The following is a 57,671-nucleotide window of genomic DNA, read 5'->3' as shown; positions in this document are numbered from 1 at the left end:
TTTTCGGCGGTCGCGCGTGGGTGGAAGTTTTCCCTGCGGCGAAAGTGTCGGCGGGGATTCGCGGGGTTCCGCCCTGTCACAAGAGTTGACTGTCTTGTGGGCTTTTTTCTTTTTTGGGCGGTGTGGCGGAAGGAGTCCGGCCGCCCCGGCCTCCAGGGAGCGGCCCGCCTCCAGCATCCGGCCGATCAGCTCGTCCCTGGCCTCCCTGACGGCGCGCGCGTTCAGGGCCTCGCCGTGCAGCTGGTCGGCGTTGCCGCCGTCGGAGTCCACCTGGACGAGCAGCAGGTCGAGCTCACGCTGGCGCTCCTCGACCCTCTGGACCTGCTCCCACTCGGTGTGCGCGGACAGGGCCTCCTCGACGGCGGCGCCGTAGTCCCGGATCGCGTCCACCCGCGCCGCCAGCTCCCGGTACACGGCCTCGTGCCGCTCGTGCTGCTGGTCCAGCACGGCGCGCACCCGGTCGGAGACGGCGTCGAGGGAGTCCGCCACGTACTCCTCCCTGATCCGCTCGTGCCGGTGCAGCAGCGAGGCGATCCGCCACTCCTCGGCGCGCAGGACCGACAGGGGCTGGGCCGCGTCGAAGGAGTCGCCCAGCCGCAGGTGCGCCTCCTCGACGGTCCCGATCGTCCTCTGCACGTCCAGCAGCAGACGGGCGCCGTGCCGACCGAGGTTCGCGGGCACCAGGTAGCGGTCCGCGTGCGCCGCCGCCAGCCGGTCGCCCCGGGGCCACCACCACCCCGCCCACAGGGCGGCGGCCGCGTACACCGCGCCCGGCACGAACCAGTAGAGGTTGAAGGCCCACTCGGGCCCCGCCAGGGCGAGGAACCAGCTGGTCAGGGTCGCGGGCACGAAGGCCAGGGAGAACGCCTGCCAGGATCGGCGCCGCGAGGTCCGGGACAGCCACCGCGGCAGCAGGGACCGCGGGCGCACACGGGTGACGGCGAGCCCGGCGGCGCCCACGGCCGCGGCCTGTACCAGCAGGCCCAGGAAGTACAGGGTGACCGACCACACCAGGAGGGGACCGCTGACGAGCGCCCAGAGGAGGCTCAGCGCGGCCACCGCGGTCCCGCCCGCCGCCATGCGCGTCCGGTTCGGGAACCGCGGCTGCTTCGCCCAAGCCCGCTTCGAACGCAGGAAGGGCAGGTGCTTTCGGAGCCTTTCGGCGAGGCGGGGAGGGAGCGAGGGGTCCAGGACGGGGCGTGCGCCGTCACGCGTGCTGTCCGCGGCCTTCCACCGGCTGTCCGACACTGGTTCGGCTCCTCTCGCGTGCGGTTGCGCCGCGCTCGGCCCCTTCCGTTTCGGACACGCGTTTCGGACGCGCGGTTTCTCGGGAGGGTCCGCACCGCACGTTACCGTCCCGGCACGGAATCCGTACCGGGGCGGTGGTCACGAATCGCGCCTCAGCCCGCGACGGCCTCCTCCACGGCGGCCGCCCACAGCGACACCGCGCTGTCGACCTGGTCGCCGTCGACGATGAGCGGCGGGATCATCCGCACCACGTTCCCCTCGGGGGCGCAGGTGAGCAGCAGGAGCCCGTGCCTGGCCGCGGCTTGCTGGGCGCGCAGCGCGGTGGCGCCGTCCGGCGTCCCGTCGGCGGCGGTGAACTCGTTGCCGAGCATCAGTCCCCGGCCGCGCACGTCGCCGATGACCGCGTTGGCCTCCGCCACCTTCTCCAGGCCCAGACGCAGCCGCTCGCCCATGCGCGTGGAGTTCTCCACCAGGCCCTCCTCCTGGATCACGTCCAGGGTGGCCAGGGCGGCGGCGCAGGACACCGCGTTGCCGCCGTAGGTCCCGCCCTGGGAGCCCGGCCAGGCCTTCTCCATGATCGCGGCGGGGGCGGCGATCGCCGACAGCGGGAAGCCGCTGGCCAGTCCCTTGGCGGTGATGACCACGTCCGGCCGGATGCCCGAGGGCTCGTGGCCCCAGAACGTGCCCGTGCGCCCGAAGCCGGTCTGCACCTCGTCCGCGACCAGTAGGAACCCGTGCCGGTCGGCGCGCTCGCGCAGCCCCTGGAGGAAGGCCGCGGGCACCGGCACGTACCCGCCCTCGCCCAGCACCGGCTCGATGAACACGGCGGCCGTGTCCCTGGGCGAGGTCACCGTGGAGAAGAGGTAGTCCAACTCGCGCAGCGCGTACGCGACCGCGTCGGCCTCGGACACGCCCAGCCGGTAGGCGTACGGGAACGGCGAGACCACCACGCCGGGCATCAGCGGGCCGATGCCCGCGCGGATCTTGACCCCGGACGTGGTCAGCGACGCGGCGCCCATGGTGCGTCCGTGGAAGGACCCCTGGAACACGATGACGTTCTGCCGGCCGGTCGCCTGCCGGGCCAGCCGCAGGGCGGCCTCGACGGCCTCGCTGCCCGAGTTCACGTAGAACAGCCGGTCGAGCCCCGCGGGCAGCACCTCGCCCAGCCGCTCGGTGAGCCGCAGCAGCGGTCGGTGCATCACGGTGGTGTACTGACCGTGGACCAGGGTCCCCACCTGCTCCTGCGCGGCGGCCACGACACGGGGGTGGCAGTGGCCGGTGCTGGTGACGCCGATGCCGGCGGTGAAGTCGAGATAGCGGCGGTCGTCCTCGTCGTAGATGTAGGCGCCCTCGCCTCGGGCGGCGACGACCGGTGTCGCCTGCTTGAGGATCGGGGAGAGCTCCGCCATGCGTGGCCTCGATTCCGTGTCGCGTGTTCCGTAGGATTGTTGACAATCGACGCTGCTATGGAAACATCCGTGCGGCGACGGTGTCCAGTGGACGCACGTTGGGCAGTTCTGACCACAGGCCGATTCTCGACCGGGGAGTAGCGAACATGTCGGATCAGGAAGCACGGGTCGTCGCGCAGGTGGACAAGAGGCTGTTCATCGGCGGGACGTGGCGCGACGCCGCCTCCGGGGGCTCCTTCGAGGTGGAGGACCCCTCCACCCGCGAGGTGCTCTGCGAGGTCGCGGACGCGGGGAAGGAGGACGCGCTCGACGCCCTGGACGCGGCGCACCGGGCGCAGGCCGACTGGATGCGCACGGCGCCCAGGGACCGCGGCGAGATCCTGTACCGGGGCTACGAGCTGCTGATGGAGCGCCGGGAGGACCTGGCGGTCCTGATGACCCTGGAGATGGGCAAGCCCCTCGCCGAGGCGAAGGGGGAGATCGCCTACGCCGCCGAGTTCCTGCGCTGGTTCTCCGAGGAGGCCGTGCGCATCGAGGGGAGGTTCTCCACCTCTCCCGACGGCAAGTCCCGCTTCCTGGTCATGCGCCAGGCGGTCGGCCCCTGCATGCTCATCACCCCCTGGAACTTCCCCATGGCGATGGGCACCCGCAAGATCGGCCCCGCCATCGCCGCGGGGTGCACCATGATCCTCAAGCCCGCCCACCAGACACCCCTGTCCGCCCTCGCCCTCGCGGGCGTCCTCTCCGAGGCCGGGCTCCCCGAGGGCGTCCTCAGCGTCATCCCCACCACGGACCCGGGCTCGGTCACCGAGCCCCTGCTCAGCGACGGGCGCATCCGCAAGGTCTCCTTCACCGGCTCCACCGCGGTGGGCCGCAAACTCCTCGAACAGAGCGCCGGGCAGGTCCTGCGCACCTCCATGGAGCTGGGCGGCAACGCGCCCTTCCTGGTCTTCGACGACGCCGACATGGACGCCGCCGTGGACGGCGCGATGCTCGCCAAGATGCGCAACATCGGCGAGGCCTGCACGGCCGCCAACCGCATCTACGTCCAGGCGGGCGTCGCCGAGGAGTTCGCCGAGCGCCTCAGCCGCCGCATGGGCGCGCTGCGCCTGGGCCGCGGTGTGGACGAGGGCGTCGACGTGGGCCCGCTCATCGACGACAAGGCCCGCGACAAGGTGCAGGGCCTGGTGGATGACGCCGTCGGCAAGGGCGCCCGCGTGCTGGTCGGCGGCGGTCCCGGCGACGGTCCGGGCCACTTCTACCAGCCCACCGTGCTCGCCGACGTGCCCTTCGAGGCAGAGCTGTCCACCACCGAGATCTTCGGTCCGGTGGCCCCGGTGCTGCCCTTCGAAACCGAGGACGAGGTGCTGCGGGCCGCCAACGACACCGAGTACGGCCTGGTCAGCTACGTCTACACCCGCGACCTCAACCGGGCGCTGCGGGTCAGCGAGAACCTGGAGACCGGCATGGTCGGCCTCAACCAGGGCGTGGTCTCCAACCCGGCCGCGCCCTTCGGCGGGGTCAAGCACTCCGGCCTGGGCCGCGAGGGCGGCCGGGTCGGCATCGAGGAGTTCCTCGAAACCAAGTACGTCGGCATCGGCGGAATCTGACCGGATATCCGGGTAATCCGGGGGTTCGCCTGTGGCGCGGGCGCGGCACCGCCTACGCTCGCTCCATGGGCACACGGATTCCCGACGACGGCGACACCGCCGCCGCTCTGGCCTCCATCAGGGCGGCGGGCGGTGAACCGTCGCCGGAGGCGCGGGCGGACCTGGAGCGGGTCGCACGCGGTGAGATGAGCTTCGAGGAGGCCAGGGAGCGCATCCTGGCCAGGTACCAGCTGCGGGAGTGACCGGACCGGCGCGACCGGGGCCACACGGCGTCAGCCGTCGGAACGCGGCTCTGAGGCTTGGGCGACGCCGTTGACCAGGTTTGCCAGCGGCGCATACCCCGCCCTTCGGAACGGGATAGTCGCTCCGAAGGCGAAAGAGATGCGCTACTATGCGTGTTGATCCGATAACCAAGGGTCGCGCGGATGGACTAGCCCTGCGGGGTGAACCGTGCCAGCCTGCGGAGACCTCTGAGAAACCATGTCAGTGAAGCAGGAACCAGCTCGCGCCGCGAGGCGTGTAGCGTCACCAGGCCGCAAGGCCTAGTCGGAACCTCCCTCATTCACGAGGGAGGGGAAGTCAAGCGCTCGACCGTGTCCACCATGTGCGCCTCGATCAGGCGCAGCAGCTCCTCCTCGGCCCCGTCCACGATCGCGTCGAGGAGACGGCGGTGCTCGTCCAGGAGCTCCTCCGGCTCCGGGTACACGTCCTGCATCACCGTGAGGCACATCCGGGTCTCCACCAGCAGCGTCTGCGCCATGCGCTCCAGGCGGCTGTTGCCCGCGCAGCTGACGAGGGTCTGGTGGAAGGCCTGGTCGGCGTCGCTCATGGCGTTGCGGTCGCGGCCCGCCGCCGCGGCGGCGAGCCGCTCCACGGCCGGGGTGAGGCGGGCGACCGCCTCGCCCCGGTTGCCGCGCATGATGAGCTCGCACGCGGTCCGCTCGACGGCGAGCCGGGCCACGTAGACGTCGCGCACGTCCGCCGGGGAGAGCTCGCGCACGAACAGGCCCCTGTGCCGTTCGCTGCGCAGCAACCCCTCCTGCACCAGGCGCTGCATCGCCTCGCGCAGGGGGCCGCGGCTCACCCCGAGCTGACCGGCCAGCTCGGACTCGCCGAGCTGGTCCCCCGGCGCGAGTGAGCCGTACATGATCGCGGACCGCAGCTGGTCGGCGATCAGCTCGGCGGTGGACCGGCGGGGCACGGGTCTGAGCTGGCCTGGGACGGGCATGGCCGCCCTCCTCTCGGATCGGGGACGGGACGCGAAGCGGGCGCGTCGTCGAGGTTAACGGTGCGCCAGGACGCTGTTGACCGCGGCCGAACCCGAACGGAACAGCGTGCCCGGTCCGGAGCTCCGCCCCGCGGTCGCCCCCGCCAGGCGCAGGCCCTCCCACACGCTCACCTGGTTGGCGGTGAGCACGGTCTTGCCCAGCAGCGCCTCCAGGGGGTCGATGAGGTGGGCGCTGTGCAGGGCGGTGTCCGGCACCAGGACGGCCTCGGCGCGCTGGTGGTCGTTGGAGATGACGAAGTCCAGGACGTCGTCCGGGTCCAGGTCGCCGACCTCGGCGGCGGTGGCGATGCCGTGGCTGGCCAGCGAGAGCACGGTCACCCCCGCCTCGGTGAGGAACTCCACGAACCGCTGGGCGACGTCGTCGGGGTAGGTGGCGGCGATCGCCACCCGTGAGACGCGCAGCTGGCTCAGCGCGTGCACGAAGGCGAACGAGGTGCTCGACGACGGCGCCCCCGCGTGCTGGCGCACTCCCTCGACCTGTCTGCGGGCGCCCTCCCAACCGAACACGAAGCTGCCGCTGGTGCAGGCCCACACCGCGGCCTCCACCTCCATCATGGCCAGTTCCTGGGCGCCCTTGGCGAGTACGTCCTCGCCGCCGACGTCGAGCAGGGCGTCCACCCGGTGGGCGTCCTCGCGCATGAGCGTGTGCACCACGGGGAGCTCGACGCCCCCTCCGAGCAGGCCCTCGAAGGCCTTGTAGTCGTCCTCGGCGCTGAAGCCGGGGTAGAGGAATCCGACGCGGGTCATGTGGCTCTCCTTTGCGTCACGTTCCGCACGTCACGCGGCACTCGGTGCGGCGACGTCGATCAGGCTCTGTCCGTGGGCCACGGCCTGGCGGCCCGCGGCCCTCATCACGGCCCACATGGTCACCTGGTTGGCCGCGATCACCGGTTTGCCCAGCTCGCGTTCCAGGGGCGCGATGATGTCGTAGGTGAGCACGTTGGTGCAGCTGATGAACACGGCCTGGGCGTCGGGGCGGTCCACCGAGTGCACCGCCTCGGACACCTCGGCGTAGGTCACCCGCCAGATGTGGCTGAGCAGGCCCAGCCCCACGCTGGAGGTCACGGCGACGCGGTGCTCGGCGAGGTAGGCCAGGAGCCGGTCGGTCACGCTGTCCACGTAGGGCGTGACGACGGCGATCCGGTCGGCGCCGAGCGCGTCCAGGGCCTGGACCAGTGCCCCGGACGTGGTGACGGCGGCGGGCGCCCCGGCGTCCACCATGGCCTGGTGCAGGCGCCGCTCACCCCGGGCGCCGTGCACGAAGCTGCCCGAGGCGCACGCGTACCCGATGGCCAGGGGCTCGGGGGCGAGCAGCGCGCGGACCGCCGGGTCCACGTGCTCCTCCCGGCACAGGGCGGCGGCCTGGTCGACCGTCACCGGTACGTGTACGTACGGCAACCGCGTGACGTGCAGCGAGACGTCGTCGGGCGTCCAGCGCCAGAGTTCGCGGTCGAGCGCGAAGTCGTAGGGCGCGATGACGCCGACTCCCGCCTGCCACGGCGTCCGCGTGCTCGCGGCCAGTTCGACGACCTGCCGCTGCGCGTCGGTGCCGTTCGTGTGCTCTCCGTCGGTCCGCATCGGTCACTCACCTCCCGGGTATGTGTTGTCGTTGCCGCCCCCGCGGGGACGCGGGGACGCGGTCGCTCCGCGCCGGGGCCCGAGGGCCGCCCGTGGACGCGGACGCGGGGGCCCGCGAGCCGGTCAGCGCTCCAGGCGCTCGTACACCAGGCGCTCGCCGACGCTGCCCGAGCGCCAGACGTCGTCGCAGGCCTCGGCCATGGCGGGCAGGTTCTCGACGACGGTGGCGAACACGTTGCCGGGGACCCAGCCGACGTCGCCGTTGAGGAGCAGGTTGTTGCGCCCGTAGAAGAGGGCGAGGTCGATGACGCCGGGCAGGCGGCCGATCCCCTTGTCCTCCTTGAAGGCGCGGTCGAGCATGCCCCCGTCGAAGGAGAAGTAGACGACGTCGCCGGGGATCGGGGTGACGGTGGGGTTCTCCTGGCCGGGCTCGGCCTCGGCGAACCGCGGCACCATCGTGTAGACCTCGTTGCGCGCGTACTTGGCGTGCTGGACCGCGTCGCCCTGCGGCAGGGCGCTCCAGACCGCCTCACAGGTGCGGGGCGCGTCCTCGTCCAGGAGTTCGGCGACGCAGGAGACCCCGCGCCTGGGCAGGGTGATGGTCATGTACCGGGGCAATGGGTAGTCCCTTCGACGTCGGGTAGCGGGACCTGCGGGAACACCCCCGGCGTCGGGGCTGTTGATTGTTGACAATCCTAGGGTCCACAACCCGGATGCGGCAATAACCCCGATGTGAGTGGGTATCCCGGGCAGGTCAGAGGTGGTGTGAGAGGTACGGGTTTCGGGGGAGACAGCCGGTTTGTGGATTGTTGACAATCCTATGTCGGCTCCCTAGCGTTTCCCGTGCAGGGCGATCCGTCCCCGACGACCTCTCTGAACCACCGTCGCCAACCGGAGAGTGCACGCCCGTGAACAGCCTCACCCCGCCCGACCGCCCGAGACTCCTCGTCCTCCACGGCGACGACCTCCCGCCCGGCCGCGAGCGGATGGACGACCATCCCCGACTCGGCGAGGTCGTCTACGCCACCGCCGACGAACTCCCCGCCAGGCTGCCCGGGGCGCACGCGCTGCTGGTGTGGGACCTGTTCACCGAGGCGCTGGCCTCCGCCTGGCCCAAGGCCGACTCCCTGGCCTGGGTGCACGCCGCCACCGCCGGGGTGGACAACCTCATGTTCCCCGGCCTGGTGGAGAGCCCCGCCGTGGTCACCAACTCGCGCGGGGTCTTCGACGAGCCCATCGCCGAGTACGTGCTCGGCCAGGTCGTCGCCTTCGCCAAGGGCTTCCAGCAGACCTGGGAGCACCAGCGCGAACGCCGCTGGGAGCACCGGGAGACCGAGCGCGTGTCCGGCAGGCGGGTCCTCGTGGTCGGGACCGGGCCGATCGGCCGCCACATCGCCCGCAAGCTGACGGCCGTGGGCATGCGCGTGCGCGCCTCCGGCAGCCGCGCGCGCGGCGGCGATCCCGACTTCGGCACCGTGGTCGAGTCCAGCCTGGCCGAACGCGGCGCCGACGGCGCCCCGACCCTGGCCGGAGAGCTCCCCGAGGCTGACTACGTGGTGATCGCCGCCCCGCTCACCGACGCCACCCGGGGGCTGGTCGACCGCCGCTTCCTGGGGCTGATGAAACCCACCGCGCGGCTGGTCAACGTGGCGCGCGGACCCATCGTGGTCGAGGCCGACCTGGCCGCGGCCCTGGAGCACCGCCTCATCGCGGGCGCCGCACTGGACGTGTTCGAGGACGAGCCCCTCAAGGCGGTCTCCCCGCTGTGGGGGCTGCCCGGGTCGGTGGTCTCGCCGCACATGTCCGGCGACGTCGTCGGTTGGCGCGGTGACCTCATGGACCTGTTCCTCGACAACCTCGCCCGTTACCTGGACGGGCGGGAACTGCTCAACGTGGTCGACAAGAGCCGCGGCTACGTGCCCGGCTGACCCCTGATGGCGTGACATGGGAGGCTGAAGTGACGATCCGTTCCGACCGGGCCGGGACCGAGGACGCGAGCGCGGACGTCGGCACGGCCGGGGGCGCCCCGGGGGCGACCGCGGTTCCGCAGGCGCGCTCCGGCGGGCCCTCCGTACCGGCCGACCTGTCCGCCGAGCGGCTGCTCGCGGCCTACGCGGCAGGGGAGCTGTCCCCGGTGGAGGCCGTCGACTCCGTCCTGGAGCGCATCGAGCGGGACAACCCGGCGCTCAACGCGTTCTGCCTGGTGCGCCCGGACGAGGCCCGCGAGGCCGCCCGCGCCTCCGCCGAGCGGTGGCGGCGCGGCGAGCCCTCCGGGGCCCTGGACGGGGTGCCGGTCTCGGTCAAGGACATCCACCTCACCCGGGGGTGGCCCACCCTGAAGGGGTCGGTCACCAGTTCCCAGGAGGGCCCGTGGGAGGAGGACTCCCCGGTGGTGGCCCGGCTGCGGGAGAGCGGCGCGGTGTTCGTCGGCAAGACGACCACGCCCGAGCTGGCGTGGAAGGGCGTCACCGACGGTCCGCTCACCGGCGTCACCCGCAACCCGTGGGACCTGTCCACCACGCCGGGCGGCTCCAGCGGCGGGTCCGCGGCGGCCGTCGCGGCCGGGATGGCTCCGCTGTCCACCGGCACCGACGGGGGCGGCTCGATCCGCATCCCGGCCAGCTTCACCGGTGTCTGCGGGATCAAACCCACGTGGGGCCTGGTGCCGCACTACCCGGCCAGCCCCTTCGGGTCGCTCGCGCACACCGGGCCGCTGGCCCGCACGGTGGGCGACATGGCGCTGATGCTGGAGGTCATGGCCCAGCCCGACGCGCGCGACTGGGCCGCGCTGGCGCCGCCCGCGCCCGGCCTCGGCGACGTGCGCCTGCGCACCGACGCCGAACGGCTGGTGCGGGACATGCGGATCGCCTACAGCCCCACCCTGGGCGGTCTGGACGTGGACCCGGAGGTGGCCGCGGCGGTCGCCGACGCGGTGGCCGTGTTCGAGGCGCTGGGCGCCCGGGTGGAGGAGGCCGACCCCGACTTGCCCGACTCCCGGGAGGAGTTCCACGTGCTGTGGTACTCCGGTGCGGCCAAGGCCACGGACCGGCTCACGGACCGCCAGCGGGACCTGCTCGACCCCGGCCTGCGGGAGATCGTGGAGGAGGGGCTGACCTACTCGGCGCAGGACTACCTGACCGCGATGGCGCTGCGGATGGAGATGGGCGCCCGAATGGGCAGCTTCCACGGCGCCTACGACCTGCTGCTCACCCCGTCGATGCCGATCGCGGCCTTCGAGGCGGGACTGGAGTCGCCGCCGCGGCTGGCGGGGGAGCGGTGGACCTCGTGGGCGGGGTTCAGCTACCCGTTCAACATGACCCAGCAGCCCGCGGCGAGCGTGCCGTGCGGGTTCACGGCGGCGGGGCTGCCGGTGGGCCTCCAGGTGGTCGGGCCCCGGCACGCCGACGCCCGGGTGCTGGCGGCCTGCCGCGCGTTCGAGCTCGCCCGTCCCTGGGCGGACCGGAGGCCGTGAATTCTGATGTGTTTCGTGGCTTGTGGGAGCCACGTGCACACCCGCTGCTATCAGGCGCTTTGCTCCACGGATGAGGAGAATTGTCCGTTTGTGGGACCTTCGTCCGAGGAGTTCGGTGCCTAAGGGCCCGCGCGCGGGCCTCCGCACGTATTACCGTCTTCATCGGAGCGGTGTCTGATCGCGGTGACGCAGGGATGAGGATGGGCCGATGCCGGGTGGTGGAGCCGAGGGCGTTCGCAAGCAGATCAGGGTGTTCCTGGTGGACGACCACGAGGTGGTCCGCCGGGGCGTGGCCGCCCTGCTGGAGACCGAGGACGACATGACCGTCGTCGGCGAGGCCGGGACGGCCGAACAGGCGTTGTCGCGGATCCCCGTGGTGCTGCCCGACGTCGCGGTCCTGGACGTGCGGCTGCCGGGCGGGTCGGGCGTGCAGGTGTGCCGGGAGATCCGCTCGGACCACCCCGAGATCGCCTGCCTGATGCTGACCTCGTTCGCCGACGAGGACGCCCTGTACGACGCCGTCATGGCCGGAGCGGCCGGGTACGTGCTCAAGCAGATCCACGGCGCCGACCTGGTCGGGGCGGTGCGCACGGTGGCCTCGGGCGGTTCGCTGCTGGACTCGGGCAGCACCGGCGCGATGCTGGAGCGGCTGCGCGGCGCCCAGGCCGAGCCGGACCCGCTGGCCGAGCTGACCCCGCAGGAGCGGCAGATCCTCGACCTCATCGGCGAGGGGATGACCAACCGGCAGATCGGCGAGCGCCTGTACCTGGCGGAGAAGACCGTCAAGAACTACGTGTCCGCACTGCTGTCCAAGCTGGACCTCAAGCGCCGCACGCAGGCCGCTGTGCTCGTCGCCGAACTGCGCGGCCGCCGCTACTGACCCCGGCCGCCCGGCCCGCCTCAGCGGATCGGGCAGCCGGGTCGGTCACGGCGGTCCCTCGGGCCTCGACGGCTCCAGCAGTCCCACGGGCCCCAGCGGACGCGTGAGAGACCCGAGGCTGTCCAGAGGACCCCGGGCCGCGCGGAGGCTTCCCGAGCCCCGGAGAGGCCTCCGGGACCGCTTTCCCGGTTCTCTCAGAAGCTGTCCGGAGGCGGCACGGCGTCGTCGCGCAGGGGCACCCGCCACACCAGCACCGTGCCCCCGCCCTCGCTCCCGCGCGCGGTGAAACCGCCGCCCAGCGCCTGGGCCCGCTGCTCCAGGTTGCGCAGACCGCTGCGCCGCCCCTGCTCGGGCAGGCCCACGCCGTTGTCGGTCACCGTCAGGGCCAGGGTGGTCGGACGCCCGGTGACCGTGGTCTCCTCCACCGCCACCGACACGTGCACCTCCGTCGCGCGCGCGTGCCGCGCCACGTTGGTCAGCCCCTCGCCGAGCACCGCGAGCAGCTGCTCGCCGATGTCGTCGGGCACGGACGCGTCGATCGGCCCGTCCAGGCTCACCCCGGGATGGCACCCCAGGCTGTGCGCGGTGTTCTCGGCCAGTCTCAGGATGCGTCCGCGCAGCGACGTGTCCCTGCGGCTCGGCGGGTTCTGGAGCGCGAAGATCGTCGAGCGGATCTCGCGGATGGTGCCGTCGAGCTCGTCGATGGTCCGCTGCACCCGCTCCTCGGCCTCGGGCGAGGTGATCAGCCGCATCGTGCTCATCAGCGTCATCGCCGAGGCGAACAGGCGCTGGATCACCACGTCGTGCAGGTCCTTGGCGATCCGGTCGCGTTCCTCCAGCACCGCCAGGCGCTCGGTGTCGCGCCGCGCCTCGGCCAGTTCGAGGGCCACCGCGGCCTGCACCGAGAACCCGTGCAGCATGCGGCGTACCGCCGCGGTGAACGGGGCACGGTCGGACAGCTTGCCCAGGAGCAGCACCCCGCGCGTGTTCCCCGGGGTGCCCAGGGGTACCACCAGGCCCGAATCGTAGCCGCGGTGGGCGAGCATGGGGCAGTTCGCCCGGCTCAGGTCGGGGATGCTCAGGGCCTCTCCCGACTCGTACACCCACCCGCACGCGGAGTCGTGGATCTCCACCGGCGTCCCCAGGATCTCCTGGGCGATGGGCCCGTCCGCGATCTCCGCGAACAGGTGTCCCCGGGCGCGGGAGTCGGGGAGCATGATCACGGCCGTGTCCGCGCCGCCGATCTCCCGGGCCTGCGCGGCCATGTGGGCGAGCACCTCGGAGGTGTCGGCGCCCGACAACAGGCGGGTGGTGACCTCGGTGGACGCGGCCAGCCACCGCTCGCGCAGCCGCGCCTCCTCGTACAGGCGCGCGTTCTCGATGGCCACACCGGCGGCGGTGGCCAGCGCGGCCACCACCGCCTCGTCGTCCTCGTCGAACTCCGCGCCCCTGGCCTTCTCGGTGAGGTAGAGGTTGCCGAAGACCTCGTCGCGCACCTGGATGGGGACGCCGAGGAAGCTGCCCATGTGCGGGTGGCCCTCGGGGAAGCCCTCGAAGTCGGGGTGCTCGCGCAGGTCGGCCAGACGCAGTGACGCGCGCTCGTTCAGGGGCACGCCCAGGACGCCCTTGCCGTGGGGGAAGCCGCTGATGCGTCGGGCCTGCTCCTCGCTCATGCCCACGGGGATGAACTCGCTGAAGCCCCCGTCCTCGTCCATCACGCCCAGGCCCGCGTACCGGGCGCCGGTCAGCTGCGCCGCCGCCTCGGTCAGTCTGCGCAGCACGGTCGCCAGGTCGAGGTCACCGCCGATGGCCAGGACGGCCTGGAGCAGCGACTGCACCCGGCCGTGCGCGGACATGCGCGAGTCCAGTGAGTGCACCTCGTTCAGCAGTTCGTCCACGCTGTCGGGGGACAGGGAGGAGCTCTGGGGGATCTCAGTCATGTGTCTGTCAACCTCCGCAGAGCCGGTCGGCGTTGTGGCAATGCGCGTTTCCCTCGGGCGTAATAGTTGAATTGTCGTTGGTTTTTCCCCGGTTTGCCACATCTTGCTGTTCAGGGACCGGTTCCGGATGGGCGGGAATTCCTGTGGATTCGGGGTTCCGGTCATCTAATTCATGCTAACGTCGCGATCAGCGGACGCGAGGAGGCCCTTGTGACCTCCCGTCCCACGGCTGGAACGCGCCGCCCAGTGCGGAGCCACCGGCCCCGACCGCCCCCGCGTGTCGGTCCGCGCCCCACGGTGGAGAGGAACCCCCGGTGTCTGGAGTCCACGGTCTCACGAGCGCCCCCGGCGCCCGTTTCGCCGTGATCCCCGCGCCGGTGCGGCGGGCGCTGCTGCTCGCCGCCCTCGTCTCCGGCCTCCTGGTCGCCGTGTGGCTGACGGCCTCCGACCCCGTGCGGGCGCAGGAGGAGGGGGAGACCGCTCCCCTGACCCACCAGGCCGCGTCCGTCGCCGGAGCCGTGCATGCTTCCGCGACGCAGGCGGTCGCGAACCGGCCGGAGGCGGCGCGGGCCGCTCACGGTCACGAAGGATCGGACCAGGACGGTTCGGGGCCGAACGGCTCGGGCCGGAACGGTTCCGGGCAGGCCGACGCCGCGCCCGCGGACGCCGGGGCCTCCGTCCCGATGGCCGCCAGGATCAACGACCCGCTGGTCGGCGCCGTGTCCGCGGTCGGGGAGAACACCACGCGGATGGTCTTCGACGGACCCGCCGGGGTCTCCCGCGGCAACGTGCCCGAGGCCCCTGAGGTGGCCCGCCAGGTCCGCGACACCGTGCACGGGGTGACCGAGCCCGTCAAGGAGTACCTCGACGAGGACGACGCCTCCGACGGGAAACCCCCGACAGAGGACCCGTCCCGGGCCCCGGCCGACACGGACGGGCGGACCGGTGCCGAGAGCGGGGCAGCGGTGCCGTCCGCACCGGCCGACGCCGTCACGCACTTCGTCCCGACCGTCGCCGGGGCCGCCGCGGGCGCCGTTCAGCGCCACGCCGACCCGGTCGCGGAGAACGCCCCCGCACGGCTGGTCTCCGACCCCGTCGCCACGCCCTCCGGGCTGAACGGATCCAGTTCGGGTTCCGCCCAGGGCGCCCCCGGCGGCGTCCCCGCCGTCGCGGGCTACCTGACCACCACCGGCGCCCCGGCGCCGGCACCCGGCCAGCTCCAGGCCGCCCGGCACGTCCTGCTCGCGGTTCCCGCCGAGTCCGCGGACGAGCCGACCTTCTCGCCCGACTAGGGGCCTTCCTCCATCCGGTCGCCCAGCGACCCTTCCTGGCACGCCCCTTCCCAGACCCGGAACGCCCGCGGACGATCACGTTCGGTGAGGACCCGGACTCCTCTGGGGGTTGACGTGAGCCGCGCACCCCGACGGCGAGGTTCACGTCAGTCAGTGGCCAGCCAGGTCCACGACTGATGACCGGTAGAGCCGCACCGCTCCCTCCAGGCGCGGCGGGCTCTCCCACCGGAAAGCCCGGACCCGAACGGAACCCTCCTCCCGGCCAGGGGAGCGGAGCCGTCTGACGGCGGGAAGCACACCCGAACGCCGTCCACGCGAGAGCCAGAGACCACACTCCGGAAGGACACACGACATGTTCAACACCGCCCGCACCTCTGCCAGGACCCTGCTGGTGGCCGCCAGCACCGCGGGTTTCGTCGCCCTCGGCGCCGGGATCGCCGGGGCTGACGCCCTCGGCGGCGCCACGGACGGGCTCGCGCTGAACGACCTGGGCAGCCAGGTTCCGGCGCCGCTCACGGAGGGCGTCTCCACGCCCCTGGGCGAGCTGGTCAAGGTCGAGCCCGGCCAGATCTCCGCCCAGCCCGACGTGCGGCGGCAGTCCGCCCCGGAGCAGCCCCTCGGCCCGGTCGCCGGGAACGCCGTCTCCACCGACACCCCGATCCGGACGGGAGAGGAGAACGCCACCAACGTCGGACCGCTGGACCTGAACACCGTCAGCGAGACGCTGCCCCTGTCGGGTACCGCGAGCCCGGTGTCGGGCGACCCGCTGTCCGGTCTGCTGGGCGGGACCAAGCTGCTCGAAGGCGTGGGCCTGGACGCCGGCGGCAGCACCCTGCCGCTGAGCCACGCCTCCACGGAGCCGCTGGCCTCGGCTCCGGTGTCGGGTGACCCGCTGTCCGGTCTGCTGGGCGGTTCCTCCGGGCTGGGCGGTTCGGACATCCTGGGCGGTCTGCTCGGTGGCACGGGTGGCGGCACGCTGCCGCTGTCGCACCCGGAGTCGTCCCTGTCCCTCCAGGACACCAGGGAGACGGTCGGCACCGGCATCAACCAGCTGGGCTCGTCGGTCGAGCGGGGCACGCACGAGGTCGGCGGCGACCTGAACGGCCTCGACGCCACCCTGCCCGCGTCCGGGGACACCCTGCCCCTGGCCGCCGCTGACACCCCCACCGGCCCCATCAACGGCCAGAACACCGACCTGACCGGCGGCACCGCCGACCTGGTCTCCGACCTGGTGCTGTCCGACGACGTGACGCTGCCCATGTCCGCGAGCACCTCCTCGCTGCCCGAGACCGTCGCCGACGCCTCGGCCGACCTGCTGCCCGTGCCCGAGGGCACCCTGCCCATGGCCGCCGCTCCCGAGGTCTCGGACGTCACCGGCCTCGCCGTCGACGCCGTCCGCACGACGGAGCTCGACCCCTCCGGTGACTTCGTGGGCAACGACCTGGTGGGCGTGGACGGCATGCCCGACCTGGGCCAGCCCGAGGTGGACACCAGCCAGCTGAACCTGCTGCCCGACAGCATCGCCTGACCTCCCTGGAACGTGCACCCGCCGGTCGTGGCGGGCGCACGAGCCTCGGGCGGTGAGCGGGACCACCTCCGCTGAGGGGCGCCGAACGGAACTGTGGGGGTTCCAGGCGCGTACCGGCGGGGGGAGGAGTCTCCGCCGCCCGAGGCCCGACCGCGGTTCCGGACCGGGGGGACCGGAACCGCGGTTCTTTGTGCCCGGAGTCCCCGGGAAGGCACGGGAAGGTCCCAGAAAGCCGCAGAGGGCCCCAGGAGGCCCCGGAGACCCCAGAAGGGCTTCAGGGGTCTCCGGGGCTTCCTCGGGGCCCTACTCCATCTCGTCCCCGGTGCCGTAGCCCAGGCCGTCGGAGCACGGGTTGGAGGTGGCGTCGCGTCCCACGCCCGGACGGGCCGGGTCGTCCTCCGGGGAGGCGTCCGCGACGTCCTCGTCCACCGGCGAGGGCGAGGCGCCGGGCGGGTCCTGGGGAGCGGCGGCCTCGTCGGCCATCGTGAGGGGCAGGGGCCGGTCCTCGCGCACGGCGGTGAACAGCTCCTCGGCCTGGTCCTCGTACCACAGGACCCGGTTGGGGTTGGAGGGCGCCTGGTACCAGGGCACGGTGTGGAACTCGATGTCGGTCAGCTCCACGTCCGCCAGGGTCACGGCGATCGACAGCATTCGGTCGAACGTGAGGGCGCTGTCGGTGGCGCTGTGCTCTGCCACCGCGCGCAGGACGGCGTTGAGCCTGCCCGGGTCGGTGATCACGTCGTTGCTGGTCACCTGCTCGGCCAGGGCCGCGAGGAACATCTGCTGGCGGTCGATGCGGCCGATGTCGCCGCCGTCGCCGATCTCGTAGCGGGCACGGACGAACGACAGGGCCTCGTCGCCGTCGAGCGTCTGCTGGCCCGCGTCGAGGTCGAGCTTGGAGCGGCTGTCCTCCATCGGCTCGGGGATGCACATGTCCACGCCGCCGATGGCGTCCACCACGTCCCGGAAGCTCATGAAGCTGAGGTGCACGAAGTGGTCGATGCGGACGTCGCTGAGCGACTCGATGGTGCGGACCACGCAGGGCGGGCCGCCGTGGTACATCGCGGCGTTGATCATGCCGAAGTAGCCGGACGTGCCCTCGGTGTCGCCGTAGGGGTCGCACTCGGGCAGGGCCACCAGGGAGTCGCGGGGGAAGCTGATCACCGACACCCGGCTCTCGGGCGAGATGTGCGCCAGCATGATCGAGTCCGAACGCTCGCCCTCGAACTCGGTCGAGTAGGCGGTGCTGCCCTCCTCGTAGCCGTCGGTGCCCATGAAGAGGATGTTGACGGAGTCGTTGATCCTCTCGGGCCGGTCCTCCTCCTCGAGCAGTCCGTCGATGTCGTACTGGACCATGTCCGAGCGCAGCGAGCGGTAGTAGCCGTAGGCGGTGCCGACCCCGGCGGCCAGGACGAGGACCAGGCTCGCGGCGACCCACACCAGGATCCTGCCGGTCCGGCGCCGCTTCGTGCGGACGGGAGGAGCGGCGGCGGCCGCGGTGGCCTTCTCGCTCCCAGTGGCCTCCTCGGTCTCGGAGGACCCTTGGGCGCTGGTGAGCTTTTGAGCGTCACCAGCCTCGGTGGCTTCCTGGGTCTCCTGGGTGTCACCGGTGTCGGAGGTCACACCGGTTTCGGCGGCCTCTTCGGCCTTTCCGGCCTCCTCGGCCTCCTCAGCCCTTCCGGCTTCCTCCGTCTCCTCGGTCTTCTCCGTCTCCTCGGTCTCGTCCGGCTCGTGTGCCCGGTCGGTTCCGTCAGCCCCGGTCTCGGGCGCGGCGGTGTCCCCACCGGCCGCATCGTCGCCGGTGTTCGCGGTCCCGGGGCGGGGCGTTGAGTCGTCCTCGGTGTCGTCTGGTGTGTGGTCCTTGCCGGAGGCAGAGGGCTTCTCGTCAGCGGGCATCGTGCAATCTCGGTGAGTTCGGACGGCGGGACGTGCCAACGGTCGGACGCCGGGCCGGAGGGACACGCGTCCGCGTTCGGGGGAGGGCGGGGAACGCGCGGAACGTCAGCGGCGGGCGGTCACCGGATCCGGGGCCTCCTGGGGATTCGGGGGCGGCCCACGGGGCACAGGCAGCACCGGGAAGCGGGTGCGGCCGACGGCACGGAAAACGCGTGCGTGGCAGAGATCCTAGGTCAAGTTCTTCCCGCCCGCGCGCGCGGGTCGTCCCTGGGCGGGAGACCTGACCGCAATTGCGCCGCACAATTCCTCAGCCCCGTGGTCGTCTCCTGGAGTCCGTCCGCCTGACTTTCCCCGGCGTGTCCGCTTGAAACACCTCTGTCCGATCCCCGAAGGGGACGGACGCGGACCGCCCGCGCCCCTCGGAGCGGGGACAGCGGGCGGTCGGCGGGGCTGCGGGGGGCAGGTCAGTCGTCCCAGAAGGCGCTCTCCTTGGCGGGCTCCTCCGCGGTCGCGGAGGAGGAGCGCCCGCCCTTCGCCACGGGCTTGGCGGGGGTCTTGGCCGCGCTCTTGGCGGGCTTGCGGGCCGGGGCCGCGGGCTTGGCGCCGGTGTGCCGGGGGCGCGGGGTGACCGCGCTCTTGGTGATGGGCTCGGCGGGACGCGGCGTCTCGCCGGAGTGGATACTCAGCGCCTCCTCCTCCACGGACAGCATCTTGCGGACCGGGGCGGGCACCTCGGGCAGCTTCTCGGAGCGCAGGTGCGCGCCGAGCACCTCCAGGGCGTGGTCGCACAGCAGCTGGCGGGACCGCTCGGACCTGACCCCGCTGAGCTCCTCGACCTCCGGCAGGGACCGCTCGCGCAGCAGGCGGATGACGTCGCGCAGCCGGTCCCGCGTCTTGCGGTCGGTCATGGACATGACGGTCAGCTCCGCCTCGGCGAGGAAGCTGTCGCCGCTGTCGACCGAGTCGCGTTCGGCGATGAAGGTGCTGGTGAGGGTGCGCGCGGAGGCGCGGGAGGAGGTGCGGATGCCGTCGCGCCTGACCAGGCGGGCCTGGACGGCGGTGACGACGACGCTGGTGACCAGGCTGATTCCGGCACCCAACAGGATCAGCACGAGGGGGTTCTCTAGGAGCACGGCGGGGACCTTTCCGGGCGGGGGTCCGCACGGGCGCGGCCACGGGGGTGACGGAGGTGTGCGGGGCGGGTCGGTGCTCGGTGACTATTCGTCACGCCGAGGGCGGTTGTCAAGTGCGGGTGCGGGACACGTGCGCGCCGACGAACGCGTCGTCGCAGGTCGGTCGGGTGAGCGCGGGGGCACGGCTCGGTCGGGGGCGGAGTGGTCGCCGGAAGGGGCCGAAGTCCCTCCCGTGCGAGGATTCCCGGTCAGGCGAAGAGGTAACTTCCCCGTCCACAGCCTGTGGACGGGGAAGGGGCGACCGACCCCTCTCCCCCCGCCGCCAGGTCAGAACCCCTGCGCCACGCCAGCAACCCTTCCGGCAAGCCCACAGGTCGGTGTCGGGCACTCCGAGCTCACAGCGAACCCCTCAGCCCGCCAGGAGCTTGTTCACCGCTTCCGGCGACAGGATCTCCTCGGTCACCATGGCCGCGCAGCCGCGCACGCCCGCGTCGTCCCACAGGGAGCTGGCCACGACGCGCAGCTGCCGGGTGGCCAGGGCGGTGCACTGCTGGAACACCACCTCGCGCACGCCAGCCACCAGGTGGTCGTAGGCCTCGGCCAGGTCGCCGCCCAGCACGATCACCTCGGGGTTGAGCAGGTTCACCGCCCCCGCGAGCGCCTCACCCAGTTTCCGCCCGGCCTCCCGGACCAGGGTGACGGCCACCGGGTCGCCCCCCGAGGCCAGCGCCACCAGGTCCTTGAGCGTCTTCGCCTCGCGCCCCTGCTCGGCGGCGCTCTCCAGCAGCCGCCGCCCCCCGGCGACCGCCTCCAGGCAGTCGGTGTTGCCGCAGCGGCACGGGAGCCCCCCGGCGCCGCGCACCGGGATGTGCCCGATCTCCCCGGCGGCGCCCAGCGAACCGCGCAGCAGCCGTCCGCCGGACAGCAGACCCGCGCCGATCCCGGTGGAGGCCTTCACGAACACCATGTCGTCGGGGTGCCCGTGCCCGCCCGCGATGTGCTCGCCGAGCGCCATCACGTTCACGTCGTTGTCGACCATCACCGGCACCGGGAAGCGCTCGGCGACCAGCGGGGCCAGCGCCACGCCCGCCCACTTGCCGAGGAAGGGGCGGTCGTCGGCGCGGCCCGCGTGGAACTCGACGGTGCCGGGCAGACCGATGCCCACGCCGCGCACGTCATCGGGGTCGCGGCCGAGCGCGGCGATCTGCTCCGACCAGGTGTCCAGCAGCCAGGGCAGGGTGGCGTCGGGGCCCTGCTCCATCGCGGGCGAGCCCGGCGTCCGCACGAGGACCTCGCCGTCGAGGTCGCACACGGCGGCCTGGCTGCGGACCATGCCCAGGGCGCTGGTGAGGATGAGGCCGCCGGCGGCGTTGAACTCCAGCAGGGTGGGCGGCCGCCCACCGCTGGAGACCGCGCCCGAGCCCTCGGTGACGAGCCCGCCGCCGATCAGCTCGGTGACCCGCAGGGCGACGGAGGGACGGGACAGGCCCGTGACCCGGCCGATCTCGGAGCGGCTGGTCGCGGTTCCGGAGCGGATGAGGTCCAGGATGTGGCCGCTGGTGGCAGCAGAGGACAGACGTCCGGGGGTTCTGGCCATATCTCATTCAACCACGAGGTTACGACTGCAAGGCTGGGAGGTTATGTAAATAATTGTTCTCAAGTGTGCTTGGTTTTTTACCATAGTCGGGCTTAGGCTCAAAGAGCCGGACGTCCCGCGCGTCCGCGCCGCCTCCCCGCACCCCCCGCCTGCGCCACACTCCGCCCCCCGCTCCCCATCCCCTTCCCTCTCCGCTGGAGCAGACCGAAGATGCCGCAGCAGTCCGCGTCCCGTGCCACCGACCTGGTGGTCTTCGGGGGTACCGGCGACCTGTCCATGCGCAAACTCCTCCCCTCCCTGTACCTGCTGGACCGCGACGGCCACCTGGACGTGGGGACCCGCGTCGTCGCCGTCTCGCGCGACGGCCTCACCGACGCCGACCTCAGGGACAAGGCCGCCTCCGCGGTCCGCGGCCACCACGCCGTCCAGGTCGCCGAGCCCGACGTGCTCCACCGGTTCCTGGAACGCCTCTCCCACGTCACCGTGGACGTCGGCGGCGACCCCTCGGGCTGGGACGCCCTCACCGCCGCCCTCGCCCCCGACCGCGACCGCGTCTTCTACCTCGCCGTCCCGCCGATGATCTCCGGCGCGATCTGCCGCGGCCTGAGCGACGCCGGGCTCGTCACCCCCGACTCCCGCGTGGTCATGGAGAAGCCCCTGGGCCGCGACCTGGCCTCCTCCCGCGCCGTCAACGACGCGGTGGGATCGGTCTTCGACGAGTCGCGGATCTACCGCATCGACCACTACCTGGGCAAGGAGACGGTGCAGAACCTGCTGGTGCTGCGGTTCGCCAACGTCTTCCTCGAACCCCTCTGGAACTCCCGCTGGATCGACCACGTCCAGATCACCGCCGCTGAGACCGTCGGCGTCGGCGGGCGCCGGGGCTACTACGACACCTCCGGCGCCATGCGCGACATGGTCCAGAACCACCTGCTCCAGCTGCTGTGCCTGACCGCCATGGAGCCCCCGTCCAGCTACGACCGCGACTCCGTCCGCGACGAGAAGCTCAAGGTCCTCCAGTCGCTGCGCCCCCTCACCGGGGACCGCGTCGCCGAGGACACCGTGCGCGGCCAGTACGGGCGCGGCTCCGTCCAGGGCTCGGAGGTGCCCGGCTACCTCGACGAGCCCGGCGGGCCCGCTCTCAGCGACACCGAGACCTTCGTGGCCCTGCGCGCCGAGGTCGCCAACTGGCGCTGGGCGGGGGTGCCCTTCTACCTGCGCACCGGCAAGCGCATGTCGCACGACCGCTCGGAGATCGTCATCCGCTTCCGCGAGGTGCCGCACACGATCTTCCCCGGCACCAACCTCCCCGGAGCGGGCAGCCTCGTCATCCGGCTCCAGCCGGACGAGGGCATACACCTGACCATGCTGGCCAAGACGCCCGGCGCCGGAGCGCTGCGGCTGCGGCCCGCCCCCCTGGAGCTCAGCTTCGCCGACACCTTCGCCACCCGCTCGCCCGAGGCCTACGAGCGGTTGCTGACGGACGTCCTGGCCGGTGACTCCACCCTCTTCATGCGCCGCGACGAGGTCGAGGCCGCCTGGCGCTGGGTGGATCCCGTCATCGAGGCCTGGAACGGCCTGAGCACCACCCCCGAGACCTATCCAGCCGGAAGCGCCGGCCCCGCGGGCGCGCACCGGCTCATCGGCCGAACAGGCCGTACGTGGTACGAAGAGGAGCGACCCCGATGACCGCGCACAAGAACGACGACGCCGACACCACAGGGCACGGACCCGCCGTCCACCCCGTCGTCGCAGACGTCACCCGGCGCCTCGCCGAGCGCAGCGCCGACACCCGGTCCGCCTACCTGGCGCGGATCGACGAGGCGGCGGCCGAGGGCCCCGCCCGCTCCGCCCTGGGCTGCGCCAACCTCGCCCACGGGTTCGCGGCCTGCGGCGTCTCGGACAAGCTCAAGCTGTCCGGCGACGTCACGCCCAACCTGGCGATCGTCTCCGCCTACAACGACATGCTCTCCGCGCACCAGCCGCTGGAGTCCTACCCGGCCGTGATCAAGGCCGCCGTGGCCGAGGCGGGCGGCGTCGCCCAGTTCGCCGGGGGCGTGCCCGCCATGTGCGACGGCATCACGCAGGGCCGCGCGGGCATGGAGCTGTCCCTGTTCAGCCGGGACGTCATCGCGATGGCCACCGCCGTGGCCCTCTCCCACGACATGTTCGACGGCGCGCTGATGCTCGGCGTGTGCGACAAGATCGTGCCGGGCCTGCTGATCGGCGCCCTGTCCTTCGGCCACCTGCCGGTGGCGTTCGTGCCCGCCGGGCCCATGCCCTCGGGCCTGCCCAACAAGGACAAGGCCCGCGTGCGCCAGCGCTTCGCCGAAGGCCAGGTGGGCCGCCGCGAGCTGCTCCAGGCCGAGTCCGCCGCCTACCACTCGCCCGGCACCTGCACCTTCTACGGCACCGCCAACTCCAACCAGATGCTCATGGAGGTCATGGGCCTGCACCTGGCCGGGGCCAGCTTCGAGCAGCCGGGCACCCCGCTGCGCGAGGCCCTGACCGCCGAGGCCGGGCGCAGCGTGCTCGCCCGCACGGCCCTGGGCGACTCCTACAACCCCGTGGGCCGCCAGATCGACGAGCGGGCCGTCGTCAACGCCGTGGTCGCCCTGCTGGCCACCGGCGGCTCCAGCAACCACACCCTGCACCTGGTGGCCATCGCCCGCGCCGCCGGTATCGAGCTGACCTGGGACGACTTCGCCGACCTGTCCGAGGTCGTGCCGCTGCTCACCCGCATGTACCCCAACGGCGCCGCCGACGTGAACCAGTTCCACGAGGCGGGCGGCATGGCCCACCTGATCGGCTCCCTGCTGGACGCCGGGCTGCTCCACGAGGACGTGCGCACCCTGATGGGCGAGGGCCTGGGCCGCTACCGCCAGGTCCCGAACCTGGACGGGGGCGAGCTGACCTGGGTCGACGGTCCCAAGGAGAGCGGCGACACCTCCGTCCTGCGCGGCGCGGACGACCCCTTCGCCCCCGACGGCGGCCTGCGCATGCTCTCGGGCAACCTGGGCCGCGCCGTCATCAAGGTCTCCGCGGTCGCGCCGGAGCGGCACGTGGTGGAGGCCCCCGCCCGCGTCTTCGGCGACCAGGCCGAGCTCCAACAGGCGTTCGCCGCCGGGGAGCTGACCGGCGACTTCGTCGCGGTGGTCCGCTTCCAGGGGCCGCGCGCCAACGGCATGCCCGAGCTGCACAAGCTCACGCCGCCGCTGGCGGTGCTCCAGGACCGGGGCCAGAAGGTGGCGCTGGTGACCGACGGCCGCATGTCCGGCGCCTCGGGCAAGGTGCCCGCCGCCATCCACGTGTCCCCCGAGGCCGAGGCGGGCGGCGCGCTGGCCTACGTCCGCGACGGCGACCCCATCCGGCTCGACGCCACCACGGGCACACTGGAGGTGCTGGCCGACCTGACCGGCCGCGAGCCCGCCCGTCCCAGCGCGGACTCCGCCACCGGCACCGGCCGTGAGCTCTTCGCCGCCCTGCGCGGCGCGGTCGGCCCCGCCGAGAAGGGCGCCGGGGTCTTCGGACCCTGACCCGTTGACCCGTTGACCCGCTGACCCGGGCGCGCCGGGGGACCGGCCCCGGGGCGCGTGCGGCGGACATCCGCTCCACGCGCCCCCGCGGCCGCGGCGCGCCCACCCCAGACCTTCGACCGACCCTGGAGAGACACGACATGACGACGAACCCCCGTTCGGGCGCCGACATCCTCGACCTGGCCCCGGTGATGCCGGTGGTGGTCGTCTCGGAGGCCGAATCCGCCGTGCCGCTGGCTCGCGCACTGGTGGCGGGCGGCCTGCCGGGCATCGAGGTGACCCTGCGGACCCCGGCCGCGCTGGAGGCCATCGCGCGGATCGCCGCCGAGGTGCCCGAGGCCGTGGTCGGCGCGGGCACCGTGGTCACCCCCGAGCAGGCGGACGCGGCCGCCAGGGCGGGAGCGCGCTTCCTGGTCAGCCCGGGGTGCACCGACGGGCTGGCGTCGGCCATGGCCGACACGGGCCTGCCCTTCCTGCCCGGCGTGGGCACCGTCTCCGAGGCCCTGGCGCTCCTGGAGCGGGGGGTGTCGGAGATGAAGTTCTTCCCGGCCGAGGCCTCGGGAGGCGCGGCGTTCCTGAAGTCGCTGGCGGGCCCCCTGCCCCAGGTGCGGTTCTGCCCGACCGGCGGCATCACCGTCGCGTCGGCCCCCGCCTACCTCGCCCTGTCGAACGTGGGCTGTGTGGGCGGCAGCTGGCTGACCCCGGCCGACCTGGTGGCGGCGGGCGAATGGGAGCGGATCACCGGGCTGGCCCAGGAGGCCGCGGCTTTCTAGGGCTTTTCTCCCTTGCCCCGGCCGCCGTCTCGGCGGACGGGGTTTTTCCCTTTTTCGGGGCATTTTCCCGTCTTTCTGCTGTCATCCGGGGCTTCCGGCTCGGGTCGAGGCGTCTCCTCCCCGGGGCGGAGACACGGAGCGGACCGGCCCTGGTCACGGGTGGCCGCGCCGCGGTCGCCGTGTCGGGTGGGCCAGGAAGAAACGCAGGTGGAAGCGGGCCCGTTTTCCGGATCGCGGGTATTCGCCGCCCTCCTTCGGGCGGGCCCCTCCTTTGCGCGACCCCCACCCCCGGGGACGGGGACCCTCCTCATGGAAGGGTGCGGGTCCGTCCATAAGGAGGAGGGGAAAATGGTTCGCGTGAATGAAGACCGCGGCGCGTGCGGGGCCTAATGTGTATTTCACAACAGGCGTTACCGACAAAACGGTCGCCGTGTTCCGAGAAAGGCATTCCCCATGGCCGTTTCCGCCAGCAACCGCCCCGAGATCAACCTCGACGTCGACGCCGAGACCTTCGAGACCCCGGGGTCGGGCCAGTCCGTGGAGAACAGCGGCGCCGAGGTCCCCGGCCCGATCACCTTCGGCACCACCTGCTGGGGCACCCCCTGCCCGAGCGCCAACACCATCTCCTGCTAGGGGATCGGACCCGTAGTCCCCACAGAGGCCGTGGGCGGCACCGGCCGCCCGTAACGGTGGAACCCCGTCCCTGATCCACCGCGGCCCGGCACGACCAGACCCGGGGCGGCGGTCGCTCGGCGGCCGCCGCCCCGCGGCACACCCGCGGGTGTTTTCCGCACCCTTCCCCTTCCGCGAGCGCGGTGTCGCGGGCGCGGACCCGGCCGAGGAGGCAGCCCCCATGCACGACGACACAGCGCAGGACCGCGAGGAGACGCCGCTGGACGCCGCGCCGCCGCTGGGCCTGCTGGAGTACCTCGACCTGACCGAGGGCCGTCCCGTCCGGGACAAGCGCGACACCGCCTTCGCCTCGGCCCTGCTCGCCGAGCGGTTGGGCTACAGCCGCGTCTGGCTGCCCGAGCACCACGCCTCCGGCGTGCCCAGCACCAACCCGCTGCTGCTGGCCGCCGTCCTGGGCAGCCACACCCGGCGCGTGCGCGTGGGCACCGCCGTCACGCTGTCCAGGATCCGCGACCCCCACCTGACCGCCGAGGACGTCGCCGCCGCCGCGCACTTTTGCCCAGACCGCCTCGACGTCGGGTTCGGCCGCGGCGACGTGAGCGGGGGAGCGGCCGACGACCTCGCCCACCTGCGAGAACGCGGCGAGGACGTCGGCGCCGTCATCGACACGACCGTCGCCCTCCTGCGCGGGAGCGCGGAGTGGGTCGACCCGGTGGACACCGGGTTCCAGCTCTGGTCGCACGGCGCCGGGAACCGCTCCGCCGAGATCGCGGCCAGGACCGGCACCCACTACTGCCACGCCCTGTTCTTCAACACCGACGTGGACGCCTGCGTCAGCACGCTCAGGGCCTACCGCGCGGCGCACCCCGGCGGGCGCACGGCCGTGGCCCTGGCCCTGATCGCCAACGACGACGCCGCCACGGCGCGCGCCGACAGCCTGCGCCAGGGCGTGCGGGTCAACTGCGCGGGCACGGCCGACCAGTGCGCCGACGCCGTGCACCGCGTCCTGGCCATCACCGGTGCCGACGAGGCGGTCGTCACCGAGCTGTCCAGCGACCCCGAGGACCACCTGCGCGCCGTGGAGGAGGTCTTCGCCGCCGTGCGCCGCCGCGCCACCTTCCCCCTCGAAGCCGCGGCCTCCCCCGGTGGCGCCGTCCCCGCCGCCGCCACGGTGAGCGGTGCCCGGTGAGCGGGACAGACTTCGGCCTGGTCCGCGTTCCGCTGCTCAGCGTCGAGGAGTCCGCCCGCATGGTCGCCGCGGGCGACGTCCACGACCCCGTCGCCGCCATGGCCGTCGACCTGGCCGCCGACCCCCACCTGCGCGCCGCGTCCGCGTCCGAGGAGCGCGCCCGCGCCACCCTGCTGCGCTACCTCGCGCGCATGGGCGGGCGCGCCACCCCCTACGGGCTGTTCGCCGGAACCGCGCCCCTGTCCGTCGGGGACCGTCGCGACCTGGAGGTCGACCGGCGCGACCGGCACCGCGTGCGGGTGCGCGTGGACGTGCGCGCCCTGGAGGAGACGGTCGCCGACGCCCTCGCCGCCGCCGACCCCGACCACGTCCCCCTGCGGCTCAACCCCCTGGCCAGCGTCGGACCCTCCGCCGTGCGCTTCGCCGCTCCGGGCGACGCCACCGCCGCCGTGGTGAGCGTCCGGCGCACCGAGGCCATCGACACCGCCGTGGAGGTCCTCGGCGGCGCCGAGATGAGCGCCGCCGCCCTCGCCGACGCGCTCGCCGAGCGGCTGCCCGGCGTGGAACCCGACCGTCTGCGCGCCTTCGTGCGCGGACTGCGCGGCAGGGGCCTGCTCCAGCCCTCCGACGGCCTGATCGCCCCCGGCGCCGAGCCCGCCGACCGGGCCGTACGCCTCCTGGACGCCGTCGGCGACCGCGACCGGGCCGCCGCCGTGCGCGTCCTGCTGTCCGACGCCGCAGGGGAGCGCCCCTTCGAACCGGGGCTGCGCGACCGGCTCGACACCGCCTGGGGCCGCGCCGCCGACCACGCGCCCGCCCTGGCCCCGGCCAGGTACGCCGAACGCTTCGACCTGCACCCCGAACTCGCCATGCGCGCCGCACACCTGGACCGGCGCACCGTCGCCGACCTGCGCGCCGCCGTGCGCCGCCTCGCCGCCCTCGCCTCCCCCGGCGGCGGACCCGGCTTCGACATGGCGGCCTTCCGCGCCGCCTTCGCCCAGCGCTTCGAGGACGCCGAGGTGCCGCTGCTGAGCGCGCTGGACCTGGAGTCGGGCGTGCTCCGCCCCGCCCAGCGCGGCGCCTCCGCACTCGCCGCCAAGGCGGGCCTGCGCACCGGTCCCCTCCCCGCCGAACCCACCGTCGACCCCGAGCTGCTCGACCTGCTCGGGCGCTGGACCGCCGACGGCGGCCATCTCGACGGCGGCTCCGTGGACATCGCCCACCTGCCCGAGGCCGACACCGACGGCTCCCGCGCGCTGCTGGCCGTCCTGCTCGGCGACGCCGACCCCGCCTCCCACGACGGACCGCACAGCATGCTCGTCGGCGGGGTGGGCCGCGCCCCCCACGCCCTGGCGGCCCGGTTCGGCCTCCACCGCCCCGCCGTCGCCGACCGCATCCGGGAGCAGGTCGACCGCGCCCGCGAGCGATACCGCACAGCGGACCCGGCGGAGGACCCGCTGGAGGACCCCCTCCACGCCGAACTCGTCTACCACCCGGGCGGGCGCATCGGCAACGTCCTGGTGCGCCCCCGCGTGCTGGACGAGACCATCGCCCTGACCGGCGCCCACGCGGGCACCCTGCACCTGGACCGGCTGCTCCTTCGGCTGTGCCCGGACGGCTTCCGGCTGCGCGACGCCCGCACCGGCCGACCCGTCCTCGTGGAGCTCAACACCGCCCACAACGTCGACTTCCACGGCCTGGACCCGGTCTACGCGGTGCTGGGCCACCTGGCCACGTCCGGGGGAGCGGGCTGGTCGTGGGGGCCGCTGGCCCGTCTGCCCCACCTGCCGCGCGTCACCTGCGGCCGGGTCGTGGTCACCCCCGAGCGCTGGCTGCTGCGCCCCGGGGACGTCGCCGCGGTCCTGTCCGCGCCCTCCCCGGCCGCCGAACTGCGCGACCGCCTGCCCGGCCTGGGCGGGCGCACCTGGGTGGGCACCGGCGAGTACGACCACGTGCTTCCCGTGGACCTGCGCGAGGACGCCTCGGTGCGCGCCGCCCTGGCGCGCGCCGGCGACCGCGACACCGCCTTCGTGGAGATGCCCCAGGCCGAGGCGCCCGCCGTGCGCGGCCCCGGCGGGGGCCACGTCGCCGAGGTGGTCGTGCCCACCGGACCCGTCCTGCGCGAGCCGCCCGGCCCCGGCGCGGGGACGGCCACCCTGGACCGCGGCCACGGCCGGGCCTGGGTGTACGCGCGCCTGTACTGCGGGCACGCCGCCGCCGACCAGGTGGTGTCGCGCGCCCACCGGCTGGCCTTGGACCTGCGCGCCGCGGGGGAGGCCGACCAGTGGTTCTTCCTCCGCTACCAGGACGGGGACGGCTACCACGTGCGGGTGCGCGTCCGCCCGGCCGAATCCGCCGCGCGGCCCGGCGTGCTGACCGCCGTGGACGCCCTCGGATCCCGGCTGGCCGCCGGGGGCCTGGTCAGCAGGGTCGTCCTGGACGAGTACGTGCCCGAGGTGGCGCGCTACGGCGGCACCGAGGGCCTGCGGGCGGCCGAGGGGCTGTTCACCGCCTCCAGCGACCGCGTCGCCGCCGCGTTGCCGGACCTGGCCGACGAGTCCGCCCGCCTCTACCAGGCGGTCGCCGACGTCACCCACTGGTGCACCGAGCTGTTCGACGCCTTCGACGAGCGCGAGGAGTTCCTGCGCGCGTGCCAGGGCGGCCTGGACGTGGCCCCCACCCGCGAGGGCAACCGCCTCGGCAAGTTCGTCCGCGCGCACGAGGCCGCCCTGCGCGCCCACGTGGAGGGGGCCCGCCCCGACGAGGACGTGGCCAAGGCCCTGGGCGCGCTGGCTGCCGCGCTGGCTCCCGGAACCGGAACCCGCGGCCGGTGGTCGGTGTTCGGGTCGGCGCTGCACCTGCACCTGAACCGGACCTTCGCCTTCGACGCGGTGCGCATGGAGTACCTGGCGCACGAACTCGCCCGGCGCCACCTGCGCCGCCTGCACGCACTGGAGGGCAAGAAGCGATGAACGACGCTGACACGCTGGACCTGGCGCGGCGGTTCCTGGCCGACATGGACGACCAGGTAAGCGAGGCCCCCACCTTCCCGCTGCTGCTGGACCAGGCCGTGGCCCGGATGGAGTTCGCCCGCGCCCTCGGCGAGGACCACGGCGCGGAGGACGCCTTCCACGAGGCGATGGGCCTGCTGCGCTCCGGCGGCGGCACCGGCCCCTGGCTCTACCGGGGCGCCGCCCAGGCCGGGTGGACCGCGCTCCAGCTCGCCCGGGCGCGCGGCACCGAGCCGTCCGGCCTGGGCGCCGTGGACGACGCCGTCCTGCGGTGGATCGCCGACTACCCCGCCGAGGGCGAGGTCGACCTGCCCATGGGCGTGCTGGGCCTGGGCGCGTACGCCCTGGCCCACCCCGACGCCGGGTTCCGCGACAAGGCCACCTCCGGCGTCCTGGACGTGGTCGAGGAACGCGCCGAACGCGACGGCGACGGCCTCTTCCTGCGCCTGGGCGACTCCCCGGCGCGACGCGCCGACCAGTCCGCGCGCTGCCGGGTGCTCGGCGCCGCCCACGGCACCGCGGGCCTGGTGTCCTACCTCGCCGCGGCCTCCGGGACGGCCGCCGCCCCGCGCGCACGCCCGCTGCTCGACGACTCCGTGCGCTGGCTGCGCGCCCAGCGCGGCGACTTCTCCCACGCCGTCTTCCCGCACCGCGTCGAGACGCGCTACACGCCCGCCCGCGCCACCTGGTGCTCGGGGGACCCGGGCATCGCCCTGGCCCTGACCGCGGCCGCCGGGGTCACCGGGGACCCGCGCGACGCCGACCTGGCCCGCGCCACCGCCCTGGCGGTCACCACCCGGCCCGAGCGGGACTGCGGGATCACGGACGGGTGCGTCTGCCACGGCGCCGCCGGACTGGTCTGGTTCGGCCGCCGCGCCCACGACGACCACGGCCTGCCCGAGGGGCTGGAGTGCGTCCGGCGCTGGACCGGCTGGCTCGCCGGGCGGCGCGACGAGGGACCGCTGACCTACTTCAACCCCGCCGGGATGATCCGCGACGCCTCCTTCCTCGAAGGGGACGCGGGCGTGGCCCTGGCACTGCTGTACGCGGCCACCGGGACGCGGCCCGCGTGGGAGCAGCTCGTCCTGGCGCGCCCCGTCACACCGGAGGTCTGATGCCCGGCTCCCCGCCGACCGAAGCGCCCGCCGCCCGAGGCCGCCACTGGGTCCTGCGGCTGCTGTCCGCCTGCCGCCGCCACCCGGCGCTGGCCGCGGGGGTGGCCGCGGCGGCCGTCCTGGGGACCGGGCTGGCCGCGCTGGCGCCGCTGGCCGCCCAGATCGCCGTGGACGACGCCGTCCAGGGGCGCACGGACCGGATCGGCGTGCTCGCCCTCACCCTGCTGGGAGCCGCCGCGCTCCAGTTCGCCGGGGCGTTCGCCCGCCAGTTCCTGTCCGGCAAACTCGCCCTGGGCGTCCAGCACGACCTGCGCACGGCCGTGTTCGACTCGGTCCAGCGGCTCGACGGCGGCAAACAGGACACCCTGCGCACCGGCCAGGTCATGTCGCGCGCCAACATCGACCTGCAACTGGTCCAGGGGCTGCTGGCCACCGCGCCGCAGGCCCTGGGCGGCCTCGTGCTCATCGTGTTCGCCTTCTCCGCGATGCTGTGGCTCTCCCCCGTGCTCACCGTCGTGGCCGCGGCCGTCGTGGTCTCCTTCGCCGTGGTGACGGCGCGCGTCAGCGGGCGCATGCCGCCCGCGACCATGGCCGTGCAGCGCCGCGCCGCCGAGATCGCCCAGCACGTCGAGGAGACCGTGACCGGCGTCCGCGTCGTCAAGGCCTTCGGACAGGAGGAACGCGAGACCAGGCGCCTGGCCGACCTCGCCGCCCGCCTGTTCGGCGAGCGCATGCGCGTGGCCCGCATGCAGGCGGCCCCCAGCGCCACCCTCGGCGTGCTGCCCTACCTCGGCCAGGCCGCCGTGCTGGTGGTGGGCGCGTGGCTGGTCGCGCGCGGGGAGGTGTCCCTGGGCGCCCTCGTCGCCTTCTCCGGGTACATGGTCACCCTCACCGCGCCGTCGGCGTCCCTGTCCAACCTGGTCATGAGCGCCCAGCTGGTGCGGCCCGCGGCCCTGCGCGTGTTCGACCTCGCCGACTCCCGCCCCGACGTCACCGACGCGCCCGACGCCGCCGACGTGCCCGAGGGTCCGGTCGGCGTGGAGCTGGACGGCGTGCGGTTCGGCTACACCCGCGACTCCACCGTGCTCGACGGGCTGTCCCTGCGGGTGCGCCCCGGCGAGACCCTGGCGCTGGTCGGCCCCTCCGGTTCGGGCAAGTCCACGGTCTCGCTGCTGCTGCCGCGCTTCTACGACACCACCGGCGGCGCCGTGCGGATCGGCCCTCCCGGCGGCGCGGCGGACGTGCGCTCGCTGCGCCTGCGCTCGCTGCGCTCCACGGTCGGCGTGGCCTTCGAGGAGCCGTTCCTGTTCTCCGGCTCGGTCGCCGACAACATCGCGTACGGTCGCCCGCACGCCACCCGCGAGCAGGTCCGCGCGGCGGCCCGCGCCGCCGGGGCCGACGGCTTCGTCCGCGCGCTCCCCGACGGCTACGACACCCCCGTGGGCGAGCGCGGCCTGACCCTGTCCGGCGGCCAGCGCCAGCGCGTGGCCCTGGCCCGCACGCTCCTGGGGGACCCCCGCGTCCTGGTGCTGGACGACGCCACCTCGGCCGTGGACGCCGCCACCGAGGCCGCCATGGTCACCACGCTCGCCGACGTCACCGCCGACCGCACCGTCCTGCTCGTGGCCCACCGCAGGTCCACCCTCGCCCTCGCCGACCGCGTCGCCGTGCTCGACGGCGGCCGGGTGGTGGACGTGGGCACCGAGGCGGAACTCGCCCGGCGCTGCCCGCTCTTCGTGGAACTGTGCGCCGGGGACGGGGGCGACGTCGAGGAACCGGCCGCGGTCTCCGACGACGGCGGTTCCTCCCTGTGGCCCGAGCCGGTGCCGGAGGCGACCGACCCCGACGAGGCCGCGCTGCCCGCCGCCGACGACCGCCCCGCCGAGCGCCTGGACCGCACGCCGCCGGAGGAGCCCGGAGCGCGCTTCGGCGTCCGCCGGGTGCTGGCGCCCGTCCGGGCCCTGCTGGCGCTCGCCGTCCTGCTGGTCCTGGCCGACGCCCTGGCCGCCACCGCCCTGCCCGTCGTGCTGCGCTGGGGCCTGGACCACGGCGTCGCACCCGGCGACGCGGGCGTGGTCGCGGCCGTGGGCGCGGCGGCCCTGGCGCTGGTGGCGGTCAACTGGTGGGTCCTGGCCCTCCAGCCCCGCGTGGTCACCCGGACCGGGGAGAGCGCCCTGTACGCCCTGCGCCTGCGCGTCTTCCGGCACCTGCACCGGCTCGGCGTGGACTTCCACGAGCGCGAGCGCGGCGGCGGGACCATGACCCGCATGACCACCGACGTCACCGCGCTGTCCACGTTCGTGGAGAGCGGGCTGACCATCGTCGTGGTCAACGGCGCCACCGTGCTGGGGATGGTCGTGGCGATGCTGGTGCTGGACCCGGGGCTGGCCCTGGTCGCCCTGGCGGTCCTGCCGGTGCTGCTCGCCGCGACCCTGTACTTCCGCCGGTGCGTGTCGCTGGCCTACCACCTGTCCCGGGAACGGATCGGAGAGGTCAACGCCGACCTCCAGGAACAGGTGGCGGGGGCCCGCGAGTCCCAGGCGGCCGGGGCCGAGGACGGCGCGAGCGAGCGCTTCGCCGCCCTGTCGGACCGCTACCGCAGGACCCGGCTGACCGCCCAGCGCCACATCGCGCTGTACTTCCCGTTCGTCACCCTGCTCGGGGACGTGTCCACCGCCGCCGTCCTCGGGGTGGGCGCGTACCGGGTGGCGGAGGGGACCCTGTCGGTCGGCGTCCTGACCGCGTTCCTGCTGTACCTGGGGATGTTCTACGCCCCGTTCCAGCAGCTGTCGGTGGTCTTCGACAGCTACCAGCAGGCGCGCGTGGGCGTGGACCGCATCGGCGGCCTGCTGAGCACGCCGCCCACCGCCGCGACCGCCCGGCGGTCGGTCCCCGAACCGGTCCGGCGGGGCGGCGGCCGGGTGCGCCTGGAGAGGGTCGGCTTCGCCTACCCCGGCGCGGGCGGGCCCGCCCTGGCCGACGTCACCCTGTCCGCCGACCCGGGTGAGACCGTGGCGCTCGTCGGCGAGACCGGCGCCGGGAAGTCCACCGTGGTCAGGCTCATCGCCCGCTTCCACGACCCCGACCGGGGCGCGGTCCTGGTGGACGGGACGGACGTGCGCGACCTCGACCCGGCCGAGCACCGGCGCAGGCTCGGTGTGGTCCCGCAGGAGCCCCACCTGTTCACCGGGACCGTCGCCGACAACGTGCGCTACGGACGTCCCGGAGCCAGCGACCGCGAGGTGGAGGAGGCCGTGCGCGCGGTCGGCGCCCTCGACGCCGTGGCCGCCCTGCCCCGGGGGATGCGCCATCCGGTCGGTGAGCGCGGGCGGGGCCTGTCCACCGGGCAGCGCCAGCTCGTCGCGCTGGCGCGGGCGCAGCTGGTGGCCCCCGACGTGCTGCTGCTGGACGAGCCCTCCGCGGGCCTGGACCCGGGCACCGAGCGCGCGGTGCTGGCGGCGATGGACCGCCTGTCCCGGGGGAGGACGACCTTCGTGGTCACCCACAGCCTGGCGACGGCCGCCCGCGCGGACCGGATCGTGGTGCTCGACGGCGGACGGGTGGTCGAGACGGGCACGCACGGGGAGCTGTCGGCCTCGGGCGGCGCCTACGCCCGCCTGTGGCAGAGCAGCGGGGGGCCCGTGCCGGTCTGAGGCCGGGCGGCCCCGACCGGCGCGGGTGCCCGGTCGCTCCGTGGTGCCACCGGCGGGTAGGGCTCCGGGACCGCGCTCGGCGCCGGACGACCCGTGCCCCGGGCGGGACGACCCGTGTCCCGGGCGGGACGACCCTTGTCCCGGCGCGGGCGCCTCAGTTCCCGGCCGGGGAGTCCCGGTGCTCCGGCATCCGGAAGTAGATCATCGGGTTGTCGGTGCTGGTGCGCACCGGCTCGCCCAGCCCCAGGTCCTCCCGCAGCTCCAGGAGGGCGGTGTAGGGCGCGGGGGCCTTCCTGCGGGAGGGGGTGAAGAAGTCCGTGCCGTTCCGGCGCAGCCACGACAGCACCGCGGCGCCCTCGGTGAAGGGCAGGGCCCGCTTGCCGTGGAAGACGTCGTGGACGCTGACCGGCGTCCCCGGGGCCACGCGCGGGAACAGCGCCTCCAGGTACCACCTGGCGAACCGGCCGTTGTGCGCGGCGTCCACGAACAGGTACCCGATCCCCTCGGGGACCTGGGACATGTTCTCGCGGACGTCGCCCTTGTGGAACTCCCACCGCCCCAGGGACAGCTCGGAGGGCACGTTCGCCACCACGTTGTCCACGATGTCGAAGGAGTGCAGCGTCCCCCCGCCGTTGTCGCGCAGCGCCGACAGGATCCACGTGGTGGACCAGCCGTGGAAGGTCCCCAGCTCCATCACCGTGTCCGGCCGCGTCTCGCGCAGCAGCAGGTAGGTGATCTCCGCCTCCAGGTCGTCCAGCTGCGGCGTCATCCGCCCGCGCGTGCGCCGGAGGAACTCGCGCTGCGCGTCCCGGACCTTCGCCAGAGGGTCCCGGTACCTGCGGTACAGGTCCCCGATCAGCGCCAGGTCGATGTCTCCCATACCGTCCCCACTCCAGTGTCGCTCGATGGTCGCTCTCCGTGAACGCGGGCTTCAACCTACCCGCGACCCGGGGCCCCACACCGCTTCACGACGCCCTTCCCGGCGCGATTCCCGGACATTCTCGCGCATTCTCCTCCCCAGGAAGGAGGTTCCGTCGCCCGGACGGCTCCGGCCGGTCCGCAGGAGGGACGCGTATTTCCTCCTCCGGACCGAAGCGCCGTGAGGAGGGCCGACCTAGGGTCGGGAGCGTCGGCAGGGAAGAGGAAGCCGCCGGGGCCCGCCCGGCACACGACGGGGAGGACCGATGGCCGCCACCGGCGGGACGGGCACGACGGCACGGACGGACGGGAGCACCGCCTCCGGCGTCCTGGACGCGGCCCTCGCCTGGCTCACCGACCACGCGGAGTGGTTCGGACCGCGCTGGGACGACCACTTCCCGCCGCGCGACTTCGCCGGGGCCACCGTCATGGAACTGCTCATGCTCTGCCGCCTCCTGCGCCGGTCGGACCCGGCCCCGCCCGGGGCCGCCGGGCTGGAGCGCGCCGCCGCGGAGCTGGCCCGGGACGCGGTCGCCGCGACCGCACCCGGCGGGGACGCCGAGAACCCGCCCTACCGGCTGTGGACGGCGGCCCTGCTCGCCGACCTGGGCCATCCGGCCGACGGGCCCCTGTCCGCCGCGCGCCACCTGGCCGAGCGACGCCCCCCGAGGTCCCCCGACGCGGGGGCCTCGCCGGTCCTCGCCCTGGAACTGCGCCACGTCCTCGACCTGGCCGGTCTCGCCGCCCCCGCGGACCTGCCCGGCACCGCGCCGCTCTACGACGCCTGCGTGGCCGAGCACGCGGGCGGCACCGGCGAGTACGACGCCTACGGGGTCACCCACGCCGTCCTGTACGCCACCGACTTCGGCGCCCGGCCGCTGCCGGGGGACACCGCGCGCATGGGGCGCGTGCTCGACGGCCTGTTGCGCGCCTACCTGGACGCGGGCCACCTGGACCTGGCCGCCGAACTGCTCCTGTGCGCGCGCATCGTCAGCGGGGGGCCTCCCGCGCTGGAACCGCTGGCCTGGGACCGGCTGGCCGCGGCCCAGCGCCCCGACGGCTCCCTGCCCGGGCCGCCCTTCGACGCCGCGGTCCTGGCCGGGCGCACGGGGGAGCGGGCCACCGCCTACGTCTTCCGCACCTGCTACCACACCACCCTGGTCACCGCGATGGCCGCCGCCCACGCCGGGGCGTCCGCGCGTCCGTGAGCGCGAGCCCCGCGACGAGAGGAGCCCGTCCATGGCCGACGCCCCGACACCGTCTGCGTGCCCCGTGAGCCTGCCCACCGCACGCGAGCACGCCCTGGACCCGCCGCCCCGCTTCGCCGAACTGCGGGAGAGGGCGCCGATCACCCGGCTGGCCCTGCCCGACGGGACGGAGGGGTGGCTCGTGACCGACTACGAGCTGGCCTGCGACGTCCTGGTGGACCAGCGCTTCAGCGCGCGCCAGGACATCCGCGTCCCGCCGCGGGGGCAGGCTCCGGCACCTCCCGCGGCGCCCGGCTTCTTCGTGCGGATGGACGCACCCGAGCACACCCGCTACCGCAGACGCCTGGCCGGGCAGTTCACCCGGCGGCGCATGCTCCTGCTGGAGTCGCGCATCGGGGAGATCGCCGAGGAGCACGTGGAGCGCATGCTCTCGGAGGGCGCGCCCGCCGACCTGGTGGCCGACTACGCCCTGCCCGTGCCGTCGCTGGTCATCTGCGAGCTGCTCGGCGTGCCCTACGGGGAGCGCGAGCGGTTCCAGCGCGACACGGCGGTCGCCTTCGGCGTGGGCCAGCCCCGGGAGCGGGTCTCGACGGCGCTCGCCGACCTCAACGCCTTCCTGGCCGACCTGGTGCGCCGCAAGCGCCACGCACCGGGGGAGGACCTGCTCAGCGGGTTGCTGGACGCCCCGGACCTGACGGACGAGGAGGTCACCGCGATGGCCTTCCTGCTGCTGGTCGCCGGGCACGAGACGACGGCGAGCATGCTCTCCCTGGGCGCGTTCGCGCTGCTCACCCACCCCGGGCCGTGGCGCGGGGCGCTCGCCGACCCCGACCCGCGGCGGATGGCGCGGCTGGTGGACGAGCTGCTGCGCTACCTGACGATCATGCAGTTCGGGGCGATGCGGGTGGCCCGCGAGGACCTGGAGGTGCGCGGGGAGCGCGTTCGTTCGGGGGAGGCGGTCGTGGTCTCCCTGTCCGCCGCCAACCGCGACCCGCGGGCCTTCCCCGGGCCCGACGTGCTCGACCCGGGACGGGAGCGCCCCATGCACCTGGCCTTCGGCCTGGGCGCGCACCACTGCCTGGGACACCAGCTGGCCCGGACGGAACTGCGGCTGGGGTACGGCACACTGTTCCGGCGGATACCGGACCTGCGCCTGGCCGTCCCGCCGCACAGCGTTCGTATGCGCGACACCTCCGCGGTCTACGGAGTGCACTCCCTTCCCGTCACCTGGGGGCGCGAAGGGGTCGGCCTTTAGGGACGGGGTCCCCAAAAGAGGGAAATCCCCTGGCCGATACCCAGGGCGATCTCTTATGGGAAAGGGAATGGTTCCGGAGCGAAGTCACCGGGCACGGTGCGACCTGCTCGGACGCGATTGTCGACGGAGCAGGGAAATGAAGCTTCGCCCGGGATGCTCAAACCTCTACGCTTCGAGAACACGGGCGGTGACCGTTTTTTTCGGATTTATTCCTCGGTGGCCACATGCGGCCACAGGCGCAGGGTTTGTCCGTAGGGGATCGGGGATTTAAGGACGGCTGGCTTCTTTCCACAGGACAACCCCGGGTTCCCCTCCCCCACGCCCCGGAGGTTTCGCATGAAAAGGGGACAGGTCCACTGATTACCCGCGTACTGATTATCGGTGACCAAGACGTAGTGAGGCTGGGACTGTGCACGGCCTTCGAAGCGACGGATGACATCAAGGTGGTCGGAACGACCGGCGATCTGCGAGGGGCGGTGGCCAGGGCACGACAACTCCGTCCCGACGTGGCCGTCGTCGACATGGTGGCGCTCGGGGAGAGGGGGAACGAGGTGGTCCGCGAGCTCGCTGAGCTGGACGACCCCCGCGTCCGCGTCCTCGCCCTGGCGGTGCCCAACGAGAGGGACAACCTCGTCAACTGCCTGCGGGCCGGCGCCTGCGGCTACATCCTCACCGGCAGCGACATGTCCGTCATCACCGACGCCGTGCGCTCGCTGAGGGAGGGGCACACCGTGCTCGACCCGGCCGTGGTGGGCACGGTCGTGGAGGAGTTCGTCCGCTACGAGGCGGCGGTGTGCGTCGGGACGGGCGACGACCCGGACTCGTGCTGGAAGGAGCAGTTCACCGACCGGGAGAAGGACGTGGTCGGGCTGGTCGCCACCGGCGCCAGCAACGCCGAGATCGCCGGAGTCCTCGGCCTGTCCGAGACGACCATCAAGTCACACGTGTCCAGCGTCCTTGCCAAACGGGGGCTGCGCAACCGCGTCCAGCTGGTGGTCTGGGCCTTCCGGAGCGGGCTCGTCCCCGTCCGGAGCAGGGACGCGGTGCTCTAGGCGCGACCGGCGCCCGTCGCCGGAGCGTCGGCCGACGAGAAGCGCGGTGCCGGTGGAGGGCCACCGCGTGATCCCCCTGACCCCGGGGCTCCGGCCCTCAGGACTCCTCGACCCCCCGGTCGGAGCGGGAGTCCACCAGGACCCGGACGCCGTCCAGGACGCGTTCGAGGCCGAACGCGAACTCGTGGTCGGACGAGTAGACCGTCCTGTGCTCCCTGCCCACCGTGCTGCCCACCCGGGAGGCGAGCGGGTAGTCGCTGTCCCGTGTGAACGCCGCGAGCAGCGGGCCGTGGGTGCTCCACCACTGGCCGTCCGTCATCCCCGTGGCCCGTTCGGTCTCGCTGACCGCCGCGGCCTGGCTGGCGGCGCCCTCCGCGTAGCTGTTGACCAGGCTGACCGTGGAGTCCATCTCGACGTCGGACAGGCCCAGGCCGTCCACGGCGGACAGCTCGTACTCGTACTTGGCGATGAGGTGGGGGCCCAGCAGACGGCCCCGCGGGGTCTGGAGCATCCACGGGTGGCGCAGGAGCAGCCGCCAGTTCGCGTACGCGACCGCGCTCAGCCGCTCGCGCCAGTGCCCGGGACGCTCGCCGTCCGCGTACATGTCGGCGTAGGCGGCGTCGAGCATGAGGTCGACCAGCTCGCCCTTGCCGGGAACGTAGGTGTACAGGGACATGGTCCCCACGCCCAGGCGTTCGGCGACCTTGCGCATGGACAGCGCGGCGAGCCCGTCGGTGTCGGCCATCTCCGAGGCCACGGCCACGATCCGGTCCACGCTCAGGTCCGGTTTGTTCCGGCGGCTGACGGGCTCCTGGGTCCGCCACAGCAGCGCGAGGCTGCGCGCGGGGTCGCCGCTCTTGGTGTACTGCGTGGGCATCGACCGTCCTGCTCTCGGTCCGGTGTCCGGCCAGTCTAGGGCGTGTTCCACGGGCACACGCCCCGCTGTACCGCGTCGCCGGGACGTCGGGAGACGGAGAGGCCGGGACGCGGGGACGTCGGGATGTCGGGAATCGTCCGGCCGGGGGGCGCCCTGGCCGGACGCGTCGGCCCGCGGGTCAGGTTCGCGGGCGGAAGGTGTCCGCGTTCTCCCCGACCCACCCGGCGAAGGTGCGCGCGGGCCTGCCCGTGACCCTCTCGACGGTGTCCTGGACCCGGGTGCCGACCTCGGGCGGGTCGGTGACCAGCTGGAGGCCGAAGCCCACGTACTCCTCGTCGTGGCCCAGGGCGCGCAGCCGCTCGGCCTCCTCCTCCAGGCTGAGGCGGACCAGTCCGACCTCGCGGCCGATCCCGTGCGAGAGCGCGGCCACCCGCTCCGCCGGGGTCAGCGCCTCGGGACCGGTGAGGGGGTAGGCGCGGCCGCCGTGGCCGTCCTCGGTGAGGGCGGTGACCGCGACGGAGGCGATGTCGGCCTCGTGGACCAGGGCGCTGGGCGCGGTGCGCGCCTCGCGGACCACGCCCTCCGCGCGCACGGAGTCGGCCCAGTCCAGGGTGTTGGCCATGAACTCGACCGGGTGGAGCAGGGTCCAGGCCAGACCGCTCGCGGCCAGGGCCTCCTCCACCGGGCCCGGGTAGAAGTCGCACAGCACCGACACCCTGCGCACGCCCGCCTTCTCGGCGAGCTCGACCAGGCGCGGCGCTGAGGTGAGGGGAGCGTAGTCGTCCCCGCCGAACGTGATCAGGTGCAGCCCCGTGACCCCTTCGAGGTGCGGGGCGAGGGTGTCCGGGTCGGTGAGGTCGCCGCCGACGACCTGCGCGCCCTCGGGCAGGCGGGCCCGTTCGGGGGAGCGGGTCAGCGCGCGTACGGGGTGCCCGGCGCTGAGCAGCTGCCCGACGACGTGGCGGCCGACGTTGCCGGTGGCTCCGGCGACGAGGAAGGTCATGGCTCTCCATCTGTCCACTGGGGGATCCTGGTTTCCGTAAGGCGTACAGTACGGCGTACGGGAACGGCGCGCAAGAGTGGGCGCGACGTCTGAGGGGGAGTGCGGAACCCCGAGCGGTGGTGTACTCCCTCCCGCGTCCGGCCCGGCTGCGGAGCCTGCCCCGGGCGGTTCCACGTCCGATTCGGATTCAGGGCATACGGAAGGAGCTCCGTGCGTCAGCGCGCTTTCCTGCGTTCGGTCCGGGGCGCGGGGACCTGGGCGGCGTCGGATTCAGGACGCGCGGACGAAGGCGGCCCGTGCGGCGGCCCCGGCGGCGATCCGCGCGGCCAGGTCCAGGTCGGCGGGCGTGACGGGCTCGCGGCTGACGAAGAGGCGGTGGTAGACCGGCGCGACCGCCGAGCGCACCACCTCCCCAGCGGCGGTAGACGGGGGCCTTGTGCACACCGGAGCGGGTGGCGACGCGTTCGGCGGTGAGTCCGGCGTAGCCGTGTTCGCCCAGTTCGTCGAGGTGTCCTGCCGCCGGGTCGCGGCCGGAGCGGTCGGCGGCGGTCAGGCGGGCTTGGCCGGGCAGGCGACCAGGTGGTCGTCGACCACGCCCACGGCCTGGAGGTAGGAGTAGACGATGGTGGTGCCGACGAAGGTGAAGCCGCGCTTCTTCAGGTCCTTGCTGACCCGGTCCGACAGCGGGGTGCTCACCGGGACCTCGGAGGGTTCGGTGAAGCGGTTGACCACGGGCGTTCCGTCCACCCAGCCCCACAGGTAGGCCGCGAAGGTGCCGTACTCTTCGCGCACGTCCCGGAAGGCCCGGGCGTTGCGGGGGAGCGAGGCCACCTTGAGCCGGTTGCGGATGATCCCGGCGTCCCGGAGGAGCCGGTCGGTGTCCTCCTGGCCGTACTCAGCGATCCGGTTCCGGTCGAAGCCCTCCAGGGCCCGCCGGTAGTTCTCCCGCTTGTTGAGCACGGTGGACCAGGACAGCCCGGCCTGCGCGCCCTCCAGGACGAGCATCTCGAACAGGTGCGCGTCGTCGTGGGAGGGCCTGCCCCACTCCTGGTCGTGGTAGGCCCGCATCAGCTCGGACGACCCCCGCGCCCAGGCACAGCGCTGGTCGGACATGGCGGCTCCTCGGAGGTCGACGGCGGAGGTCGCCTCCATGGTGCCGCAGGTCGGCGACAGTCCGGACGCGTCCGCCGGTCGGGGCGCGGGCGCGGAAAACCCCTTGTGTCCGGAATCGGACACGCGCGAGGATCGGTCCGTCACCTAGGATGAGCGAAGTATCTCGATATAGAGATATGTGGTGTCGGCGCCGTACCCGGTGTCGCGCGCTTCCCCACGGCCCCCACTCCCCCCGGAGGTCAGCGCACGTGAGTGCCCTGGAGATCACGAACCTCAGACGTGTCTACCGGCGCGGGGGAGGTGAGGAGCTGGAGGCGCTGCGCGGCGTCAGCCTGGAGGTCCCCGAGGGCGAGGTGCACGGCCTACTCGGCCCCAACGGCGCGGGCAAGACCACGCTGTGCAAGATCGTCTCCACCGTGCTGCTGCCCACCTCCGGCACCGTCCGGGTGCTCGGCCACGACGTGGTCACCGACACCGCGAGGGTGAAGAACTCCCTGGGCATCGTGTTCGGCGGCGACAAGGGCGCCTACGACCGGCTCACCGCGCGGCAGAACCTCACCTTCTGGGCCGGGGTGTACGGACTCCGGGGCGTCCGACGGCGCGGCCGGGTGGACGAACTCCTGGAGCGGATGGGCCTGGCCGACCGGGCGGACGAGCGCGTCGGCGCCTTCTCCCGGGGCATGAAGCAGCGCCTCCACCTGGCGCGCGGCCTGGTCTCCGACCCCGGCGTGCTCATCCTGGACGAACCCACGGTCGGCATGGACCCGGTGGCCGCCCGCGACTTCCGCGCGCTGGTCGCGGAACTGCGCAGCGGCGGACGCACCATCCTCATGACCACCCACGACATGGCCGAGGCGGCGGCGCTCAGCGACCGGGTGTCCCTCATCGACCAGGGCGGCCTGGTGCTCACCGAGAGCCCCGAGACCGTCGGCCGCCTGGTCTCCTCCTACGAGCGGGTGGACGCCCGCGGCGTGCCCGGCCCCCTCCGGGAGCGGCTGGCGGCCCTGCCCGGCGTGGTGTCGGTCCGTGAGGTGGACGCCGTCGGGACCCGCGTGGAGACCGACGACCCCGACGCCACGCTCGCCGTGCTGCGCGCCCTGGTGGACGCCGGGGTCGGCGACGTGTCCCGGAGCCGCCCCAGCCTGGAGGAGGTCTACCTGCACCTGGTCGGCGACCGGGGGATGGCGGTGGACACGTGAGGCCCCTCGCGCTCGGCTTCGGCCTGGGCTTCTCCTTCCAGACCCGGCGGCTGGCCAGGAGCGTGGACAGCTACTTCGCCCTGGTCGGAGCGCCCTTCTTCACCGTCGTCTTCCTGTCGATGGTCCTCTACTCCGGCCGCGCGGACCTGGCCTCCTACACGGTGGTCGCGCCCACGCTGATGACCCTGTGGACCGCGGCGCTGATGTTCGCCGGGGAGATGATCAGCGACGACCGGGACAACGGCCGCCTGGAGCCCCTGGTGGCCTCGCCGGTGTCCGTCCCGATGCTGCTCTTCGGCCGCCTGTGCGGCGCCATGCTGGTCTCCGTTCCGGCGTTCGCGCTGTCCATCGGGGTGGCCGGGCTGCTCTTCGGCTTCTGGGTCACGGTCCACCACCCGGTGGTGTTCGTGCTGGCGATCGTGGCGACCGCCCTGTCCACCGCGGCCACGGCGACGGCGCTCTCGGCGCTGTTCATCGCCGCGCCCGGGGCCCGGATCGTGCAGAACACCCTGTCCATGCCGGTGTTCCTGCTCAGCGGCGTGATGGTCCCGGTCGCGCTCTTCCCCGGCTGGCTGGAGGGCCTGAGCCGGGTGCTCTACCTCTCCTGGGGCGCGGACCTGCTGCGCGACGCGCTCGCACCCGAACCGGTGGAGTCGGCCGCGCCGCGGCTGGCCGCGGTGGTGCTCCTGGGCGCCCTGGCCCTGGCCTTCGGCTCGGCCACCCTCGTCCGCTTCCTCCGGCGCGCCCGCGCCGAGGGAACCCTGACCCGGATCTGAGGGGAAGCCGTGATCGCACACGCCGCCACCACGGTCCGCCGGGCCGCCGTCCTGGCCCGCGCCGACATGTCCTTCGTCTACACCTGGCGGACCTGGCTCTTCGGATGGCTGGTCCGGTTACTGACCCAGGTTGTCTTCTACAGCCTGGTCGGGGTCCTGGTCGGCGACCCCGAGTTCACCGCCTACGTCGTTCTCGGCGCCGCGGTGCTCATCTGCGTGGCCGAGACGATGCTGGCCACCGCCTCGACCTGCTGGGACAAGCACCAGGGAACGCTGGGTCTGCTGGCGGCCTCCCCGATCGAGCCCGGCCTGTTCTTCTTCGGCCGCAGCCTCCAGTGGCCCGCCTCGGCGACCGTCACCACGTCGATCGCCCTGCTGGCCGTACCGCCCTTCTTCGGGGTGACCTGGGAGCCTTGGCAGGTGCCGGTCCTGGTGGGCGTCGCGGCGCTGACCGCGCTGAGCAGTTACTGCATGACCCTGTTCCTGGGGTCGGTCGCGCTGGTCTTCTCCGAGGCGCGCAACGTCATCAGCACGATCGCCACCCTCTACGTCACCGCGTTCTGCGGGGCGATGGTGCCGCTGGAGTACTGGCCCGCGCCGGTCCGGTGGGCGGCCCAGGCGGTGCCCGCCACCCACGGGCTGGAGGCGGTCCGGCTGGTGGAGGGCGGCGGCACCGCCGTCCAGGTCCTGGCGGCGCTGGGGGCGATGGTGCTGGCGGCCCTGGCCTGGTTCACGGCCGCCTTTTTCTCCTTCCGCCTGGTGTTCGCCCGCGCCCGCGCCGGAAGGAGCGTCCTCGACTGACATGGACGTTCCGATCCCGGACGAGGCGTCCCGACTGCTGGCCGACACCGGTGCGCCGCCCCGCCTGCGCGCGCACGGCGCGCCACCCCGTCTGACCGCGAAGTGCCCCGCGTCCGGGAATTCTCGGAAACCCCAACGGTGAGGAACTCGCTCTCGTTAGGCTCATGAAAAAGTAACCGGCAACTTCCGGAGTGCGAGGTATGGTCAGTGGTATGGCAACAAAGAAGTACACGGTGACCCTTCCGGAGGAACTGGCCGAGGCCATTCGCACGGAGGTGGGTCCCGGTGGGTTCAGCCGCTACGTCACTCAGGCCGTCGAGCGTCAGCACGAGCGCGACCGGCTCCACGAGTACGTCGAGTGGTGGGAGTCCGAGTACGGGGCCATCACTGATGAGGAACTCGCTGAGGCCGAGGCGGAGCGCCGTGAGATCGAGCGCCGCCATGCCGAAATCGCCCGGAAACGCGACCCTCTTCAGAAGGCTGGATGAACGTCCAACAGATCTACCTCCTCGACAGCGAGGCGCTGTCCCGGGCCGCAGGGGGAGAGCGGCGTATGGGCGCTCGGCTCAAGGATGCGAACCGGGCGGGCATCAGGGTCATGACCACGGCCATGACGCTGATCGAGGCGTATGACATGAGAGCCCGTCAGGCTGCCTGGGAGTGGACTCTGTCCCGTATCCACGTGGAGCCGGTGACCGAGGAGATCGCCAACGACGCGATCCAGTTGTTGAGGTCCGCGGGACTGCACGGGCACAAGTACGCGATCGACGCCGTTCTCGCCGCGATCGCCCTGCGCCAGCAGGAGCCCGTCACCGTCTTCACCTCCGACAAGGACGACATGGACCAACTGTGCGGTGACCGCGTGGTGGTCTTCAAACTGTGAACTGAGGGAGAGCCGCACGGCGTCGTCCCACCATGGCCTCCACGTGCCCCGCGTCCGGGGGGCTCAGGCGGTGCCGTGCCAGGATCTCCACAGGGCCGCGTAGGCGCCTCCCGCGCCCACCAGTTCGTCGTGGGTGCCCAGTTCGGTGATCCGGCCGTCCTCCACCACCGCCACCCGGTCGGCGTCGTGCGCGGTGTGCAGCCGGTGGGCGATCGCGATCACCGTCCTGCCCTCCAGCACCGCCGCGAGGGACCGCTCCGCGGCCCGGGCGGTGGTGGGGTCCAGCAGCGAGGTGGCCTCGTCGAGCACCACCGTGTGCGGGTCGGCCAGCACCACCCGAGCCAGGGCCAGCTGCTGTGCTCCGGCGGCGTCCAGCGCCGTGCCGCCCGCGCCCAGCGGGGTGTCCAGGCCCTCCGGTAGCTCCCGTAGCCAGTCCGCGTCCACCGCCTCCAGCGCGGACAGCAGAGCGGTGTCGTCAGCTTTCTCGGAGGCCAGGGCCAGGTTCTCGCGCAGCGTCCCCGCGAACACGTGGTGCTCCTGGTTGACCAGGACGATGCGGCGGCGCAGCTCCTCCGGGCCCAGATCGGCCACGGGAACCCCGCCCACCAGCACGCTCCCCGAATCCGGCGCGTCCACTCCGGCCAGCAGCCGGCCCAGCGTGGTCTTGCCCGCTCCCGAGGGACCCACGACCGCCAGCCGCTCGCCGGGCCGCACCGTCAGATCGATCCCGCGCAGGACGTCCGTGCCCGCCACGTAGGCGTAGCGGGCGCCGCGGACCTCGATCCGGTCGTCGACGGGTGTCGGGGCCGCGCCGGCCGGAGCCGTCACCCGCCCCACGCCGCGCACCCGAGCGAACGACGCACCGCCCCGTTGCAACTGCTCCACCCAGTACATGATCCCGCTGGCGGGCTCCTCCATCTGCCGCATGTAGAGGCAGCAGGCCACCACCACCCCCAGGCTCATTCCGCCCTCCAGGTGGAGCAGGCCGCCGTAGAGCAGCACCACCACGGCGGGCAGGGAGAACGCGGCTTCGGCGACGGGGAACAGCACCGACCGCAGGCGCAGGGTGCGCCGTCGCGTCCCGTACAGCTCCAGGGTGTCGTGGTCGGTACGAGCCACCCGTTCCCGGCGCAGCCCCAGCGCCTCCACGGTGCGGCCGCCCTCAGCGGTGGCGGTCACCCCCGCCAGCGCGGTCGAGGCGGCCGTCCCCTCCGCCAGGTAGGCGGCGCGCGACCGGCGCAGGTACCAGTGCAGCGCCCACCAGACCGGGGGCACGCCCACCAGGACCAGCACGCCCAGAGACGGACTGAGCCAGAACACCGCGGCCAGCAGGAAGAGGATCTGTAACAGGGCGGGGAACACGTCGGGGACGGCGCCGCGCAGGGTCGTCGCGATCACCCCCATGTCGCCGGACGCCCGGTTGGTGAGGTCCCCGGTGCCGGACCGCTCCACCACGCGGGCGGGCAGGGCCAGGGCCCGGTCCACGAACTCCTCGCGCAGCCGCGCCAGCGCCCGCTCCCCGAAGCGGAACGCGCCCAGCCGCGCGTACCGGGTCAGCACCAGCTGTGCCAGCGCGCAGGCCAGGACGGCGGCGGCCAGCCCGTCGACCGCCGCGACGGTGGCCCTCCCGGCCTCCAGGAGGTCGATGATCCGGCCCAGCAGATAGGGTCCGGCCAGCCCGGCCGCACTGGCCAGGCAGGTCAGCGCGAGCGTCGCGGTCAGCCCCGCGCGGTCGGCTGACACCAGCCGCCAGGCGTCCCGGCGCGCCTGGGCGGGCTCCGCCACCGGCAGCCGCTCCTCCTCCCCGGTGTGCGTTCTCTGCCCGCCGGTGTTCCCGCCGCCGGTGTTCCCGCCGGTTCCCGTGCTCGCCTCGGCTCTTGTGCTCACGCTGGTTTCCGTGCTCGCCTCGGCTCCTGTGCTCACGCCGGTGTCGGTCCTCTCGGTGGTCCCTGCGCTTCGGCCGACCTCCGTTCCTTCTCCGGCACCTGTGCTCTCCTCGGTCCCCGCGCTCTCCCCTGTCCCCGTGCTCACGACCGGCTCCCCTCGTCCGCTCCGCGCAGGACCAGCGCCCGGTAGTCAGGCCGCGTGGCGACCAACTCCCCGTGCGTGCCCACCGCCACCGCCCGCCCCCCGTCCAGCAGCACCACCCGGTCCGCCCACGCCAGCAGCAACGGCGAGGTGCCCGCGACCACGGTGGTGAGCCCTCTGCGTGCCTCGTGCAGCCGGGCCGCGACCAGCGCCTCGGTGTGCGCGTCCACCGCCGAGGTGGGCTCGACCAGCAGCAGCACCTCCGGTTCGGCCAGAACCGCGCGGGCCAGCCGCACCCGCTGGCGCTGCCCGCCGGACAGGTTGCGGCCCTGCTCCTCCACCGCCGAGTCCAGCCCGTCGGGCAGGGACGAGACCACGTCCAGCGCCCCGGCCGTCCGCAACGCCCCCGTGACCTCCTCGTCGGTCCGGCCGCCGTGCACCGCGACCACCTCGCGCAGCGGACCGGCGAACAGGTACGCATCGCTGTCGCCGACCAGGACGCGGTCGCGCACCCGGTCCACGTCCATGTCGCGCAGCGGCACCCCGCCCCAGGAGGCGTCGGAGTCGGTGTAGCGGCCCAGGCGCTCCACGACCAGGGCCGCGTCCCCGGGCCGGAGCGACACCAGGGCGGTCATCGACCCCGGCGGCACCCGCGTTCCGCTCTCGGGGTCCAGGAGTTCGGCGGGTCCCTTCGGAGGCGCCGCGCCGCCGCCCTCCGACAGCGCGGGCCCGGACCGCAGCAGCCGCACCACCCGCTCCAGCGACACGTGGCCGTGGGTGAGGTCGCTGGCCGCCTCGACCAGGAAGAACACCGGGAGGATGAGGACGGCGACGTAGCCGTACACGGCGACCACCTCCCCCACGGTGATATCCCCGGCCACCGCGAGCCGGGCGGCGATCCAGGTGACGGCTGCCAGGAAGACCACCGGCAGGCAGGAGCTGACCGCCTCGAACCAGCTGCTGGTCGCGCCGAGCCGGTACCCCTGGCGCAGCAGCGAAGCCGAGCGCTCCCGGTACCGGGCGGCGAACCGGTCCCTGCCGCCGATGCCGGACAGCACGCGCAGCCCGGCCACGATGTCGCCCGCCAGGGTGGTCAGGCGCCCCTCCCGTTCCCGGTAGCCGTTCTGCCCGCCGCGCAGACCGTGCAGCAACGGCCCCACGGTCAGGGCGAGCAGCGGCACGCCGATCAGCACGACCGCCGCCAACAGGGGTGACACGGTCAGGAGGAGGACGGCGACCGAGGCGTAGGCGATCACCGAGCCGACCCCCGGCCCGGTCATGGTGAGCGTCTGCGCGATCCGGCCCACGTCCAGCACCTGGACGGTGGACAGCTCCCCGGAGGAGAGCCGCCGGGGCAGCGCCGCGCCCAGCCGGGCCGCGTGTCTGGCCACCACGCGCATGGTCCGCAGAGAGGCGTCCATCCGCACGAGCGTCATGGTGCGGTGCCGCATGATCGACACGGCAGCGGTGAAGACCCCCGCGCCCGCCAGCGCACCCGCCCACAGCAGCAGGGCGCCCCGGTCCCCGGCCCGCAGGCCGTCGTCGACGGCGCGGGAGAGGAGGTAGGGCATCACCATGAGGCCGATCATCCAGACGGTTGCCCAGAAGGCCCCGGCCAGGACCCTCCACGGCTGGGAGGCGATGAGCCACCACAGGTAGCGCCAGGGCCCGCGGGCGTCCGGCGTCCCGGGTTCGGGCACGCGCGGACGTGGGCCCGGGGTGGTGGCGTGTGCGCGGGGGGTGGTCGCCGTCCCGGTCACGGAGCCCTCCGTTCGGATCGTCGGATCAGCGGTTCTCGTTCTGTCCCCTTCATGAAAACAGGACCGCCGCCGCGGCGGTAGGTGCTTTCTCCTCCTGTGGACAACTCCGGGAAGCGCCGTTTTCTCATTCCCGGGAACGCCTCACGAGTAACACCAGTAACATCAGCAACACCAATAGCAAATTTCACACGAGAGATCAGAACGCTCATATGAGGAGGATCCTCATAACGCGTACGTCACAAAAAAAGTTTGCAGCCATAAATCTGAGCAGGGCGTGCATCATATGTCGGTGGTGGATCGGAACGAGTGCGGAGAACGGAGGCCATCGGGTCGTGTCAAGTGGCGCGCAGGTGCCGGACGGTCATGAGACGCCGGTCGGGCAGGAAGCGCAGGCCGTCTGCTACAAGGAGCTCGTGGACCCGGGGTGGTCCGGTCCTCCGGGCCGCAGGCGTCCCATCCTGCTCGTCCAGGGACCCCGGGGATACGGCAAGTCCCACTTCGTCCTGCACAAGGCGCGGGAACTGGAAAGGCTCGGCGTCCCCTACGCCCACCTCGACCTCGCCGACGCCAGATACCACTCCAGCGTCCCCGACGCCTTCGCCGCGATCTCCTCCCACCAGGAGAAGGGGCTCGCCCGAGCCCTGAGGTACTACGGGCGCCTCCAGTTCCCCCGGCTCTGGATCAGCCTGATCACCGTCCGCCTGGAAATTGACCCCGACGGGGAGTCGGGCGACGAGGGCGACATCAGGAGCCGCAACGACCGGGCGCACGCCGAGATCACCGCCCTGGTGGACCAGGTGTGGCCCAGCGGTATGGGGAGGCTGAGCAGGTTCCTGAGTGAGGCGGGCGACCTCATCCCGCCCGCCGAGCTGGTCGGCGTCGACCCGTTGCCCGTCGACCTCGCCAGGTGGGCCGCCGCGGTGTCGGGCGTGGGCGTCCGCGTCCTGGAGCGCGTCTTCGAGTGGATGCGCGCCCAAGGCCAGGGCGGGCAGGCCCGGGAACAGGTGGCCGACTCCCTGTACCACCTGTGGCTCCAGGCGCGCGAGCCCGACGCCGTGGACGCCGTGTCCCGCATCTCCAACCGGGAGAAGGTGGGCCGCTTCCTGAGCGAGGCCCTGTTCACCGACCTCCAGCACGCGGCCAGGCGCGTGGGCTACCAGCCCACCCCGGTCCTGCTGCTGGACAACGCCGACCGGGGTGTGGGGCCCGTGCTCCTGAGGTCCCTGGCCGAGGTGCCGGCGCCCTTCACCAGGGCCGCGTTCTTCGGCGGCGTCGGCTTCCCGGAGCCGCTCACCGTCGTCGCTACCGCGGCCGAGACGGTCGACGGGGTACCCCTCGAACGGTTCTACGAGGACACCCGGCAGTACATGCGGTTCTCGTCCCTGGCCCCGCTGGACCGGCGCGCCATCGGTGAGCTGTTCTCGCGCGCCCGCTCCCGGGCCAAGGGCAGCGGCCACGTCTCGAACGAGATCGTCGACCTCCTCGCGGACTTCACCGGAGGGCACGCCGGTACCACCGCCCAGCTCGCCGACGCCTGGGTCGCGGTCCGGGGCACCAGCCTGCACGCCGCGCTCGCCCACCGCCCCGTCGACCCGGTCACCAGGCTGGAGTCCGCCGTGACCGTCGAGGAGGGCATGCTCACCACGGCCCTGGGCGTTGATCCGGACCGCCTCGACCAGCGCCTCCGGGAGGCGCTGGTCACCTGCTCCGCCGCCAGGGACCCCGACGCGGGGCTGTGGCTGAATCGGTCGGGCGAGCTCACCGAACGTGTCGAGGAGGAGCGCCTCCTCGACCACCCGCTGTGGGACCGGACGGCCCCGGAGGCGACCACCGTGCTGCGTCGCCTGCTGTCCCGCAGCCTGGCCCGGCGCCCGAGCGGGGCCCCGGGGAACTGGGACGCCGTCCACCGCAGGCTCGCCGACCACTACGAGAGCGGGGAGTCCGACAACCGGCGCTCCGCCGAATGCGCGATCTACCACCGCCTCTGCGCGGGGCAGCTCGACCGCGTGGCCTGGCACCTCCAGGGCTGGCTGAGGGCGCCCGACATCGGCGGCGAGGAGTGGGTCCGCCTGCTGCGGGGAGTTACCGCGGCGCCCCTGCGGGTCCGCCCGTCGTTCCCGCTCCTGGACGCGTGGACGCACACCTGGCAGCGGCACGCGGCTCCGGAGGGCGCGGAGGAGACCGAGACCGTCCTCAAGCTCGTCGCGGCCCGCCAGATCCTCAACGACCCCGACCTCTTCCGCTCCGGGGCGCTGCACTCGGTCTGTCACATGGCGCTGAACGACCTCGCCGGACGGGCGCCGAGGGGAGCGGCGCACATCTTCGACGAGGCGGCGTGGCACCTGCGGCTGGTCGCCAAGTTCGGCGCCAAGGCATGAGCGACCGCCCGTCACAGAAGGGACGACCATGACCGGCCCCCACGAAGCGCCCCCGTCACCGCACGTGCCCGGCAGGCCGAGTTCCCTCGTTCGCAGGTGGCTGCGGCGGTGGTGGAAGCTGGTCGTCCCTGCACTGGCGCTCCTGCTGCTGGTCCCGGTCGCCCTCTACTGGGACGTGTTCACCTGCGGCGGGCCCGGAAGCGGCGTGCGCCTGTCCGAGGGGCAGTGCGTGGGCGTCACCGACGGGTCGTACGTCTACCACGAGGAGTACGCCGAGGTGCAGGCCGCCATCGCCCGGGAGAACGCCCGGGTGGAGGAGGAGGCCGACGGGCACGTCGTCCGGATCGCCTTCCTGGGCACGCTCACCTTCGGCGACGTCAGTCCCATGGACCCCGTCCGCATGGTCAGGTCCCTGGAGGGCGCCCACACCGCCCAGATGCGGGCCAACCACACCCCCCACTTCGGTGACCAGAGCCCGGCGATCCAGCTCCACCTGGCCAACATGGGCGGGCAGCAGGAGAGCTGGGAGCCGGTGGTGGACGAACTCGTCGCCATGGCCGGGGACGAGGAGAACCCCCTCGTCGCGGTCATCGGCATGGGGGTGAGCGTCAGCTCCACCCGGGACGTGGCCGCCCGCCTCGACGTGCACGGCATCCCCATGGTCTCCGCCGCGGTCACCGCCGACGGCCTGGCCCACCCGGAGACGCCGGGCCTGATGCGCGTCGCGCCCAGCAACACCGAGTACGTGCGGGCGCTGCGTGCCTATCTCGACGGCCTGGAGGAGATGCCCAGGGCGAGCCTGGTCTACGACGCCAACGAGCCCGACCTGTTCGTCGCCTCCCTGCGCGAGGCCTACGAGAACCAGCTCGGCGTCTACATCACCGGGCACCCCCAGGAGTACACCGGCACGACCGTGGGCGATCCGCCCCACGCGGGCCTGTTCAAAACGGTGACCCTCAACGTGTGCGCCTCGGACACCGACACGGTGCTCTTCGCCGGACGCGCCCCGGACCTCAAGGAGTTCCTCGCCTCCCTCGCCAGCCGGGGGTGCCAGGCCCGCCCGTTCCGGGTGCTGTTCGCCGCCATCGGCCTGACCGTCCTGGACGACGAGGAGATGATGGGATATCTGGACGACGGGGACATCACCCTGGTGTACGCCTCGGCAGTCGACCCGCGCTGGAGCGCGGGACAGGCCCCCGAGGACGCGCCGCCGCACTACGCGTCCTTCATGAACGCCTTCCACGAGTACATCGGAGGCGACGACCCCACCGTATTCAACAACGGATACGCCCTGGTCAACCATGACGCGTTCACCGTGGCGGCCAGCGCCGTGCGGATGACCAACGGGATGGACCTGGGCGGCGGCCCGCCCACCGCCGAGGAGGTGGGCTCCCAGCTGATGCTGCTCAACAGCGCCCACGAGGTCCGGGCGGGCGGCGGGATCCTCGGCTACAGCGACGAGTACGGCGGGGAGGCGGTCGGCCGGTACGTGCCCGTGGTCGAGCTGCCCCTGGAGGGGGAGGAGCCCAGGCCCCGCCCGCACATCATTGGTGGCGCCGGAGGGGTGTGAGACCCCGCTCTTGGACGGCCGCCGCGCTCGACGGGACCCGCAGGCGTCCGGCCTTCCGGGGCCGGGCGCGCGCGGGTGCCCCGGTGGTCGCGGTCTTGTTCAGCAGGGAGGGTGTGCGAGCCCCGTGTGTGAAACCATCGGTTGGATCGGACTTGGCTTTGTGGGTGGAATGTCTGTTTCTCGGGAAGTTGGAAATTTGGCTGCTTGCCGCTGGTAAGTTTCCAGGTCAGTGACTGTGCTCCCCGCGCACGCGGGGATGGTCCCGACATCGAGACCAAGCGCGACCACGGGTCCAGGTGCTCCCCGCGCACGCGGGGATGGTCCCTTCTCCACCGGGATCGGCGGCTTGCTCTTGGGGTGCTCCCCGCGCACGCGGGGATGGTCCCAAGAAGCCCTTGCCCGGGATGGGCAGGAAGCGGTGCTCCCCGCGCACGCGGGGATGGTCCCCGCCCTCAGATCACCGTTCACGGGAACCTTACGTGCTCCCCGCGCACGCGGGGATGGTCCCTCGTCGAGGTTCAGCTCCCGGCGGCACACGGCGCACACCTTGTGCTCCCCGCGCACGCGGGGATGGTCCCCGAGCTGCTGTCCGACTCGGCATGCCTGTGCGGTGCTCCCCGCGCACGCGGGGATGGTCCGCTTCACGACCTCCAGCGGGAGTGGAAGGTCGAGTGCTCCCCGCGCACGCGGGGATGGTCCCACGTGGTCGCGGTAGAACGCGCTGGGCGCCTTGTGCTCCCCGCGCACGCGGGGATGGTCCCGGAGAAGGACGTTCCCGAGGAGGCCAAGCCGGGTGCTCCCCGCGCACGCGGGGATGGTCCCCGGTCGGGCCCTCGTGTGTTGCTGTTCGGTCAGTGCTCCCCGCGCACGCGGGGATGGTCCCCGCAACGTGCTTATGGACGTCGCGGAATTCGAGTGCTCCCCGCGCACGCGGGGATGGTCCCACCACCGGCCAGGCCCGGACGGTCGCGCGCGCGTGCTCCCCGCGCACGCGGGGATGGTCCCTGCAACTCGGTTTCCTCCGCAGGCATCTCGCAGTGCTTCCCGCGCACGCGGGGATGGTCCCGTCCGCGAGCCCTACAGCATGACCTTCCACGAGTGCTCCCCGCGCACGCGGGGATGGTCCCCGGCGCCCCGGCGGCCCCGCGTCGCCGACCGAGTGCTCCCCGCGCACGCGGGGATGGTCCTCGTTGTAGTTGTCGACCCCCGTGGCGATTGCGGTGCTCCCCGCGCACGCGGGGATGGTCCCCGTCGCGAGCGTGCCGATCAGGGCGACGATGAGTGCTCCCCGCGCACGCGGGGATGGTCCGTCCCCGCGCGATGCCGGAGCTGTCCCGGGACTCGTCGTGCTCCCCGCGCACGCGGGGATGGTCCCACGGGGAGCATGAGCTCGGCGACGTTGTGGGTGTGCTCCCCGCGCACGCGGGGATGGTCCCATCACCAGGGCGACGAGCGCCTCGGCGACGTGGTGCTCCCCGCGCACGCGGGGATGGTCCCCGGGCGGGCGTCGCGCAGGCGGGTGCGCAGCAGTGCTCCCCGCGCACGCGGGGATGGTCCCCCCAGGTCAGGGAACTGGCGGACAGTGCCTCAGTGCTCCCCGCGCACGCGGGGATGGTCCCGGGCCCCACGCGGTCCGCTGGCCGACCTGGTGGGTGCTCCCCGCGCACGCGGGGATGGTCCCCCGCTGGGGGGCTCGATGCCGCGGCGGGCGTCGTGCTCCCCGCGCACGCGGGGATGGTCCCAGGAGGTGACCCAGTGGCCGAGGAATACGGGGGTGCTCCCCGCGCACGCGGGGATGGTCCCGCGGCTCCCCGTCGGGAAGCTGCCGACGTGCTGTGCTCCCCGCGCACGCGGGGATGGTCCCGCCCAGGGCCATGGTTACGCCTCCTCGGGGGTGTGCTCCCCGCGCACGCGGGGATGGTCCCCCGGAATGCCCCGACCAGGGTCCGGGGCACCAGTGCTCCCCGCGCACGCGGGGATGGTCCCGGGCGCTGTAGGGCCTGGCCGCCCGGCCTCAGGTGCTCCCCGCGCACGCGGGGATGGTCCCACCTCGCCGTCCGGATTCCCGTCCGCGTCAAGGTGCTCCCCGCGCACGCGGGGATGGTCCCGACTACAACCCGTCGGCCGAGGAGTCCCGCACGTGCTCCCCGCGCACGCGGGGATGGTCCCTGGGTAGCGGACGCCGCCTTCTCCACCACGAAGTGCTCCCCGCGCACGCGGGGATGGTCCCCGCCTCGCGTGCTGGTAGGAGGCCCCGGGGGAGTGCTCCCCGCGCACGCGGGGATGGTCCCCTGGGTGGTTGGGGCGAGAACCAGGCCGCTGAGTGCTCCCCGCGCACGCGGGGATGGTCCCCGGCCGCACATGGTGCGGACCGAGGTGTACGAGTGCTCCCCGCGTACGCGGGGATGGTTCATCACACCTGGAACGAAACAGGCCGGGCAGTACCGACCACTACGTTGACGCGCTGCTGTGGCTCGTCGGCGAACTGCTCACCGACCCGAAGCACTTCTTCCGAAGCTTCACCGTCAAGGAACTCGGACGACTCATGACCAACCGACCCGTCGACCTCGATCAGCGCCCCCGGGCACACGAGATGGGCATCTACAAGCGCTACTTCGACCTGATCAAGGCCGGAAGCAAGACCACGGAGATCCGGGTCAACGACTCCTCTCGCCAGCGGCTCAAGGTCGGGGACCTGCTGCGGTTCCGCTGCCGCGACGATGAGGTCTTGACCCGTATCACCCGCCTGGCCCGGTACACCGACTTCGACGAGATGTTCGACCATGAGCCAGTCTCCTCGGTGAACCCGACCGCTTCCAGGGCCGACCAGCTCCACAACATCCGGGAGATCTACCCGCCCGAGCGTGAGGCCCTGGGCGTGGTCGCCATCGGCATCGAGCTGGTGGACACGTCCAGCCTGTAGACCCAGCCCAAGGCCATCGCCTCAGGGGCGGCAAAAGGGCTGAGAGTGTGCTCGCCCACGGTGGTGCGCTTCCGTACCGCCGTGACGCGGTGGACTCAAGAAGGGCCGTGAACAGATTCCCTGATCGGTGATGGGAACGCGCGGACGCGCGGGTGACCTGCTGGTTGCGGTCCTGTTCGGCGGGGCGAACGTGTGAGCCCGTGTGTGAAATCATCGGTTAGCTCAGACCTGGCTTGTGGGGGAAATGTCTGTTTCTCAAAAAGTTGGAAATTTGGCTGCTTGCCGCTGGTAAGTTCCCAGTTCAGCGACTGTGCTCCCCGCGCACGCGGGGATGGTCCCAGGAGGAGCGCGCCCGCCGGGCCCGAGAGCACGTGCTCCCCGCGCACGCGGGGATGGTCCCGGCCTGGTGACGTTCCTGTCGACCGGCGTCAAGTGCTCCCCGCGCACGCGGGGATGGTCCCATCGACCAGTCGGTCACCTGGTCGGGCCGGTAGTGCTCCCCGCGCACGCGGGGATGGTCCCTCGTCGAGGTTCAGCTCCCGGCGGCACACGGCGTGCTCCCCGCGCACGCGGGGATGGTCCCCACGTTTGTGGAACTGGCCGAGAAGCCTGTAGGTGCTCCCCGCGCACGCGGGGATGGTCCCTCCGGCACCACCGGGGCTCACCCCGTGGTCACGTGCTCCCCGCGCACGCGGGGATGGTCCCGCGAGCGGGGCCACCCGGATCGACCGGGTGGTGTGCTCCCCGCGCACGCGGGGATGGTCCCGTCGGAGAGTACGGGAGCACGTTCAAGTGGAAGTGCTCCCCGCGCACGCGGGGATGGTCCCAGCGGCCTGCCCTGGGACGTCACCCTGTCCGAGTGCTCCCCGCGCACGCGGGGATGGTCCCGTCGACGTCGACGAGCGGCTCAGTCGAGATGAGTGCTCCCCGCGCACGCGGGGATGGTCCCGGGTGCCGCATGGGCCCCGGCCGCCCATGCCGGTGCTCCCCGCGCACGCGGGGATGGCCCCTGGTCGACGGGAGTGGTGGGGAACTCCGCTCGGTGCTCCCCGCGCACGCGGGGATGGTCCCCGGGACACAGGCACGAGCTCGGTGACGTTCTCGTGCTCCCCGCGCACGCGGGGATGGTCCCAAGGTGCCGTCCCA

General features: G+C 73.3%; 43 protein-coding genes and 2 CRISPR repeat arrays (2 of these 45 cut by a window edge). Of the genes, 26 read left to right on the top strand and 17 right to left on the bottom strand.

Annotated elements, in window-relative coordinates; genetic code table 11:
- Positions 1-1,248, bottom strand: partial view of a hypothetical protein gene (locus ACSIH6_RS06520; RefSeq protein WP_435107315.1) — the 5' portion only. It extends 36 nt beyond the left edge of the window; the window shows 1,248 of its 1,284 coding nt (coding positions 1-1,248); its start codon is at positions 1,246-1,248; its stop codon lies beyond the left edge, outside the window.
- A 152-nt stretch (positions 1,249-1,400) separates the two neighbouring features.
- Entirely contained in the window at positions 1,401-2,657 is a 1,257-nt protein-coding gene (locus ACSIH6_RS06515) for an aspartate aminotransferase family protein (RefSeq protein WP_435107314.1), read from the bottom strand.
- 146 nt (positions 2,658-2,803) lie between these two features.
- Between ACSIH6_RS06515 and ACSIH6_RS06510 the strand changes: the two genes are divergently transcribed.
- Positions 2,804-4,267 carry an NAD-dependent succinate-semialdehyde dehydrogenase gene (locus tag ACSIH6_RS06510; protein WP_435107313.1) on the top strand — a complete coding sequence of 488 codons (1,464 nt, stop codon included), beginning with the start codon at positions 2,804-2,806 and terminating at the stop codon, positions 4,265-4,267.
- 65 nt (positions 4,268-4,332) lie between these two features.
- A complete protein-coding gene (locus tag ACSIH6_RS06505) occupies positions 4,333-4,509 on the top strand; it encodes an antitoxin VbhA family protein (protein ID WP_435107312.1) in 177 nt (58 codons plus the stop codon).
- Positions 4,510-4,829: 320 nt separating this feature from the next.
- Here ACSIH6_RS06505 and ACSIH6_RS06500 read toward each other — a convergent pair whose 3' ends face one another.
- The 4 genes from ACSIH6_RS06500 to ACSIH6_RS06485 form a co-directional block, all read right to left on the bottom strand.
- A complete protein-coding gene (locus tag ACSIH6_RS06500; RefSeq protein WP_435107311.1) occupies positions 4,830-5,495 on the bottom strand; it encodes a GntR family transcriptional regulator in 666 nt (221 codons plus the stop codon).
- Positions 5,496-5,549: 54 nt separating this feature from the next.
- Positions 5,550-6,302, bottom strand: coding sequence for a maleate cis-trans isomerase family protein (locus ACSIH6_RS06495; protein ID WP_435107310.1), 753 nt, complete (start codon positions 6,300-6,302; stop codon positions 5,550-5,552).
- Positions 6,303-6,332: 30 nt separating this feature from the next.
- Positions 6,333-7,133 carry a maleate cis-trans isomerase family protein gene (locus tag ACSIH6_RS06490; protein ID WP_061083454.1) on the bottom strand — a complete coding sequence of 267 codons (801 nt, stop codon included), beginning with the start codon at positions 7,131-7,133 and terminating at the stop codon, positions 6,333-6,335.
- A 123-nt stretch (positions 7,134-7,256) separates the two neighbouring features.
- Positions 7,257-7,739 carry a DUF3830 family protein gene (locus tag ACSIH6_RS06485; RefSeq protein WP_435107309.1) on the bottom strand — a complete coding sequence of 161 codons (483 nt, stop codon included), beginning with the start codon at positions 7,737-7,739 and terminating at the stop codon, positions 7,257-7,259.
- Positions 7,740-8,041: 302 nt separating this feature from the next.
- On the opposite strand from ACSIH6_RS06485, the gene ACSIH6_RS06480 reads away from it, so the two are divergent.
- The 3 genes from ACSIH6_RS06480 (at position 8,042) to ACSIH6_RS06470 (ending at position 11,485) form a co-directional block, all read left to right on the top strand.
- Positions 8,042-9,061 carry a D-2-hydroxyacid dehydrogenase gene (locus ACSIH6_RS06480; protein ID WP_435107308.1) on the top strand — a complete coding sequence of 340 codons (1,020 nt, stop codon included), beginning with the start codon at positions 8,042-8,044 and terminating at the stop codon, positions 9,059-9,061.
- 29 nt (positions 9,062-9,090) lie between these two features.
- A complete protein-coding gene (locus tag ACSIH6_RS06475; RefSeq protein WP_435107307.1) occupies positions 9,091-10,605 on the top strand; it encodes an amidase in 1,515 nt (504 codons plus the stop codon).
- A 208-nt stretch (positions 10,606-10,813) separates the two neighbouring features.
- A complete protein-coding gene (locus ACSIH6_RS06470; RefSeq protein ID WP_017562800.1) occupies positions 10,814-11,485 on the top strand; it encodes a response regulator in 672 nt (223 codons plus the stop codon).
- A 194-nt stretch (positions 11,486-11,679) separates the two neighbouring features.
- Here ACSIH6_RS06470 and ACSIH6_RS06465 read toward each other — a convergent pair whose 3' ends face one another.
- Positions 11,680-13,425 (bottom strand): GAF domain-containing sensor histidine kinase, encoded by a 1,746-nt coding sequence (locus tag ACSIH6_RS06465; RefSeq protein ID WP_435107306.1) that lies wholly within the window; start codon positions 13,423-13,425, stop codon positions 11,680-11,682.
- A gap of 314 nt (positions 13,426-13,739) precedes the next feature.
- Here ACSIH6_RS06465 and ACSIH6_RS06460 point away from each other — a divergent pair, with 314 nt between their 5' ends.
- Both ACSIH6_RS06460 and ACSIH6_RS06455 read left to right on the top strand, forming a co-directional pair.
- A complete protein-coding gene (locus ACSIH6_RS06460; RefSeq protein ID WP_435107305.1) occupies positions 13,740-14,717 on the top strand; it encodes a hypothetical protein in 978 nt (325 codons plus the stop codon).
- A gap of 352 nt (positions 14,718-15,069) precedes the next feature.
- On the top strand, positions 15,070-16,245 hold the full coding sequence (locus ACSIH6_RS06455; RefSeq protein WP_435107304.1) for a hypothetical protein: 1,176 nt from the start codon (positions 15,070-15,072) through the stop codon (positions 16,243-16,245).
- Between the two features lie 303 nt (positions 16,246-16,548).
- On the opposite strand, the gene ACSIH6_RS06450 is transcribed toward ACSIH6_RS06455, so the two are convergent.
- The 3 genes from ACSIH6_RS06450 to ACSIH6_RS06440 form a co-directional block, all read right to left on the bottom strand.
- Complete coding sequence (locus tag ACSIH6_RS06450) at positions 16,549-18,141, bottom strand: LCP family protein (protein WP_435107303.1); 1,593 nt, start codon at positions 18,139-18,141, stop codon at positions 16,549-16,551.
- A 464-nt stretch (positions 18,142-18,605) separates the two neighbouring features.
- On the bottom strand, positions 18,606-19,274 hold the full coding sequence (locus ACSIH6_RS06445) for a hypothetical protein (protein ID WP_435107302.1): 669 nt from the start codon (positions 19,272-19,274) through the stop codon (positions 18,606-18,608).
- Between the two features lie 409 nt (positions 19,275-19,683).
- Positions 19,684-20,871 carry an ROK family protein gene (locus ACSIH6_RS06440; RefSeq protein WP_435107301.1) on the bottom strand — a complete coding sequence of 396 codons (1,188 nt, stop codon included), beginning with the start codon at positions 20,869-20,871 and terminating at the stop codon, positions 19,684-19,686.
- Between the two features lie 210 nt (positions 20,872-21,081).
- On the opposite strand from ACSIH6_RS06440, the gene zwf reads away from it, so the two are divergent.
- The 8 genes from zwf (at position 21,082) to ACSIH6_RS06400 (ending at position 34,781) form a co-directional block, all read left to right on the top strand.
- Positions 21,082-22,560, top strand: a complete 1,479-nt coding sequence (gene zwf / locus ACSIH6_RS06435; RefSeq protein WP_435107300.1) for a glucose-6-phosphate dehydrogenase — start codon at positions 21,082-21,084, stop codon at positions 22,558-22,560.
- Positions 22,557-24,407: a phosphogluconate dehydratase gene (gene edd, locus ACSIH6_RS06430; RefSeq protein ID WP_435107299.1), complete on the top strand. Its 1,851-nt coding sequence runs from the start codon at positions 22,557-22,559 to the stop codon at positions 24,405-24,407. The genes zwf and edd overlap by 4 nt, the downstream gene beginning before the upstream one ends.
- A gap of 140 nt (positions 24,408-24,547) precedes the next feature.
- Positions 24,548-25,180 (top strand): bifunctional 4-hydroxy-2-oxoglutarate aldolase/2-dehydro-3-deoxy-phosphogluconate aldolase, encoded by a 633-nt coding sequence (gene eda, locus ACSIH6_RS06425; protein ID WP_435107298.1) that lies wholly within the window; start codon positions 24,548-24,550, stop codon positions 25,178-25,180.
- A 453-nt stretch (positions 25,181-25,633) separates the two neighbouring features.
- On the top strand, positions 25,634-25,813 hold the full coding sequence (locus tag ACSIH6_RS06420) for a hypothetical protein (RefSeq protein ID WP_061082140.1): 180 nt from the start codon (positions 25,634-25,636) through the stop codon (positions 25,811-25,813).
- Positions 25,814-26,033: 220 nt separating this feature from the next.
- Positions 26,034-27,002, top strand: a complete 969-nt coding sequence (locus ACSIH6_RS06415; protein WP_435107297.1) for an LLM class flavin-dependent oxidoreductase — start codon at positions 26,034-26,036, stop codon at positions 27,000-27,002.
- Positions 26,999-29,974 (top strand): lantibiotic dehydratase, encoded by a 2,976-nt coding sequence (locus tag ACSIH6_RS06410; RefSeq protein WP_435107296.1) that lies wholly within the window; start codon positions 26,999-27,001, stop codon positions 29,972-29,974. The genes ACSIH6_RS06415 and ACSIH6_RS06410 overlap by 4 nt, the downstream gene beginning before the upstream one ends.
- The gene (locus ACSIH6_RS06405; RefSeq protein WP_435107295.1) at positions 29,971-31,128 is read left to right on the top strand and encodes a lanthionine synthetase C family protein; all 1,158 of its coding nucleotides are present in this window, start codon (positions 29,971-29,973) and stop codon (positions 31,126-31,128) included. Before ACSIH6_RS06410 ends, ACSIH6_RS06405 begins: the two co-directional genes overlap by 4 nt.
- Positions 31,128-34,781 carry an ABC transporter ATP-binding protein gene (locus tag ACSIH6_RS06400; protein ID WP_435107294.1) on the top strand — a complete coding sequence of 1,218 codons (3,654 nt, stop codon included), beginning with the start codon at positions 31,128-31,130 and terminating at the stop codon, positions 34,779-34,781. Before ACSIH6_RS06405 ends, ACSIH6_RS06400 begins: the two co-directional genes overlap by 1 nt.
- A 154-nt stretch (positions 34,782-34,935) precedes the next feature.
- On the opposite strand, the gene ACSIH6_RS06395 is transcribed toward ACSIH6_RS06400, so the two are convergent.
- Positions 34,936-35,661 (bottom strand): class I SAM-dependent methyltransferase, encoded by a 726-nt coding sequence (locus ACSIH6_RS06395; RefSeq protein WP_435107293.1) that lies wholly within the window; start codon positions 35,659-35,661, stop codon positions 34,936-34,938.
- Positions 35,662-35,965: 304 nt separating this feature from the next.
- Here ACSIH6_RS06395 and ACSIH6_RS06390 point away from each other — a divergent pair, with 304 nt between their 5' ends.
- The 3 genes from ACSIH6_RS06390 to ACSIH6_RS06380 all read left to right on the top strand — a co-directional run bounded on the left by ACSIH6_RS06390 (position 35,966) and on the right by ACSIH6_RS06380 (position 39,214).
- Entirely contained in the window at positions 35,966-36,907 is a 942-nt protein-coding gene (locus ACSIH6_RS06390) for a DUF6895 family protein (RefSeq protein ID WP_435107292.1), read from the top strand.
- A 31-nt stretch (positions 36,908-36,938) separates the two neighbouring features.
- Positions 36,939-38,162, top strand: a complete 1,224-nt coding sequence (locus ACSIH6_RS06385) for a cytochrome P450 (RefSeq protein WP_435107291.1) — start codon at positions 36,939-36,941, stop codon at positions 38,160-38,162.
- A 395-nt stretch (positions 38,163-38,557) separates the two neighbouring features.
- Entirely contained in the window at positions 38,558-39,214 is a 657-nt protein-coding gene (locus ACSIH6_RS06380) for a LuxR C-terminal-related transcriptional regulator (protein ID WP_435107290.1), read from the top strand.
- Positions 39,215-39,311: 97 nt separating this feature from the next.
- Here the strand turns inward: ACSIH6_RS06380 and ACSIH6_RS06375 are convergent, their stop codons facing one another.
- The 4 genes from ACSIH6_RS06375 to ACSIH6_RS06360 form a co-directional block, all read right to left on the bottom strand.
- Positions 39,312-40,091 (bottom strand): TetR/AcrR family transcriptional regulator, encoded by a 780-nt coding sequence (locus ACSIH6_RS06375; protein ID WP_435107289.1) that lies wholly within the window; start codon positions 40,089-40,091, stop codon positions 39,312-39,314.
- Positions 40,092-40,269: 178 nt separating this feature from the next.
- Complete coding sequence (locus ACSIH6_RS06370) at positions 40,270-41,094, bottom strand: NAD(P)H-binding protein (RefSeq protein ID WP_435107288.1); 825 nt, start codon at positions 41,092-41,094, stop codon at positions 40,270-40,272.
- 270 nt (positions 41,095-41,364) lie between these two features.
- Positions 41,365-41,499 carry a hypothetical protein gene (locus ACSIH6_RS06365; protein ID WP_435107287.1) on the bottom strand — a complete coding sequence of 45 codons (135 nt, stop codon included), beginning with the start codon at positions 41,497-41,499 and terminating at the stop codon, positions 41,365-41,367.
- Between the two features lie 144 nt (positions 41,500-41,643).
- Positions 41,644-42,207 (bottom strand): DNA-3-methyladenine glycosylase I, encoded by a 564-nt coding sequence (locus ACSIH6_RS06360; RefSeq protein ID WP_435107286.1) that lies wholly within the window; start codon positions 42,205-42,207, stop codon positions 41,644-41,646.
- Between the two features lie 248 nt (positions 42,208-42,455).
- Here ACSIH6_RS06360 and ACSIH6_RS06355 point away from each other — a divergent pair, with 248 nt between their 5' ends.
- The 5 genes from ACSIH6_RS06355 (at position 42,456) to ACSIH6_RS06335 (ending at position 45,866) form a co-directional block, all read left to right on the top strand.
- A complete protein-coding gene (locus tag ACSIH6_RS06355; protein ID WP_435107285.1) occupies positions 42,456-43,406 on the top strand; it encodes an ABC transporter ATP-binding protein in 951 nt (316 codons plus the stop codon).
- A complete protein-coding gene (locus ACSIH6_RS06350) occupies positions 43,403-44,182 on the top strand; it encodes an ABC transporter permease (protein ID WP_435107284.1) in 780 nt (259 codons plus the stop codon). Before ACSIH6_RS06355 ends, ACSIH6_RS06350 begins: the two co-directional genes overlap by 4 nt.
- A 9-nt stretch (positions 44,183-44,191) precedes the next feature.
- Positions 44,192-44,983, top strand: a complete 792-nt coding sequence (locus tag ACSIH6_RS06345) for an ABC transporter permease (RefSeq protein WP_435107283.1) — start codon at positions 44,192-44,194, stop codon at positions 44,981-44,983.
- Between the two features lie 212 nt (positions 44,984-45,195).
- A complete protein-coding gene (locus tag ACSIH6_RS06340) occupies positions 45,196-45,471 on the top strand; it encodes a hypothetical protein (protein WP_061082166.1) in 276 nt (91 codons plus the stop codon).
- The gene (locus ACSIH6_RS06335) at positions 45,468-45,866 is read left to right on the top strand and encodes a type II toxin-antitoxin system VapC family toxin (protein ID WP_435107281.1); all 399 of its coding nucleotides are present in this window, start codon (positions 45,468-45,470) and stop codon (positions 45,864-45,866) included. The genes ACSIH6_RS06340 and ACSIH6_RS06335 overlap by 4 nt, the downstream gene beginning before the upstream one ends.
- 63 nt (positions 45,867-45,929) lie before the next feature.
- Here ACSIH6_RS06335 and ACSIH6_RS06330 read toward each other — a convergent pair whose 3' ends face one another.
- Positions 45,930-47,657, bottom strand: a complete 1,728-nt coding sequence (locus ACSIH6_RS06330; protein WP_435107391.1) for an ABC transporter ATP-binding protein — start codon at positions 47,655-47,657, stop codon at positions 45,930-45,932.
- A gap of 236 nt (positions 47,658-47,893) precedes the next feature.
- Positions 47,894-49,654: an ABC transporter ATP-binding protein gene (locus ACSIH6_RS06325; protein ID WP_435107280.1), complete on the bottom strand. Its 1,761-nt coding sequence runs from the start codon at positions 49,652-49,654 to the stop codon at positions 47,894-47,896.
- Positions 49,655-49,986: 332 nt separating this feature from the next.
- Between ACSIH6_RS06325 and ACSIH6_RS06320 the strand changes: the two genes are divergently transcribed.
- The 3 genes from ACSIH6_RS06320 to ACSIH6_RS06310 all read left to right on the top strand — a co-directional run bounded on the left by ACSIH6_RS06320 (position 49,987) and on the right by ACSIH6_RS06310 (position 56,525).
- Positions 49,987-52,032 carry a hypothetical protein gene (locus ACSIH6_RS06320; RefSeq protein ID WP_435107279.1) on the top strand — a complete coding sequence of 682 codons (2,046 nt, stop codon included), beginning with the start codon at positions 49,987-49,989 and terminating at the stop codon, positions 52,030-52,032.
- Between the two features lie 28 nt (positions 52,033-52,060).
- Positions 52,061-53,602, top strand: a complete 1,542-nt coding sequence (locus ACSIH6_RS06315; protein WP_435107278.1) for an ABC transporter substrate-binding protein — start codon at positions 52,061-52,063, stop codon at positions 53,600-53,602.
- 235 nt (positions 53,603-53,837) lie between these two features.
- Positions 53,838-56,015: a CRISPR direct-repeat array (repeat unit 29 nt; unit sequence GTGCTCCCCGCGCACGCGGGGATGGTCCC).
- A 132-nt stretch (positions 56,016-56,147) separates the two neighbouring features.
- Entirely contained in the window at positions 56,148-56,525 is a 378-nt protein-coding gene (locus ACSIH6_RS06310) for an ASCH domain-containing protein (protein ID WP_435107277.1), read from the top strand.
- Positions 56,526-56,834: 309 nt separating this feature from the next.
- A CRISPR array of direct repeats spans positions 56,835-57,671; the repeat unit is 29 nt; unit sequence GTGCTCCCCGCGCACGCGGGGATGGTCCC (it continues 414 nt past the right edge of the window).

Source organism: Nocardiopsis synnemataformans (assembly GCF_965343085.1).
Taxonomy (GTDB): Bacteria; Actinomycetota; Actinomycetes; order Streptosporangiales; family Streptosporangiaceae; genus Nocardiopsis; species Nocardiopsis alborubida.
This window is presented reverse-complemented; position numbering and strand designations above follow the sequence as displayed.

Coding starts and splice junctions, on each gene's coding strand:
- ACSIH6_RS06515 (WP_435107314.1), bottom strand. CDS start 2,657: ATGGCGGAGCTCTCCCCGATCCTCAAGCAGGCGACACCGGTCGTCGCC.
- ACSIH6_RS06510 (WP_435107313.1), top strand. CDS start 2,804: ATGTCGGATCAGGAAGCACGGGTCGTCGCGCAGGTGGACAAGAGGCTG.
- ACSIH6_RS06505 (WP_435107312.1), top strand. CDS start 4,333: ATGGGCACACGGATTCCCGACGACGGCGACACCGCCGCCGCTCTGGCC.
- ACSIH6_RS06500 (WP_435107311.1), bottom strand. CDS start 5,495: ATGCCCGTCCCAGGCCAGCTCAGACCCGTGCCCCGCCGGTCCACCGCC.
- ACSIH6_RS06495 (WP_435107310.1), bottom strand. CDS start 6,302: ATGACCCGCGTCGGATTCCTCTACCCCGGCTTCAGCGCCGAGGACGAC.
- ACSIH6_RS06490 (WP_061083454.1), bottom strand. CDS start 7,133: ATGCGGACCGACGGAGAGCACACGAACGGCACCGACGCGCAGCGGCAG.
- ACSIH6_RS06485 (WP_435107309.1), bottom strand. CDS start 7,739: ATGACCATCACCCTGCCCAGGCGCGGGGTCTCCTGCGTCGCCGAACTC.
- ACSIH6_RS06470 (WP_017562800.1), top strand. CDS start 10,814: ATGCCGGGTGGTGGAGCCGAGGGCGTTCGCAAGCAGATCAGGGTGTTC.
- ACSIH6_RS06465 (WP_435107306.1), bottom strand. CDS start 13,425: ATGACTGAGATCCCCCAGAGCTCCTCCCTGTCCCCCGACAGCGTGGAC.
- ACSIH6_RS06455 (WP_435107304.1), top strand. CDS start 15,070: ATGTTCAACACCGCCCGCACCTCTGCCAGGACCCTGCTGGTGGCCGCC.
- ACSIH6_RS06450 (WP_435107303.1), bottom strand. CDS start 18,141: ATGCCCGCTGACGAGAAGCCCTCTGCCTCCGGCAAGGACCACACACCA.
- ACSIH6_RS06440 (WP_435107301.1), bottom strand. CDS start 20,871: ATGGCCAGAACCCCCGGACGTCTGTCCTCTGCTGCCACCAGCGGCCAC.
- zwf (WP_435107300.1), top strand. CDS start 21,082: ATGCCGCAGCAGTCCGCGTCCCGTGCCACCGACCTGGTGGTCTTCGGG.
- edd (WP_435107299.1), top strand. CDS start 22,557: ATGACCGCGCACAAGAACGACGACGCCGACACCACAGGGCACGGACCC.
- eda (WP_435107298.1), top strand. CDS start 24,548: ATGACGACGAACCCCCGTTCGGGCGCCGACATCCTCGACCTGGCCCCG.
- ACSIH6_RS06420 (WP_061082140.1), top strand. CDS start 25,634: ATGGCCGTTTCCGCCAGCAACCGCCCCGAGATCAACCTCGACGTCGAC.
- ACSIH6_RS06415 (WP_435107297.1), top strand. CDS start 26,034: ATGCACGACGACACAGCGCAGGACCGCGAGGAGACGCCGCTGGACGCC.
- ACSIH6_RS06405 (WP_435107295.1), top strand. CDS start 29,971: ATGAACGACGCTGACACGCTGGACCTGGCGCGGCGGTTCCTGGCCGAC.
- ACSIH6_RS06400 (WP_435107294.1), top strand. CDS start 31,128: ATGCCCGGCTCCCCGCCGACCGAAGCGCCCGCCGCCCGAGGCCGCCAC.
- ACSIH6_RS06395 (WP_435107293.1), bottom strand. CDS start 35,661: ATGGGAGACATCGACCTGGCGCTGATCGGGGACCTGTACCGCAGGTAC.
- ACSIH6_RS06390 (WP_435107292.1), top strand. CDS start 35,966: ATGGCCGCCACCGGCGGGACGGGCACGACGGCACGGACGGACGGGAGC.
- ACSIH6_RS06385 (WP_435107291.1), top strand. CDS start 36,939: ATGGCCGACGCCCCGACACCGTCTGCGTGCCCCGTGAGCCTGCCCACC.
- ACSIH6_RS06375 (WP_435107289.1), bottom strand. CDS start 40,091: ATGCCCACGCAGTACACCAAGAGCGGCGACCCCGCGCGCAGCCTCGCG.
- ACSIH6_RS06370 (WP_435107288.1), bottom strand. CDS start 41,094: ATGACCTTCCTCGTCGCCGGAGCCACCGGCAACGTCGGCCGCCACGTC.
- ACSIH6_RS06360 (WP_435107286.1), bottom strand. CDS start 42,207: ATGTCCGACCAGCGCTGTGCCTGGGCGCGGGGGTCGTCCGAGCTGATG.
- ACSIH6_RS06340 (WP_061082166.1), top strand. CDS start 45,196: ATGGCAACAAAGAAGTACACGGTGACCCTTCCGGAGGAACTGGCCGAG.
- ACSIH6_RS06335 (WP_435107281.1), top strand. CDS start 45,468: ATGAACGTCCAACAGATCTACCTCCTCGACAGCGAGGCGCTGTCCCGG.
- ACSIH6_RS06315 (WP_435107278.1), top strand. CDS start 52,061: ATGACCGGCCCCCACGAAGCGCCCCCGTCACCGCACGTGCCCGGCAGG.
- ACSIH6_RS06310 (WP_435107277.1), top strand. CDS start 56,148: ATGACCAACCGACCCGTCGACCTCGATCAGCGCCCCCGGGCACACGAG.